General features: G+C 37.5%; 43 protein-coding genes, 1 tRNA gene and 1 pseudogene (1 of these 45 running past the window's edge). 35 read left to right on the top strand and 10 right to left on the bottom strand.

All coding sequences use genetic code 11. The features are described 5' to 3' along the window. Positions 1-325 carry the beginning of an alpha-L-fucosidase gene (locus tag EGI24_RS05635; protein WP_255047381.1) on the bottom strand. Its footprint begins 1,118 nt before the window's first position, so the window shows 325 of its 1,443 coding nt (coding positions 1-325); its start codon is at positions 323-325; the stop codon falls past the left edge of the window. A gap of 138 nt (positions 326-463) precedes the next feature. On the opposite strand from EGI24_RS05635, the gene EGI24_RS05630 reads away from it, so the two are divergent. The 5 genes from EGI24_RS05630 to EGI24_RS05610 all read left to right on the top strand — a co-directional run bounded on the left by EGI24_RS05630 (position 464) and on the right by EGI24_RS05610 (position 11,034). After that, a complete protein-coding gene (locus EGI24_RS05630) occupies positions 464-3,019 on the top strand; it encodes a hypothetical protein (RefSeq protein ID WP_255047380.1) in 2,556 nt (851 codons plus the stop codon). A 212-nt stretch (positions 3,020-3,231) separates the two neighbouring features. Next, positions 3,232-6,315, top strand: coding sequence for a SusC/RagA family TonB-linked outer membrane protein (locus EGI24_RS05625; RefSeq protein WP_255047379.1), 3,084 nt, complete (start codon positions 3,232-3,234; stop codon positions 6,313-6,315). A 14-nt stretch (positions 6,316-6,329) separates the two neighbouring features. Further along, positions 6,330-7,934, top strand: a complete 1,605-nt coding sequence (locus EGI24_RS05620; RefSeq protein WP_255047378.1) for a SusD/RagB family nutrient-binding outer membrane lipoprotein — start codon at positions 6,330-6,332, stop codon at positions 7,932-7,934. A gap of 197 nt (positions 7,935-8,131) precedes the next feature. Then, positions 8,132-10,276 carry an alpha-galactosidase gene (locus tag EGI24_RS05615; RefSeq protein WP_255047377.1) on the top strand — a complete coding sequence of 715 codons (2,145 nt, stop codon included), beginning with the start codon at positions 8,132-8,134 and terminating at the stop codon, positions 10,274-10,276. A gap of 98 nt (positions 10,277-10,374) precedes the next feature. Further along, positions 10,375-11,034 carry a transposase gene (locus EGI24_RS05610; RefSeq protein ID WP_255047376.1) on the top strand — a complete coding sequence of 220 codons (660 nt, stop codon included), beginning with the start codon at positions 10,375-10,377 and terminating at the stop codon, positions 11,032-11,034. A 139-nt stretch (positions 11,035-11,173) separates the two neighbouring features. Here EGI24_RS05610 and EGI24_RS05605 read toward each other — a convergent pair whose 3' ends face one another. Beyond that, positions 11,174-12,433, bottom strand: a complete 1,260-nt coding sequence (locus EGI24_RS05605) for an acyltransferase family protein (RefSeq protein ID WP_255047375.1) — start codon at positions 12,431-12,433, stop codon at positions 11,174-11,176. A 59-nt stretch (positions 12,434-12,492) separates the two neighbouring features. Here EGI24_RS05605 and EGI24_RS05600 point away from each other — a divergent pair, with 59 nt between their 5' ends. The 13 genes from EGI24_RS05600 to EGI24_RS05540 all read left to right on the top strand — a co-directional run bounded on the left by EGI24_RS05600 (position 12,493) and on the right by EGI24_RS05540 (position 28,648). Next, the gene (locus tag EGI24_RS05600) at positions 12,493-13,788 is read left to right on the top strand and encodes a D-alanyl-D-alanine carboxypeptidase/D-alanyl-D-alanine-endopeptidase (RefSeq protein ID WP_255047374.1); all 1,296 of its coding nucleotides are present in this window, start codon (positions 12,493-12,495) and stop codon (positions 13,786-13,788) included. A 368-nt stretch (positions 13,789-14,156) separates the two neighbouring features. Further along, positions 14,157-14,741, top strand: a complete 585-nt coding sequence (locus tag EGI24_RS05595) for a Crp/Fnr family transcriptional regulator (RefSeq protein WP_255047373.1) — start codon at positions 14,157-14,159, stop codon at positions 14,739-14,741. 155 nt (positions 14,742-14,896) lie between these two features. Then, positions 14,897-15,970: a peptide chain release factor 1 gene (gene prfA, locus EGI24_RS05590; protein ID WP_255047372.1), complete on the top strand. Its 1,074-nt coding sequence runs from the start codon at positions 14,897-14,899 to the stop codon at positions 15,968-15,970. Positions 15,971-16,017: 47 nt separating this feature from the next. After that, positions 16,018-16,605 (top strand): RdgB/HAM1 family non-canonical purine NTP pyrophosphatase, encoded by a 588-nt coding sequence (rdgB, locus tag EGI24_RS05585; protein ID WP_255047371.1) that lies wholly within the window; start codon positions 16,018-16,020, stop codon positions 16,603-16,605. A gap of 194 nt (positions 16,606-16,799) precedes the next feature. After that, entirely contained in the window at positions 16,800-17,660 is an 861-nt protein-coding gene (locus EGI24_RS05580; RefSeq protein ID WP_255047370.1) for an AraC family transcriptional regulator, read from the top strand. Between the two features lie 28 nt (positions 17,661-17,688). After that, positions 17,689-18,531: a 1,4-dihydroxy-2-naphthoyl-CoA synthase gene (locus tag EGI24_RS05575; RefSeq protein WP_255047369.1), complete on the top strand. Its 843-nt coding sequence runs from the start codon at positions 17,689-17,691 to the stop codon at positions 18,529-18,531. Positions 18,532-18,771: 240 nt separating this feature from the next. Further along, positions 18,772-19,551 (top strand): hypothetical protein, encoded by a 780-nt coding sequence (locus EGI24_RS05570; RefSeq protein WP_255047368.1) that lies wholly within the window; start codon positions 18,772-18,774, stop codon positions 19,549-19,551. Positions 19,552-19,664: 113 nt separating this feature from the next. After that, positions 19,665-20,855: a phospho-N-acetylmuramoyl-pentapeptide-transferase gene (gene mraY, locus EGI24_RS05565; RefSeq protein WP_255047367.1), complete on the top strand. Its 1,191-nt coding sequence runs from the start codon at positions 19,665-19,667 to the stop codon at positions 20,853-20,855. An 84-nt stretch (positions 20,856-20,939) separates the two neighbouring features. Next, positions 20,940-23,708 carry a S9 family peptidase gene (locus EGI24_RS05560; protein ID WP_255047366.1) on the top strand — a complete coding sequence of 923 codons (2,769 nt, stop codon included), beginning with the start codon at positions 20,940-20,942 and terminating at the stop codon, positions 23,706-23,708. Further along, positions 23,689-24,558, top strand: a complete 870-nt coding sequence (locus tag EGI24_RS05555) for an ion transporter (RefSeq protein WP_255047365.1) — start codon at positions 23,689-23,691, stop codon at positions 24,556-24,558. The genes EGI24_RS05560 and EGI24_RS05555 overlap by 20 nt, the downstream gene beginning before the upstream one ends. Positions 24,559-24,839: 281 nt before the next feature. Continuing rightward, positions 24,840-26,069, top strand: coding sequence for a DNA polymerase IV (dinB, locus tag EGI24_RS05550; protein ID WP_255047364.1), 1,230 nt, complete (start codon positions 24,840-24,842; stop codon positions 26,067-26,069). A gap of 224 nt (positions 26,070-26,293) precedes the next feature. After that, positions 26,294-27,109: a glutaminyl-peptide cyclotransferase gene (locus EGI24_RS05545; RefSeq protein ID WP_255047363.1), complete on the top strand. Its 816-nt coding sequence runs from the start codon at positions 26,294-26,296 to the stop codon at positions 27,107-27,109. A 120-nt stretch (positions 27,110-27,229) separates the two neighbouring features. Next, positions 27,230-28,648, top strand: a complete 1,419-nt coding sequence (locus EGI24_RS05540; protein ID WP_255047362.1) for an amidohydrolase — start codon at positions 27,230-27,232, stop codon at positions 28,646-28,648. 98 nt (positions 28,649-28,746) lie between these two features. Here the strand turns inward: EGI24_RS05540 and hemA are convergent, their stop codons facing one another. Next, positions 28,747-30,000, bottom strand: a complete 1,254-nt coding sequence (gene hemA, locus EGI24_RS05535; RefSeq protein WP_255047361.1) for a glutamyl-tRNA reductase — start codon at positions 29,998-30,000, stop codon at positions 28,747-28,749. Positions 30,001-30,207: 207 nt separating this feature from the next. On the opposite strand from hemA, the gene EGI24_RS05530 reads away from it, so the two are divergent. The 4 genes from EGI24_RS05530 (at position 30,208) to EGI24_RS05515 (ending at position 35,834) form a co-directional block, all read left to right on the top strand. Next, the gene (locus EGI24_RS05530; RefSeq protein ID WP_255047360.1) at positions 30,208-31,401 is read left to right on the top strand and encodes a PAS domain-containing sensor histidine kinase; all 1,194 of its coding nucleotides are present in this window, start codon (positions 30,208-30,210) and stop codon (positions 31,399-31,401) included. Positions 31,402-31,537: 136 nt separating this feature from the next. Continuing rightward, positions 31,538-33,733, top strand: a complete 2,196-nt coding sequence (gene ppk1 / locus EGI24_RS05525) for a polyphosphate kinase 1 (protein ID WP_255047359.1) — start codon at positions 31,538-31,540, stop codon at positions 33,731-33,733. Between the two features lie 147 nt (positions 33,734-33,880). Next, positions 33,881-34,414, top strand: coding sequence for a peptide-methionine (S)-S-oxide reductase MsrA (msrA, locus tag EGI24_RS05520; RefSeq protein WP_255047358.1), 534 nt, complete (start codon positions 33,881-33,883; stop codon positions 34,412-34,414). Positions 34,415-35,015: 601 nt separating this feature from the next. Further along, entirely contained in the window at positions 35,016-35,834 is an 819-nt protein-coding gene (locus EGI24_RS05515; RefSeq protein ID WP_255047357.1) for a hypothetical protein, read from the top strand. 427 nt (positions 35,835-36,261) lie between these two features. Here the strand turns inward: EGI24_RS05515 and EGI24_RS05510 are convergent, their stop codons facing one another. Both EGI24_RS05510 and EGI24_RS05505 read right to left on the bottom strand, forming a co-directional pair. Further along, the gene (locus EGI24_RS05510) at positions 36,262-37,437 is read right to left on the bottom strand and encodes an acetyl-CoA C-acyltransferase (protein WP_255047356.1); all 1,176 of its coding nucleotides are present in this window, start codon (positions 37,435-37,437) and stop codon (positions 36,262-36,264) included. A gap of 97 nt (positions 37,438-37,534) precedes the next feature. Then, the gene (locus tag EGI24_RS05505; RefSeq protein WP_255047355.1) at positions 37,535-39,943 is read right to left on the bottom strand and encodes a 3-hydroxyacyl-CoA dehydrogenase/enoyl-CoA hydratase family protein; all 2,409 of its coding nucleotides are present in this window, start codon (positions 39,941-39,943) and stop codon (positions 37,535-37,537) included. 212 nt (positions 39,944-40,155) lie between these two features. Between EGI24_RS05505 and EGI24_RS05500 the strand changes: the two genes are divergently transcribed. From EGI24_RS05500 to EGI24_RS05465, 8 genes are all read left to right on the top strand, one after another. Beyond that, on the top strand, positions 40,156-40,551 hold the full coding sequence (locus tag EGI24_RS05500) for a MerC domain-containing protein (protein WP_255047354.1): 396 nt from the start codon (positions 40,156-40,158) through the stop codon (positions 40,549-40,551). A 150-nt stretch (positions 40,552-40,701) separates the two neighbouring features. Beyond that, entirely contained in the window at positions 40,702-41,733 is a 1,032-nt protein-coding gene (locus tag EGI24_RS05495; RefSeq protein ID WP_255035915.1) for a rod shape-determining protein, read from the top strand. A gap of 79 nt (positions 41,734-41,812) precedes the next feature. After that, the gene (mreC, locus tag EGI24_RS05490; RefSeq protein ID WP_255047353.1) at positions 41,813-42,664 is read left to right on the top strand and encodes a rod shape-determining protein MreC; all 852 of its coding nucleotides are present in this window, start codon (positions 41,813-41,815) and stop codon (positions 42,662-42,664) included. Then, the gene (locus tag EGI24_RS05485) at positions 42,665-43,183 is read left to right on the top strand and encodes a hypothetical protein (RefSeq protein ID WP_255047352.1); all 519 of its coding nucleotides are present in this window, start codon (positions 42,665-42,667) and stop codon (positions 43,181-43,183) included. It abuts the gene before it with no gap. 3 nt (positions 43,184-43,186) lie between these two features. Beyond that, positions 43,187-44,377 carry a serine hydrolase gene (locus EGI24_RS05480; RefSeq protein WP_255047351.1) on the top strand — a complete coding sequence of 397 codons (1,191 nt, stop codon included), beginning with the start codon at positions 43,187-43,189 and terminating at the stop codon, positions 44,375-44,377. A 14-nt stretch (positions 44,378-44,391) separates the two neighbouring features. Continuing rightward, the gene (locus tag EGI24_RS05475; RefSeq protein WP_255047350.1) at positions 44,392-45,711 is read left to right on the top strand and encodes a vanadium-dependent haloperoxidase; all 1,320 of its coding nucleotides are present in this window, start codon (positions 44,392-44,394) and stop codon (positions 45,709-45,711) included. A gap of 55 nt (positions 45,712-45,766) precedes the next feature. Then, complete coding sequence (locus tag EGI24_RS05470; protein ID WP_255047349.1) at positions 45,767-46,600, top strand: 1-acyl-sn-glycerol-3-phosphate acyltransferase; 834 nt, start codon at positions 45,767-45,769, stop codon at positions 46,598-46,600. A 6-nt stretch (positions 46,601-46,606) separates the two neighbouring features. Next, entirely contained in the window at positions 46,607-47,518 is a 912-nt protein-coding gene (locus EGI24_RS05465; RefSeq protein ID WP_255047348.1) for a DMT family transporter, read from the top strand. Between the two features lie 6 nt (positions 47,519-47,524). Here the strand turns inward: EGI24_RS05465 and EGI24_RS05460 are convergent, their stop codons facing one another. From EGI24_RS05460 to priA, 3 genes are all read right to left on the bottom strand, one after another. Beyond that, complete coding sequence (locus tag EGI24_RS05460; RefSeq protein WP_255047347.1) at positions 47,525-48,889, bottom strand: CotH kinase family protein; 1,365 nt, start codon at positions 48,887-48,889, stop codon at positions 47,525-47,527. A 102-nt stretch (positions 48,890-48,991) separates the two neighbouring features. Further along, on the bottom strand, positions 48,992-49,354 hold the full coding sequence (locus EGI24_RS05455; RefSeq protein WP_255047346.1) for a phage holin family protein: 363 nt from the start codon (positions 49,352-49,354) through the stop codon (positions 48,992-48,994). 13 nt (positions 49,355-49,367) lie between these two features. Beyond that, positions 49,368-51,869, bottom strand: a complete 2,502-nt coding sequence (gene priA, locus EGI24_RS05450; protein ID WP_255047345.1) for a primosomal protein N' — start codon at positions 51,867-51,869, stop codon at positions 49,368-49,370. Positions 51,870-52,144: 275 nt separating this feature from the next. Between priA and EGI24_RS05445 the strand changes: the two genes are divergently transcribed. The 3 genes from EGI24_RS05445 to EGI24_RS05435 are packed head-to-tail and all read left to right on the top strand — an operon-like array spanning position 52,145 to position 54,990. After that, positions 52,145-52,663, top strand: coding sequence for an RNA polymerase sigma factor (locus EGI24_RS05445; protein WP_255047344.1), 519 nt, complete (start codon positions 52,145-52,147; stop codon positions 52,661-52,663). 15 nt (positions 52,664-52,678) lie between these two features. Further along, on the top strand, positions 52,679-54,139 hold the full coding sequence (locus EGI24_RS05440) for an NAD(P)/FAD-dependent oxidoreductase (RefSeq protein WP_255047343.1): 1,461 nt from the start codon (positions 52,679-52,681) through the stop codon (positions 54,137-54,139). A gap of 14 nt (positions 54,140-54,153) precedes the next feature. Then, complete coding sequence (locus EGI24_RS05435; RefSeq protein ID WP_255047342.1) at positions 54,154-54,990, top strand: phytoene/squalene synthase family protein; 837 nt, start codon at positions 54,154-54,156, stop codon at positions 54,988-54,990. A 2-nt stretch (positions 54,991-54,992) separates the two neighbouring features. On the opposite strand, the gene EGI24_RS05430 is transcribed toward EGI24_RS05435, so the two are convergent. Beyond that, on the bottom strand, positions 54,993-55,874 hold the full coding sequence (locus EGI24_RS05430; protein ID WP_255047341.1) for a PIG-L family deacetylase: 882 nt from the start codon (positions 55,872-55,874) through the stop codon (positions 54,993-54,995). 452 nt (positions 55,875-56,326) lie between these two features. Between EGI24_RS05430 and EGI24_RS05425 the strand changes: the two genes are divergently transcribed. Then, complete coding sequence (locus EGI24_RS05425; protein WP_255047340.1) at positions 56,327-56,788, top strand: hypothetical protein; 462 nt, start codon at positions 56,327-56,329, stop codon at positions 56,786-56,788. A gap of 161 nt (positions 56,789-56,949) precedes the next feature. On the opposite strand, the gene EGI24_RS05420 is transcribed toward EGI24_RS05425, so the two are convergent. Then, positions 56,950-57,025, bottom strand: a tRNA-Phe gene (locus tag EGI24_RS05420). Between the two features lie 159 nt (positions 57,026-57,184). Here EGI24_RS05420 and EGI24_RS05415 point away from each other — a divergent pair. Continuing rightward, positions 57,185-57,671 (top strand): annotated as a pseudogene (locus tag EGI24_RS05415) (Fe-S oxidoreductase); the annotation flags it as partial.

Below are 57,671 nucleotides of genomic sequence, written 5' to 3'. Positions count from 1 at the left end.
TAAATTTTACTGGATTAAATGACTTATTTAGTCCCCAATACCATTTTTTGTATTCGGCATAATTGCTCGAAGAATCACGGGTAATCCAGTCTTCATCACACAAACTCCAAGACTCTATGATACCAGGAACGGCATACAAACCCCAATGTATGATTATGCCAAACTTTTTATCTCTCCAGTTTTCAAGGTTTTCAGCAACTTTCTTTTCTTTAGGATATTGATATTCTGTGGATGCTGGGTGGATGGTAGATTGTGAAAAGCCCAAATTAAAAAACACTAAACCAACGAATAAAAATGAAAATACTTTTCTACAAAAACCAACCATCTCTGATATAATGTATTTATTTTGTTATTAAAAAATTTTAATAAAATTAACAGTTTATATAAATAAAAAGTTAATTATTACTTAATGAAATAATAAAATAGTTAACTTTTGAACTAAATTTGGCTATAAATCTAAAATATGCTTCATAAAGCACTCTGGATATTACTTTTATTTTTTAGCCAAAAAACCTTGGCTCAAGAATATGGCTTGGAATTTATGGGCCATGAGGTAAATCCTGACCAAAGGACATCCTTGACCATAGGAGAGCTTCAAGAAATCTGTTTTGATGAAAACTTTGAGCTTAGCTTTGAGTTGAAGTTCAAAAAAAGCGTCGTTTCATATTTTGGTTATATTTTTAGAATGGTGAACGCTGAAAACCAAAACATTGATTTACTGTACAACTCAAGGAATACCGAAAAATTTAGAATTGTCAACAAAGATTTGAGTTTGACCTCAAACTTTGGCCTTGATTCATCAAAACTTTACAACCGCTGGTCGAAACTTAGGTTTCTGTTCAATCATAAAACCAAAGAATTGAGTATTTATGAAGGCACTAAATTCTTAGAAAAAAAGGTCATCGCATTTAATGAAAAGAATTGCTTAAAAATATATTTTGGCGGAAATAAAAACACCAAATTTGCCACAAAAGACGTTTTACCGATGTATATCAGAAACGTCACACTTTCAAAAGGGGCGAAAGTGGTTAACTTTTGGAAGCTCAATGAGGTTAGTGGAAATGTTGCCAAAGAAAGCGTAAACGCTAGTAGTGGAATAGTAACCAATGGTTCATGGATGCTTGTTAGACACTACGAATGGCGAAAACGAATAGATTCTACATTTAAAGGTCAAACTACATTTTATTTCGATAGAAGTTTAAATCATTTCTTGATACATTCTGATGAAGGAAGTTTTTATTTCAATGAAAAAAAATCTGCAACAATCTCTCGGCCTTTCAACAAAAAGCACAATAAGTTTACGTTTGGCGATCAAAGTTATTTTCTAAAGGAATCACAAAACGGGGTAAATGTCCGCTTAAATCAAAAGGAGATTTATTTCTATGATTCAAAAACCAACTCGTGGAATACTCCCGCAAATCTAAACCCCGAACTCACCGAATATTGGCACCATAATCAGTATTTTTATCCGGAAGACACAGCCATTGTGCTGATTGGAGGTTATGGTCAATACACTTACAAAAATAATTTTCAGAAATACTCCTTCTTAAAAAAGGAGTGGTCAGAACTTAAAATGAATGGAGATAGGCTTGAACCTCGCTATTTGTTTGGAATTGGCCATACCAAGAAACTTGATAAATCTTACATTTTTGGTGGCTATGGTTCCAAAACGGGGGAACAAGAAATAAATCCACAAAATTTTTATGACTTATTAGAAATTGACTGGAAGAAACTTTCGATAAAAAGAATTTACACCTTAGAATCGCCTGAATATCCTTTTGTAGCAGTAAAATCAATGGTAATTGACGAGAAAAACCAGGTTTTTTATGCCCTAATTTATAACCAACTCAATTTTAAAAGCTCTCTACAACTCGTTAAAGGATCACTTATCAAGCCTGAGTATGAGATTATCGGCAAGCCAATACCTTATGACTTTCAGGACGTTGCCAGTTCTGCGGACTTGGCATTTGACGAAGAAAATCAAAAGTTGGTTTGTGTTACCAATCATTTTGAAAGATTAAAAAATCTATCTTATGATAAAGTTTACACACTAGATTTCCCCCCAGCAAACAAAGATGCCTCCATTTCCCAAACAAAAAATAATGTTGTAAAATGGCTTACTATTTTGGCAATCACACTGATTGTTTTAGTGCTTTTAGTCTTAGGAATCTTCTTTTTTAGAAAACGAAAAAGCAAAATCCAATTGGTTTCAAAATCTGAAGAAAACTTTGATAATTCTAAAATTCAAATCCACGCAATTCCCGTTGAAAGCTCAATAGAAAAAGAAAATGTAAGGAGTAAGCTAATTCTGTTCGGAGGTTTTCAATTTTTAACCGCTAAAGGCGAAGATTTGAGTGTACATTTTACACCTTTGGTAAAAGAGCTGTTTTTGTATTTATTGTTAAACTCCATCAAATGGAATAAAAGCGTAAATTCACAACAACTCAATGATTTGTTTTGGTATGATAAAACCACCACCAGTGCCAGAAACAATCGTTCAGTAAATCTTACCAAACTAAAGGTAATTTTTGAGCAGGTCGGACATATACAAATATCAAAAGAGTCGGGCGATTGGCAGATAATATTTGATCCTCTCCATGTTTTTGTGGACTATTATGACTTTTTGAAACTCACCGACGAAAAGAAAAACCTCAGCAAAGAAGAAATTAACCTCCTTACAAAAATTGTTTCAAGGGGCAACTTCCTTTTCAATCTCGAATATGAATGGCTCGAGCCTTTCAAGTCTGAAATATCCAATAGGGTAATTGACGCCTATACTTCATATTCGAAAAATCTCAACTTTGAAGCCGACGCCCAAGAAATTATCGAAATCGCCGACAGAATTTTTGTTTTTGACAAGGTAGATGAAACCGCCATGGAAATGAAATGCAAGGCATTGGTTGTCCTTGGCAAACATTCACTCGCACAAAAATGTTATGAACATTTTGAAAAAGAATACCAGCTTCTTTACGCCGAAAAATTCAATAAGTCGTTCAAACAAATCATAAACGGCATTTAATCTCAATTTGAATCAATTTAGCATACACTAAGGGTAATTACAGTCCCAAAATATTTTATTATTTAATTTAATAAGAATAGGGTTTTTATTAAAATAATTCAAAAATTAACTCAATCTTACTCCTGCATTAAGTATTTATTAATTTTAAATTAAAGGTCAAGATTAATTTGCAGGAAGTTTTTTAAACCTTGAAAATCAAATTTTACTCATTTATGAAAAAAAATCTATTCAAAGTAATGATGTCGTTTCTCGTTACTTTGATGGCCGTGCAGTCGTATGCACAAGACGTAGCCATCAAAGGTAAAGTAACTGACGACACAGGAAGCCCGATCTACGGAGTAAACGTTGCCGTAAAAGGCACAACAAAAGGAACCATTACAGACAGCAACGGAGATTACAGTATTTCAGCTGCCAAAGGAAGCACTGTTATTTTTAGTTACATTGGTTTTGCTGCCACAAACGTGGTTATCGGCAATGCATCTACAGTTAACATTAGTCTCAAACCAGATGCAAGTATCTTAAACGAAGTGGTGGTAACTGCTCTTGGTATTTCTAAAGAAGCCAGAAAAGTGGGTTATGCCGTAACTACTGTAAGCGGCGACCAAATGATCAAAGCCAGAGAAACTAACGTGGCTTATTCAATGGCCGGAAGAGTAGCTGGTTTGAACATATCCGGAACAAACGGTGGTTCAGGCTCATCAGCAAGAATCTTGTTGAGAGGTATGGCCAGTTTCGGTGCTAGTTCTCCTCTTATTGTTCTTAACGGTGTGCCTATCGACAACACCCAAAGAGGTAGCTCGGGTGAGTGGGGTGGATCAGACAACGGTGATGGTATCTCAAACCTTAACCCTGATGACATCGAAAATATGTCAGTACTAAAGGGAGCCTCGGCTTCGGCACTTTATGGTGCTCGTGCTGCCAACGGTGTGATCTTGATTACTACCAAATCAGGTAAAAAAGGCAAAATGGCCATTGACTACAATCTAAACACTGTAGCTGAGCAAGCCATCAATTTTACAGACTATCAGTACGAATACGGTCAAGGACTTAACGGAAAAAGACCTGACAACGTAACCAGTGCTTTGAATAGCGGTATGTTGAGCTGGGGTGAGAAATTGGATGGAAAATCTACCATTCAGTTTGATGGCAAAAGCTATCCTTACTCCGCCGTAAAAGACAACATGAAAAACTTCTACCGTACAGGTAGTTCTATCACAAACTCTATTTCGCTTTCTAGCGGAACTGAAACTGGTAGCTTCAGACTTTCATTGGCCAACTTGAACAACAACTCTATTCTTAGAAACAGCGGTTTGACAAGAAGAACCGCTAACTTCACCGGAAATCAGAAATTTGGCAAAAAACTGACCATTGATTTGATGGCTAACTTTGTGGATGACTTCAACAACAACAAACCACAATTGAGCGATGGCCCTATGAACGCCAACAATATTAACTTCTTGGCTACAAACGTAAGCGAGATGGCCTTGCAACCTGGTTACAATGCAGCTCTTCCTACTGGAAACGAAATTCAATATAACGACGATATCTATGTAACCAACCCTTGGTTTGTGGTTAATCGTTATGAAAACGACGTGAAAAGAAAAAGGATGATATCAGCAATACAAGGTAAGTATGACATTACAAAAAATATTTACGGTTTGGTAAGATTGGGTTATGACTATATCAATGACGGATTATTTAAAATAACGCCAACTGGTACAGCTTATTCAGGCGGTAACGCTGGAGGTCTAGACGATTTGGCGAAATCAACAACTATAGAAATGAATGCTGATGCGATATTGGGCGGAACATTCAAAATCAATGATGATTTCGGTATTGACGCACTAGCCGGAGGAACTATTCGTAAAAACGAATACGACAGAGTGAAAATAGGCGGTGGTCCTTTCGTGATTCCTTTTTTCTATAGTCCTTTTAACGTTTTGAATTTCAACAGAGACTATTCGTATGCTAAGAAACAAGCGAACTCAGGCTATTACTCGTTAGATTTCAACTACAAAAACATGTTGATTCTTTCGACTACTGGTCGTTATGATGCCTTCTCTACATTGCCTACAAGCAACCAAGGTATATTTACGCCATCGTTCTCTTTGAGCTATGATTTCACAGAAGCTTTGAAAATGGACAAATTGACTTATGGAAAACTAAGAGCGTCTTACGCAGTGGTTAGTGGTGAGCCTTTGAGCCCATACTCAACTTCACAATACTACAGTGTTGGTTCGGCAATTCAAGGAATCACTACTGGTTCATTTGGAGGTAGTCTTCCAAACTTATTCTTGAAGCCATTTACACTTACTGAGTTTGAAGTAGGTACTGAACTTAAGTTTTACAAAAACAGATTGGGTATTGACTTAGCGTATTTCAACAGAAAAACCAACAATGAAATCATAAATGGCTCATTGTCAGAAGCTACAGGTTATTCTTCTCAATTGATTGGTACTGGTTCAACTCAAAACTCAGGTCTTGAAGTATTGTTGACTGGCGTTTTGGTAGAAACCAAAGATTTGAAATGGACGAGTTCATTAAACTTTACAAACATCAAGAATAAAATCCTTGAAATCAATGGATCAGGTTCAGAGAATCAGCAATTAGGAATGGGTACTTACCGTCCTTTGAATGCAAACATTGCAATTATCAAAGGAATGCCTGGCCCACAAGTAATGGCCAATGACTACACTTACCTTAACGGTAAAATAGTGGTAGATGCATCTGGAATTCCGGTACAAAACGGAACTAGAACTGCAATGGGATCTGTATTACCTAAAGTATATGGTGGCTTGAACAACGAAGTGAGCTACAAAAACTTCAACTTATCGTTCTTGATTGACTACAGATTTGGAAACAAAATCTTGTCAGCGACAAATTATTACACGACTTTCAGAGGTTTGAACCAAATCACTTTGGAAGGACGTGAAACAGGTGTAAAAGTGGACGGTGTAACGGCTGACGGTCAAGCCAATACTAAAAGTGTTCCAGCTCAAACATACTACCAAAACTTGGCAAGAAGAATTTCAGCATTGAATGTATTAGATGGAGATTTTATTAAACTAAGACAAGTAACGTTAGGATATTCTATCAAACCAAGTGTATTCGGACGTCTTCCTATTAAATCAGCCGAAATATCTATTGTTGGTCGTAACCTATTGACTTTGTTCAAAAAGTCGGACAACATAGATCCTGAAGCTGGATTCTCGTCTCTAATAAACTATGCTGGTATAGAAGGTAACAGTTTGCCATCTACTAGAACTTATGGATTAAACCTAAATGTTAAATTCTAAATCGTAAAAGAAAGATGAAAAAATTCAAATATATATTCTTATTGATTTCAGTTTTTACACTTTCGTGTACGGACAACTTTGAGGAAATCAACACAGACCCGAACAACACGAGTGCGGCGGTTTTTAACCCAAATTATCTTTTGGCACAGTCGCAGTATGACTACAGCAACACAGGTTATTCACAATTACTTTTCCAAAGTATGTGGTCGCAAGTATTGGCTTCCACTTTCTCTTATTATGGAAATGGCGACAAATATGTAGCTTCTGGAAGCTTTGATGCTTACAAAGGCCGTGTTTTTGAAGAGACCTATCGTGCTGCTACTAAGGTTTATGAAATGCAAAATCTTACCAAAGACAATGCAGAGCTTTCGAACCTTTACAACATTGGTACCATAATGAAAGTATTGTGTATTGCCAGAATCACTGATACTTATGGTGATGTGCCTTACACAGAAGCTCTTAAAGCAAAAGAAGGCATAACACTTCCTAAATATGACGACCAATCGACCATATATCCAGGATTGTTAGCTGAACTTGAAAAAGCAATCGCTGCATTGAGTACATCAAAAGCTGGCCCAACGAATGACCTCATGTTTAAAGGAGATGTAAACAAGTGGAAAAAATTTGGTAACTCTTTGATGCTAAGAATGGCCATGAGATTGGTAAAAGTTGATGCGGCTGCCGCTAAAGCTTGGTCTGAAAAAGCAGTTGCGGGTGGAGTTTTCACGAGTGCTGACGATAACGCCAAAGTACTGACCGATGCAAGCTCACAAAGCAACAATACAACGGGAGCATTGAGAGTAGGTGACGATTACAGAGAAGTAAGATGGAGCAAAACTTTCATGGATTACTTAAAAAACACAAAAGACCCAAGAATCAGTGCGATAGCCGAAGTTTCACAACCAGGCCTTGCAAACAACTCGAACCAAGAGCTAGCTGGCGATAACGCAGAGGCCATACAAATAGGTCTTCCAAACGGTTATGATTTAAATGGCGGTGCTACAGACATTGCTAAGCATCCTCAGTATCCAGGTGCTTCTGGTACTGGTACTGATGTAGCTAAAGTGGGTAAATATTCAAGACCAAGAACATCAGTTTTCTTGAGCAGAAGTGGTGTCAACTTTGTTTTGACATACGCCGAAACCGAATTGTTGCTTGCTGAAGCGAAAGTTAGAGGTTTTTCAGTTGGAGCTGCTACAGCTGCTGACCACTACAAAAATGGTGTGAAAGCTGCAATAGCTTCTTTAGCACAGTTCAATTCTTCGGCGGGTTCTGATGCTGCTATAGCAGATGCATTGAGCAAGTCTGATGCATTCTTGGCTGCTAATCCGCTTTCTACAGCATCTGTAGAGGCTTCGTTGAAACAAATCAACGAGCAAATTTGGGTAGCAACTGGTACTACTTTCAACTTCATTGAAAACTGGAACAACTGGAGAAGATCTGGTTATCCAGCTTTGACCCCTGTAGTTTATCCAAATGGATTCTCAAATGGTCAGATTCCAAGAAGAGTACCTTACATACTAAATGAAGCTTCTTACAATGAAGCAAACTATCGTGCAGCAGTTGCAAAACTATCTGGTGGCGATACCTTCACTGGAAGAGTTTGGTGGGATAAATAATCTTCATAGAATATACACTTTTTAGAGACGGGGCTATTTTAGCCCCGTTTCTTTTTTTTGAAAGCCTATCTTAATTTTATGCCTCCACATCAAGAAAAAAAATGTATATTTATTCTTGAAAAAAAAACCCAAGTACAGTTTAACTAATTAAAAAAACGGTCCATTAGGCATATTCAACCCATTAAATAAGACAAGGAATGAAAACGGTTTCTACATTTGTTTTTACTATAATTTTACTTTTCTACAACAAATTTGCCAATGCACAAGACTGGCTAATTAATCCTATCAGCCAAAAAGCTCAAATAAAAGTAGAGCAAAATAAAATTGAACTCAATAATGGTCTCTTAAAAAGACAATTTGTAATTGGACAGAATCTAGCCTGTTTTGATTATGTCAATTTAACGAACAACCAACAGCTGCTTAGGGCCATAAAACCTGAGGCCAGAATAAAAATAGATGGAACGGAATACAATATTGGGGGCTTGCTTGGTCAGACAGAACAGGCGTATTTGCAAACCGATTGGATACAAAAACTAAAGAAAGGCAAATCTGATTTTATTTTTAAAAACTATGAAGTCAGTGAAATAAAACCTAGAATAAACTGGAAAGCAAAATCTTGGCCAAATAATATTCAGAACCCTAGTGGCCAAACATTGGTGCTGAATTTTGTTACGCAAGTTGCACTTTTAGAGGGGCTAGAAGTGGCCATACAATACGAAATTTACGATGGCATTCCTTTGATAGTAAAGTCTTTACAAATTAAAAATGTTGGCAAAAAAGCATTTAGAATAGATAGAGTAGTAAACGAAATCTTGGGTTTGGTAGAAGAAGAAAGTGCAGTGGTAGGCAAACCCGAAGAAATGAAAAAACAACATGGCATTTATATAGAAACCAATTATGCATTCAACAATGCCATGCGGTATGACATCAGCGACCAAACCACCCACTGGAAAGTCGACTCCATTTACACTTCACAAGTAAACTATAATTACCAAACACCTTGTCTGTTAGAAATTTACCCCGAAAAAGCCCCTGGAATAGATTTGAAACCTAGCGAAACCTTCCAATCTGTAAGAACACATGAACTACTCATGGACAGCTACGACCGGCAACGACGAGGACTGATGATTAAGAAAATGTATAAGACTGTCGCACCTTGGACCTTGCAAAATCCGATATTTATGCACTTGGTAAGTAAAAACGATGAAGAAGTAAAAACAGCCATAGACCAATGCCAAGCCACGGGATATGAAGCAGTAATTTTAAGTTTTGGCAGCCACCTTAATATGGAAAATAACTCCCCAGAAAATATCAATCGTTGGAAAATGCTTGCAGATTTTGCCCATGCCAAAGGCATACTATTGGGTGGTTATTCTTTGTTTAGCTCAAGAAGAATCTCAGATGAGCACGACGTCATTTCACCCATTACGGGTAAGCCAGGAGGAGCGTTTTTTGGAAACGCTCCATGTTTTGGAAGTCAATGGGGACTGGATTACAGTCAAAAAATAAAGAATTTCTTTGAAAAAACAGGTTTCGACATTTGGGAAAACGACGGTCCATACCCAGGTGATGTTTGTGCGTCAAGTGTACATCCTGGTCACAGAGATTTGGAAGACAGCCAATGGAAACAAATGGAGATTCAGAAAGATTTGTATCGCTGGCTTAACGAACATGGGGTTTATATCAATGCTCCTGACTGGTATTTTTTGGATGGCACACACAAAATAGCCTTGGGTTACCGAGAGGTGAACTTCTCACTCAGCCGTGAGCAACAACGCATCTTAAACCGCCAAAACATTCATGACGGTACCATCGAAAAAACCGCTGCCATGAGTTGGGGATTTGTTCCACTTACTCGTTATCAAGGTGGTGGCCCAGAAGCAGTTTTAGAGCCACTAGAAGAACATCTGGAAGACTATAAACAACTTATGATGCAATATTATGGAGCAGGCGTGCAGGCCTGTTACAGAGGTCCAAGACTTTTCGATACTGAGAAAACCAGAAAAACCGTAGCCGAAACCATCAATTGGTATAAAAAATATAGAGAAATCTTGAACTCGGACCTCATTCACCTCCGCCGAGCCGATGGCAGAGATTGGGACGGTTTTCTACATGTTAATCCTTCCTCAAAACAAAAGGGCTTCTTGATGGTGTTCAATCCTACAGCTGAGCCCATAACCAGAAAGATAATAATACCCCTCTATTACACGGGCCTTGAATCTAAAGCTATTGTGAAAGAAAAAGATGGTGTTTCAAAAACTTTAACTTTGAATAGAAATTTCGAAATTGAGTTAACGGTGACTATTCCTGCAAATGGCAATAATTGGTTTGTTATTGAATAGGTGGAACAAAAGGTAAAACAATTTTCCTAAATTGTTTAAAGAATCGAAAAAACATATACATATCTAATTCTTCAGTACATTTTAATTTAGGAAAACTGATGAACTCACACGAATTCAAAAAAGTCTTTCACAAACGCAATTTACCACATTTACAACCGCTTGGAGCAACTTTTTTCGTCACTTATAACCTCGCAAATGCGATTCCTAAAAGAATTCTTGATAAATGGAAACTAGAGTTTGAGTTGCAAAAAAAGGCCATTTTAGAAAACTCCGAAAATGTCAAAGAAGACCTCGATAAGTTGCACAAACGTAATTTCTTAGAAAGAGATAAATATCTTGATGCCCGTAGAAATGACAGCCATTGTAAAATAAATGGCGAATTAGCTCAAATCGTGGTTGATTCTATAAATTTTTGGGATGGTAAAAAAATAGATCTAATCTGTTATTGCTTAATGTCCAATCACGTCCATTTAGTTTTTAGATTACTCAATAAAACTGAAACAGATACGCCCAAATATTTGGAAGACATCATGCATTCAATAAAACAATTCTCAGCAAAAAAATGCAATGCTATTTTAAATCGGAAAGGAGATTTTTGGCAACATGAAAGTTATGATAGACTTATAAGAAATGATGAAGAGCAATTCAGAATTATACTTTACGTCCTAAATAACCCTGTAAAAGCGGGCTTATGCAAACACCCATTTGACTGGAAATGGACTTATTTGCAAGAAAAATTTAAGAAAATTATGCTCTAAAACAATTTTCATAAATTATAAGAAGACCGTTTTTTTATTGCAATGGCAAGTAAAATCACATTTTACGTTCGCCATATTTTATAAAAACCGCTCTCTTTTGATTCTTAATATCTCAATTGTACAATTTAGGAAAATTGTGTTACACTTTAAACACCAACTTCCTCCTATCCAAAAAATACAAAATCACACTCCAGAAAGCGACATAACTGATGGCATACGCCAAAGAGGATTTCATAGGATTCGCAAACATAGGCACTAAACCCTTTTCATAAAAATAATCCAATAAAGCCAAGCTTTCCTCCCCATCCAGTATTTTGATCGCATTCAATGCCCTTGGAATTATTCCCGACCCATAGAATACAATCATAGGATTTACACCCCACATTATTAGGAATTTAGTAACAGCTTTCGGTCTACCGGATTTGAAAATTATATCAACAATTGACAAAACAACCATGGCCCATCCTCCAGCAAAAAGTACATAAGAGCTCGTCCACAAGGCCTTATTTATTGGGAAAACCAAATCCCAAATTAAACCTACCACAATCAAGGCTATTCCCACACCAAGCAGCCATTTGAAAGCCTCAGAACCTTTATTTTGAAGTAATTTCCCAGTCCAGATACCCAAAAGAGCTGTTACAATGGCTGGGAAAGTACTCAGTATGCCCTCTGGATCCCAAGTTTTAGAAGTTACCCAAAGATGCCCAGGCAGTAAAGTGTTATCCAGCCAAGCTGCCAAATTGGTACCTATTCCATAATTTCCAGTTGATTGTCCAGGAATTGGAATCAAAGCCATTGCCGCCCAATAACCAAAAAGTAAAGCCGCACCTGCTATAAGTTGTTGCCGAAAATTAAACCCAAGAAATATCAACGCAGCAAAAAAATACACGACTCCAATTCTTTGCAAGACACCTGGAATCCTAACCGATGCGTAAGTCTCGATTCCACTAAAACACAAGCCAATCATAAGTACGAATAAACCAATGGCGGTGTACAACTTTATTTTTGGCTTAAAATTTCCCAAAAGGGTATAGGCCACTAAAATACTTATAACTAGCTTTATAATTACCAAAGGTGTACCTTCTACCTCTCCAATTCTAATTTTAGAAAAGAAATTGAGGACTAGGCCTAAATTAAAAATCCTAAGTGAACGGGTCAAAATCTTGAAAAAGTTTGCTTTGTCAATTCCAGAATTTTCATTCGTAGAAAATGGCATTGCAGTACCCATGATAAACACAAAAAATGGAAAGACCATGTCTGTTGGAGTAGCACCGTGCCATTCTGCGTGTAGCAGGGGAGCATACACATTACCCCAGTCACCGGGGTTATTTACTATGGTCATGAGCATCATGGTGAAGCCCCTAAAAATATCTATCGATGTGACTCTTTGTTTTTCCAAAATTCTATGGTTAAATTGTTAACTGATAAACCAAAGTTAAAAAAAATATTTATGCATCCATGAAAATCCTCATTTCATTCTCGCTTTTTTCGCTTCTCTTAATATCATGTGTAACTCAAAAACCCAAAACATCACTGGTTCAAAAATGGATAGATTCTACACAAATCGAAAGCAATAGTTTCGTGGGAATCAAGATTTTTGACCCGAAAACAAAAGAAGTAATTTTTACCAAAAACGAAAAACGATATTTTGTGCCTGCTTCTAACACCAAAATATTGAGTCTTTATGCTTCGCTTAAAAACCTAGGCGATAGTATTCCTGCTTTAAAATATCTATTAAAAAACGATAGCTTATTTGTATCTGGAACTGCGGATCCAACTTTTCTTCATCCCGATTTGCCGAAAAGCAAAACCTATGATTTTATCAAAAACTCAACTGCCAAAACTATCATATTCTCTAATGCAAACTTCAAAAACGAAGTTTATGGCTCTGGCTGGGCTTGGGATGATTACAACGATTACTACCAAGTGGAACTGAGTTCTTTTCCTATTTATGGCAATATTGTGAGGTTCAAAAAAACAAACAATGAACTATCTATCAATCCTCCCATATTTTCTGATTCATTATTTTATAATCAAAACTCCTTTTCTGAAATTAAGAGAAAAATAAAAGAAAACGTATTTTACACCAATACTAAAATCAACCAAAAACCAGATTTTGAACAAGACATTCCTTTTAAGACTTCGGCTTTTCTTTTCCAAAAATTACTTTCTGATACCCTTAAGAAAGAAATAACATTGGGTTCTTTTATGCCAAATAAAGAATTCAAAACGCTGTACTCACTACCCGTGGATACGGTTTTTAGAAGGATGATGCAAGTCTCTGACAATATGCTAGCTGAGCAACTTTTGCTTTTGGCAGGTGGAAAATACGCTGATACTATTTCTACATATCACGCTATAAAAAACATACAGGCCGATTTACTTGAGGGTGTTCCGCAAAAATTTAATTGGGTGGATGGCTCTGGTTTGTCACGATACAACCTACTAACACCCGAAGGACTAGTTTTTCTACTTGACCGTATGTTGAAAGAATTCCCGAAAGAGAGATTATTTTCATTAATGTCTGTTGGCGGTCAAGTCGGAACACTTAAAAACGCATACAAATCTGGCGTGCCTTTTGTTTTTGCAAAGACAGGAAGTTTAAGCGGAGTTTATAACCAAAGTGGCTACTTAATAACAAAATCGGGGCGTCTGTTAATCTTTAGCATTATGAACAATAATTTTGTTGGATCCACATCAAAAATCCGAAAAAAAACCTCCGAAATTATTACCCTTCTACATGAAAACTATTGAACAAATAAAAAGCTAATTGTATTGTGATTAAAAGTAAACTTAGCTTTATTTAATAATGTTTATTAACAATTTAGAAGCGAAAAACTAAACTAAAGCCCTTATAATTTTTATAAAAAACGTAAATTTTCTAACCGTTGTTAGTTTTCAATAACAAAAGATAAACATGTTTTGTATTTGTTGAAAAACTTACTAAAATTTGTAAATAATTGTGGCCAAAATTAAAAGTTTTATTAGACCTTGAGCATTGAGCAATGCTGGAAGTTGGCCACAATTAATTCGCCAATTATCCAGACAAAACAGGACTCGAGAAAGTTTTTCTCGGGTCTTTTTTTTGAATCAAACTCCTATTTCACATATAATTAAAGAGAATGACCTTTTCACAAAATTTATTAAAAGACTTAGTAAATACTATAGCTCCAATTACAAAAAATGAGTTTAAGCATTTGGTTTCAATTTTCAGTGAAAAACCTCTCCCAAAAGGCTCAAAACCAATAATATTTGGAGAATCTTCTAATTTAGTTCTATTTGTAACAAAAGGCCTGCTAAGAGAATACACCATCAACAACAATGAAGAACATACCCTTTGGATTACAGGCGTTGGAGAAGCTATTCTTGACCCTGGCAGCTTTATGGTTGGAGAGCCATCAAAAATAGAAGTCGAAGCCCTTGTAAACTCTCACATATTGTATACCACACGTCAGCAACTCGAGACTATTTTGGTAGAAATACCCAGTATAAACGCTGTTACACACGTGCTTTATCAAAAAAACCTCCAAGATTTTAGAGAACATATGCTTTTATTGAAAATATGGCCAACTCAGAAACGAGAAGAAATTCTGTTTGAAAAAAAACCGCATTTATTCAGAAAAGAAGTTAAGCTAAAACACATTGCGTCTTTGCTCAACGTACATCCGAATTCACTCAGTCGAATCAGAAACCAGCGTATCTACTAATGATGGTTTAGTGAACCGTTTGCCCCAAATTTAGGTTAAATCTAAGACGAATTACTGGTTTCTAAACCTATGTTTTGGGACCCAAGAATTCAAAAAATCGGGTAGAATTCGACAATTTTGCCTATTTTTGTAGCGATTTATAAAAATCTTAGAGCATGTTAATCGAACAGTTAGAGTCAATAAAAGAGCGTTTTGAAGAAGTTTCGCAGCAGATAACCATGCCCGAAGTGGTGTCTAATATGGACAAATTCAAGAAAATTAGCAAGGAATACCGTGACTTAGAAAAAGTTGTAGAAGAATATAAAAACTATAAACTCATATTGGCCAACCTCGATGAAGCTCGTCAAATTCTAAACACAGAAAAAGACGAAGAAATGCGTGAAATGGCCAAAATGGAGTTAGACGAACTTCAACCCAAAAAAGAGGCAATAGAGGAGTCATTAAAAGAAATGCTGATTCCGAAAGACCCCATGGACAGCAAAGATTGTATTCTTGAAATAAGAGGCGGAACAGGTGGCGATGAGGCAGCAATTTTTGCTGGAGACTTGTTCAGAATGTACCAACGCTACGCTGTTACGCAAGGATGGCAGTTTCAGGTGATGGACTTTACCGATGCCTCTTCAGGTGGTTATAAAGAAATTGTGGTAAGCGTAAAAGGAGAAGACGTTTATGGAAAACTGAAGTTTGAGTCGGGTGTGCATCGCGTACAGCGTGTACCAGCCACCGAATCACAAGGCCGTATTCATACCTCCGCTGCCACTGTAGCGGTTCTACCCGAAGCCGACGAAGTGGACGTGCAAATAAATATGTCAGACATAAGAAAAGACACCTATTGTTCGTCAGGAGCTGGTGGCCAATCAGTTAATACTACCTACTCCGCAGTTCGTGTGACACATATACCTACTGGCGTAGTCGTACAGTGCCAAGACGAGCGTTCACAAATCAAAAACTTCGACAAAGCCATGACCGTATTGAGGTCAAGAATATACGAAATGGAACTCGCCAAACATAACGAAGCCATTGCTGGCGACCGCAAATCTATGGTGGGTTCGGGCGATAGGTCAGATAAAATCAGAACCTACAATTATCCACAAGGCCGAGTAACCGACCATCGTATAGGTTTTACGGTTTACAATCTTCCAACCGTGATGGAAGGCCAAGTGGGTGAATTCATTGAAAAACTAAGAATTGCCGAAAATGCCGATAAAATGAAAGAAGGCGTGGCATAAATTTCAATATATTATCTTATATCTTCCCAATTCTTTTAACTTAATTCATGGAAAAAATCGAAATCTGTCTAGCATCCAACAATGCCCATAAGATAGTTGAACTACAGAAAATGCTGGGAGACACTTTCTTGATCATAACCATGAAAGACATTGGTTGTGAAGATGATATAGAAGAATACGGCACCACCTTTGAAGAAAACTCTAGAATAAAAGCAGACTACATACATAACTTATATGGCGTAAATGTAATAGCCGACGACTCTGGTTTGGAAGTAGAAGCCTTGGACAACCGTCCAGGTGTTTATTCAGCTCGTTACGCAGGTGAGCCCACCAATCACCAAGCAAATATAGAGAAACTGCTCTTAGAACTCGACGGAATAGAAAACCGAGAAGCAAGATTCAGAACTGTTATAACCTTAATATTAGACGATAAACATTATGCTTTTGAAGGCCATGTTTCGGGTAAAATAACAAAGGAGCTTCGTGGGGATGAAGGATTCGGATATGACCCAGTTTTTGTACCTGATGGTTTTGAGAAAACATTTGCAGAAATGCCAGCAGACCTTAAAAATCAAATGAGCCATAGAGCAAACGCCATAAATCGTCTCCTGGAGCACTTAAAAACAAAAAAGTAACGAAAATCTAGTTCTCGTTACTTCTAATCATTTTAGGTCTTTCAAGTAATATCGTCTTAGAAAGTTTCCGCTTTCTAATAATTGCAATGCAAAATTGCACCAAAAAAAATCATAAAACTATTACAGAATTTTCCAATACTTGTTCTATATTAACATCATATTAGAGAATAGGTAAACACAGATGTTAATCAAGCATGAAAGTTGAGTTTGAAATTATTGCCCCAGATAGCGGAAGTTCGTTTAAATTGATAAACTGGCGGTCAGAAAACGACAAATTTTTTTGGCATCAACACCCCGAGTACGAAATCATTTATGTAAAAAAAGGATCTGGGAAACTTCACATTGGCAATCACCTTGGTGAGTATCAAGAAGGCGAAGTGATGTTTTTGGGACCTAACCTACCACATACTGGCTTAGGTTATGGTGTAATTGGCGAGCACGAAGAAATCATCGTCCAGCTCAAAGATATTTTCTTAGGCAATGATTTTATGTCGATCCCCGAAATGGAAGGTATCAGGAAACTCTTCGAGCGAGCCATTTTCGGTATTTCTTTTACTGGAAAAACCCGTCAGCAGGTTGCTCAAAAAATGGAAAACCTCACTCAATTGACCGGTCTTGACAGATTGATTTCGCTTTTAGAAATTCTGAAAATACTTTCACAATCTACAGAATTCAAAATTCTCAATAGCCGAGATTCAAGATACGATTTCCGCCATCAAGACGAGGAACGCATCAATCGGATTTACAGTTATGTTGAAGAAAACTACACCAAAGACATCAAAATAGAAGATATTGCTGAGGTAGCCAATCTTACGGTACCGTCGTTTTGCAGGTATTTCAAAAAAATGACACACATGACTTTTACTGACTTCGTAAATGAATTCAGGATAAATAATGCCTGTAAATTGCTACATACCAACATGGGTATTTCAGATATTTGCTTTGAAAGTGGCTTCAACAATATTTCTCATTTCAACAAAACTTTCAAGCACTTCAAAAACAAAAGTCCTCGTGACTACCGAAAAGAAGTTTTATTTGTGGGTACATTAAATTAGATTTGTAATAAAAAATAGAATACCGAAAATGTCGACAATAAACTGGGTAACCGTAAAAGAATACGAAGATATCACCTACAAAAAGTGCAATGGCGTTGCCCGAATAGCATTTAATAGACCAGACATCAGAAACGCTTTTAGGCCAAAAACTACTTTCGAACTTTACGATGCCTTTGAAGATGCCACCCACGACCCCAAAGTGGGCGTAGTTTTGCTGTCAGGAGAAGGTCCTTCTTCAAAAGACGGCGGCTGGGCTTTCTGTTCAGGAGGAGACCAAAACGCCCGTCAAAAAGGCGGATACCGTGCTGAAGATGGCCGTGATAGATTAAACATTTTAGAGGTTCAACGTCAAATTAGATTCATGACCAAACCCGTAATTGCCGTAGTAACGGGCTGGGCTGTAGGTGGTGGTCATAGCCTTCATGTAGTTTGTGATTTATCCTTGGCAAGTAAAGAACATGCCATATTCAAACAAACGGACGCCAACGTGGCCAGCTATGATGCTGGATATGGTTCGGCATATTTAGCACGACAAATAGGACAAAAAAAAGCACGTGAAATTTTCTTTTTGGGCAGAAATTATAATGCACAAGAAGCATTGGAAATGGGCATGGTAAATGCGGTAGTACCTCATGCCGAGCTAGAAGACACCGCCTACCAATGGGCTCAGGAAATATTACAAAAAAGCCCCATGGCGATTAGAATGCTCAAATTTGCATTTAATCTAATAGACGACGGCCTTGTAGGTCAACAGATATTTGCTGGAGAAGCCACCCGACTTGGATATATGACCGAAGAAGCACAAGAAGGCAGAAATGCATTTCTAGAAAAACGCCCACCAAATTGGGATAAGTTTGAGAGGTACTCGTAATTGCCTTGGCTAAGATTTATAAGATTGGTTTGTATTTAGGATTCGTTTTCAAATTATATTTCCTATTGATCCTATGTACGTGTGAGTACAGACATTACACAACCCATACCTTTAAAATAGGAACGGGTATGTGGGACTAAAACAATTTGGAATTGATAATGCAATTTTCAATGAAATAACAAACCATCACCAATTTTTCAATAAATTTGTCGTTGATAATTTTTATACAAACCTCATTCGATGAAAAAGCTTATAATTACTTTAGCAACTAGCATTGCCTTACTTTCCTGTGGCTCTTCCGAAACAGAAAAAGATGCTGCCACCACTTCCACTGTATCTGAAAAGAAGAACAATCACACATTGGTTTTTTTCGATAAAACCCAAAGTGTAAACGTAGACGATGCCTTTGTTCGTACCAAATACCAGTCGGCACTGAAAGCACTTATCGACCAAAACATTCAGACAGAAGGGGACGTATTTGAGATATATTACATACACGAAAATACCGCCAAAGCCAAGGTTTTATCGCTTTCAGCACGTACTACCAAGGAAAGTTCGGAAGGATTAAACGCCACGGATTTGGAAGCTGCACAAACGAACTATGACATGAGCATAGGCAAAGAACGCCGAATGATTCTTGATCTGGCCGTACAGAAAATGCTTGAAAAAAACGCAGGAGCGTCCAACCTTGAAACCAATATTTCCGCTTCAATACCATTATTATCTGAAGCCTTAAATGGCAAAAAAGACGTAAAAGCCTATTATTTCTCCGATATGGTAGAAAGTATTAAAAACGGGAGAGACTTTCATAAAATAGCTCCCATCAGCCACGACCAAGCTCAGGAATGGGCAAAAACTGATGCCGAAAACTACAAACTATATAACCTCACCAATGCCCAAATTTCTATCATTTTGCCTTTCTCACCCAACAGCTCCTCCAAAGAAAACAACCCCAACGTTAGTGACTATTGGAAAGTGTATTTCGAGACTTTGGGTGTTAGTGGGGTGAAGGAGATTTGAGTTAGATTATGTGCTTGTAAAATTTACAAAAAATATTCTTGCAGAGATGGTTTAGACTTTTGCCAAAAAATTCATTTATCTTTGCTTCGCAAGACTATTATACCCCTAAAACAATGCTTTACTACCTTTTCAGCTACCTCGACCACGCCTTTGATTTTCCTGGTGCGGGTGTGTTTCGTTACATTTCGTTCAGAGCTTCGGCGGCCACAATTCTATCGCTCTTGATAGCCGCTATTTACGGAAAACCCATCATCCGCAAACTCCAGATGTTGCAGGTCGGCGAAAGTATCAGAGACCTGGGTCTAACGGGTCAATTGGAGAAAAAAGGTACGCCTACCATGGGAGGTTTCATCATTTTAGCTTCGTTGATGATTCCAGTTTTGCTGTTTGCTAGGCTCGACAATGTATATATCATCTTGCTCATAGTGGCCACCCTTTGGACCACCATGATAGGCTTTGCAGATGATTATATCAAGGTTTTCAAAAAAGATAAAGAAGGCTTAAAAGGCACTTTCAAAATCATTGGCCAAGTAGGCTTGGGCTTGATAGTAGGCCTGACCCTATACTTCAACAATAACGTGAAAATCAGAGAGTTCGGCACCAATGGATTCATAGATAAGCAGTCGCTCACTACAACTGTCCCTTTCTTAAAAAATAACCTTCTTGACTACGACATACTTTCAAGTTATCTACCCGCAAGCTTAGCTTGGTTGCCTTACGTTTTTATCTGTGTGTTTATCATCACAGCAGTGTCTAACGCCGCCAACATCACCGATGGCATAGACGGCCTAGCGGCTGGCACCTCGGCTATTATTGGACTAACGCTTGCAGTCTTTGCTTATTTATCTGGCAACAAAGTCTTTGCTGAATATTTGAATATCATGCTCATTCCTAATTCTGGGGAGGTGGTAATATTTTGTGCAGCCTTTCTAGGTGCCTGCATAGGTTTTCTGTGGTACAACTCCTACCCTGCTTCGGTTTTTATGGGCGATACCGGCAGCTTGATGCTCGGCAGTGTCATTGCTACATTGGCTTTAATACTAAGAAAAGAGCTGATGATTCCATTGATGTGTGGCATTTTCTTGGCTGAAAACATCTCGGTAATACTGCAAGTGAGTTATTTTAAATACCAAAAACGCAGAAGAGGGCTGGAATATGCCAAACAAAATCGACTCTTGTTGATGTCACCGCTGCACCACCATTTCCAGAAAAAAGGCTACCACGAGGCCAAAATCGTAACGAGATTTTGGATTGTAGCCATTGTTTTGGCGGTTATCAGCATTGTTACGCTCAAGTTGCAATAAAAAGGTATAGTCTGTGGTTTAGCCCAAAGCATTTTTTTGCTATATTTGGAAAGTCCTTTAACTGGCTTGAGCCTATACGCCTAAATGAAACAGACATTATTTTTCTTACTATTGCTATCTACGGGTATTTTTGCCCAAAAACGACCCTTACAACATTCCGACTACGACGCTTGGAAAGCTATATCTGAAACAAAAATAACCCCAAACGGGCACTGGGTAGCTTATGTACTTAGCCCTCAAGACGGTGATAATAAGCTCATTCTATATCCATTATTGGGCAATGCAATTGATACCGTTGAACGTGCCTCTGATCTTTGGCTGAGCCAAGATTCACAGTGGGGTGCTTACAAGATTTCTCCATCAAAAAGTATTGTAAAAGCTGCTAAATTGGCAAAAAAGAAGAAAGAAGACATGCCAAAAGACAGCATTGGCATACACAGTTTTACGACCTTCGAAACCATAAAATTTGGTAACATAAAGAGTTTTATTTTCCCCGAAAAATCAAATGATTGGCTGGCATTTCTGAGCTATCCAGAAACCAAAAAAGATACCTCCTCCAAAGTAAAAAAAACCAAAAAGGAAAGTGAAGAAAACGGCAGTACTTTGCAAGTTTATAGTTTAAAAAACAACGCTTTACATAAGTTTCCTTTTGTTTATAAATACCAGTTTGATCCCACAGGGCAAATTTTGACTTTTGCAACCACCGGAAAAGATAGCACCATGAAAGCTGGTTTGTATTCATTCTCCACAACTGATCAAAAAACCAAACTTTTGACAGAAGTAAAAGGCACATATAAACAACTTATCAGCTCTGAAGATGGCCAACTTTGGGCCACAATCCTCGACCCCGATACTACCAAAAAATCTTTGACAAAAAACCATACATTATATTTTTGGAAAAACACCGAAGAACCAAAACTGATAGGCGATACACTTACGCCTACAAACGCCAATTTACCACTTATCAGTACGGACTTCGAACCTAAATTCTCAAAAGATGGAAGTAAATTGTTTTTCGGAAAAACACCTCGAGGAATCATAAAAGATACCACCAAGCTCGAAGAAGACATTGTGAGCTTAGATGTGTGGAATTGGAAAGATAACCGCCTGATGCCACAACAGTTGGCCAACCTCAAAAACGACCTTAAAAAAAGTTATTTGGCCGTTTTTGACATAAAAACACAGAAAACTGTTCAATTGGCAAATCCAGATTTTCCTGAAATAAGTCTTACCAAAACAGCCAATGAAGAAGAAATGCTACTTTTGGCTTCCGAAAAATATGCCTATCAACACTGGCTTTTTAATCCACCAATAGACGCCTTTACGGTTTCAAGCAAAACTGAAAATCGAAAGCTGGTTTTTGAAAATAAACGAGTGACTGACCTTCATATGTCACCAGATGGCAAATTTGTGGTTTGGTATGCCTTGGAAGACACTGCATGGTTTGCCTATCAGGTTCGAAACCAAAAAACTTACAAACTCACAGACGATGTAAATTTCTCTGACAAAGCCGACGACGACCATCCCGATGAACCAAGCAGCTACGGCATGGCCGGCTTTACCAAAGACGATGACCAAGTGTGGATATATGACAAATATGATATTTGGGCCGTAAATCTCTCAAAACCTTCGGAAAGGAAACGGCTGACCAATGGCAGAGAAAATAATCTTAGCTACCGATACATTTCATTGGACGAAAAAGAAACGCAGATTGATACCAAAAACGTAATCTTACTTCATGTATTCAATCAAAAAACCATGGAGTCGGGCTATGCGACATTGAGTATTACTGAAAATGCAATTCCAGAATTGGTAATGTTTGATAAGTTTTATTTTTCTCCAAAAATTATCAAAGCCAAAGAAAGTTCAGACTTGGTTTTTACCCAAGAAAACTTCGAGGTTTTTCCTGACTTACAGCATAGCAAAGGTGTTGATTTTAAAGAAGTTAGAAAAGTAAGCACAGCTAATCCACAGCAAGAGAACATCAACTGGGGTACTGCCGAAATGATAAAATACCAATCGCTTGATAACAAAGATTTGGAAGGAATTCTTTACAAACCTGCCAACTTTGACCCAAGCAAAAAGTACCCGATGATTACGTACTTTTATGAAAAAATGTCGGATCAAATCTACCGTTATAATGTACCTCAGCCTGCTCGATCGAGCATCAATTTCTCCTATTACCCTAGCAATGGCTACTGTGTGTTTGTGCCAGATATTGTTTACAAAACTGGTCAACCAGGCCAAAGTGCCTACGATTGTATATTGCCAGGCATAAAGAAAGTAATAGAAATGGGATTTGTGGATAGCACCCGTCTGGGGGTTCAAGGCCACAGCTGGGGTGGGTATCAAATAGCTTGGTTAGTAACCAAAACCAATATTTTCAGAGCGGCTGAAGCTGGAGCACCTGTAGCCAATATGACCAGTGCCTACGGTGGCATCAGATGGGAAACAGGCAACTCTCGCCAAGCACAATACGAACGGACGCAGTCGAGAATAGGCCTTACACTGTGGGATAACCCAAAAAAATATCTCGAAAACTCGCCATTGTTTTACCTTCCAAATGTAAAAACACCCGTGCTGATGATGCACAACGACGACGATGGTGCTGTACCATGGTACCAGGGCATAGAGATGTTTATGGGACTTAAAAGGCTCGGTAAACCTGTGTGGATGCTCAACTATAATGGCGAAAAACATGGTTTGACGCAACGCAAAAACCGCAAAGATTGGTCGCTGCGGATGTCGCAATATTTTGATTATTACCTAAAAGACGCCCCTATACCCGAATGGATGAGCAAGGGCGTACCCGCAACCGAAAAAACACTAAACTATGGACTTAAACTCGATTAAAACCCTCGAAATAGGCAACAAGCGTAGCTTTAGAAAAAAAGTGTGGAGCACACTAGATGTGCGGTATTCTGAGCGAAAAGGAATCAGTTTTGTATTCAACATTTCGCTTTCCATACTTATCTTTCTGAATACCATAGCCATTATACTCAATACTATTCCTGATTTAAGCCAAAACTACCATACCGTTTTTAGGGACTTCGAATACTTCTCTGTAGCTATTTTTTTGGTTGAGTATTTATTTCGTCTTTGGTCTTGTGTTGAGGCTCGGGGATTTAGCCATCCGTTTTACGGCCGTGTACGTTTTCTGCTTTCGTTTTGGGGTATTGTGGATTTACTGGCCATTGCACCGTTTTTCCTTTCCGCTTTCGCTACCGACTTTGCTTTTATACGAATGCTTCGTTTGTTGCGTATTCTGAGGCTTTTCCGCATGAGCAGGTATTTCCATGCATTTAGAATCATAAAAAACGTATTGAACAGCAAACGAGACGAGCTCATTTTGGCATTTTCTTTTATCTTTTTCTTAATTATTTTCTCTAGTTCTTTGATGTATTATATTGAGCACCCTGTGCAGCCAAAGAATTTTTCAAGTATCCCCGCAGCTCTTTGGTGGGGCGTAAATACCATGACTACAGTAGGTTATGGCGACATTTACCCTATAACACTAGCCGGAAAAATATTGGGAGCTTTTGTGGCCATTTCAGGGATTTCACTATTTGCTTTACCTGCGGGTATTATCGCTTCGGGTTTCAACGAGCACATCAGGGGCTATAAAAACGAAACAGGAAAAGTAAAATGCCCTTATTGCCAAGCCGAGTATTTTTTGGCAGAGAAAGGCAAGCATGTGCATTGATTTTTGCAAAGTATTTTTTTGACACAGAGTTTCACTGATTTTTTTTTATCTACTTTGTGTTTTTGAGTTACTCAAAGTTTTTATCGCTTCGCTCATTTAGCTTTGTATCCATCCAAGTTTGTGTCATCACAAACTTCGCCCATCTCCGCCCAAGTTTGTACCCTCACAAACTTTCTCTCACTCTACAAACCTTAGCAAAATAATTTTTGCTAAAAATACAAGCAATACTCTGCTAAAATAATTGTCAATTTTGAGCTACGAATATTACTTATACTTAAAAAATGAAATCAGCAACAACACGAACCATTGCTCATTTCGACCTCGACTCCTTCTTTGTGTCGGTCGAAAGGATCAAAAATCCTAGCCTCATAGGCAAACCAGTGATAGTGGGTGGCATGAGCGAGCGTGGCGTAGTGGCCGCCTGTAGCTACGAAGCCCGAGCTTTTGGCGTAAGCTCAGCCATGCCCGGCAAAATGGCCAAACGCCTCTGCCCCGACGCCATCTGGATCCGTGGAGACTTTGAGAGTTATGTAAAATACTCCGACATGGTCACCAACTTAATGGAAAGCAATCTGCCCTTACTAGAAAAAGCATCCATAGACGAATTCTACGCCGACCTCACGGGCATGGATAAATACTTTGGTAGCTACAAATACGCCACTGAGCTGCGGCAGCGGGTAAAAAAAGATACAGGCCTGACCATATCGCTGGGCATGAGTAGCGGCAAAACAATATCAAAAGTAGCCACCAACGAATGTAAACCCAACAACCAAAAGCTCATACCGATAGGCGAAGAACGCTCATTTCTGAGCCCTTTGGCCATAAGCAAAATGCCCATGATAGGCAAAGTAACAGGCCAACAGCTACGCAACATGGGCATTACGAGCATAGGCATGTTGGCCGAAATGCCCAAGAAAATGGTACAGGCCGTGTTAGGGCAAAACGGCGTCAGCCTTTGGGATAGGGCCAACGGCATAGACAACAGCCCGGTGGTGCCTTACCACGATCAAAAGTCGATGTCGAAAGAAATGACCTTCGACAAAGACACCACTGATGTAAGCCTGTTGCGGTCTATTCTTGTAAAAATGACCGAAGAACTCTGCTACGACCTCCGCCGCAAAAACCGCTGTGTAGGGCAACTTTCGGTCAAGATCCGATACTCCAACTTCGACACCCACCTGCGGCAGCTGAGTGTAAGCTACACCGCCAACGACGACCAACTACAAGAAAAGGCCCTAGAAATATTTGAAAAACTCTACGACCGTCGCTTACTCATTCGGCTCATTGGCGTGAAGTTTGGCAAATTGGTGCCAGGCTATTCGCAGATTACACTTTTCGACAAGTCCGCCCACATGGCCGACCTCTACCAAGCCATGGATCGCATACGCCACAAGCATGGCATCAAGGCCGTGGGCAAGGTGTTTGGCATGCAGATGTACGAACGTCGCAAGGAAACAAAAGTAGAGGGACTTGGCCTACCACCCGAAAAATTGAGGAAAATGTATCAATAGGATAATTGGTTAAAGTGGTAATTGGTTAATTTTCGGTATATAGCCAGACCGCAGGTCAAACCCAAAAAGTAGATAGAAATAAATTATGAAATAGACTTTGGAAACACTCAATTAAAAAGAAATGCTTTACACAATTATTCAAATACACCCCAATTCCACCAAATAATTTGAAAAACTCTCTGTTTCTACAGATATTTACGTTTAGAAAAAAACAATGAATAGATATGTTTAGAAACATTATAGGGATATTGGCGGTATCGGTTTGGGTATTTGCTTGCGATAAAAAAAGCACTGAAACTACTGAAACTACAGAAGAGCCCGCATCAACAGCCACACTCAACTACAGCATAGTGGGTAGCTATCCACATGACATACAGTCTTTTACAGAGGGCTTATACATAGACAACGGTCAGATATTCGAAAGCACGGGCTCACCAGAGGAACTTACTTATACACTCTCGCACCTCGGGCCAGTAGATACCACCACGGGAAAAATAATCCCTAAAGCAGCCATAGACCGCAACAAATACTTTGGCGAGGGCATAGCAAAGCTCGACGGAAAAATATTCCAGCTCACTTACAAAGCCCAAAAATGCTTTGTTTACGATGCCAAAACTTACAAACAAATAGCTGAATATCCTTACGCCAACGCCGAAGGCTGGGGTATGACCCACGACAGCACGCACCTTATCATGAGCGACGGCACCAGCAAACTCACCTATTTTAGCCCTAAAGACTTCTCAAAAATCAAAGAAATCAACGTAAGAGAAAACGGCTACGCCATAGATAAAATCAACGAATTGGAGTATGTGGGAGGTTATATCTATGCCAACATCTGGACAACTAACCAAATAGTAAAAATAGACACCAACACGGGCAACGTAGTAGCTAAAGTAGATATGGGGCCACTTTTTCTGGAAGCCCAAAAACTCAACCCAGGCCTAATGGAAATGAATGGCATAGCCTACAACCCAGCCAAAGGAGAGTTTCTGATTACTGGCAAACTCTGGCCAAAAATATACAGAATCAAGTTTTTGTAAAGCTTTGAATAAGTATATCTTATTGTTTTATCTACAAAAAGACCAGATATCACCAATTTGAGAAACTTCTTTTTAGAAAAAAACTTATATTTACTCAACAAACCAAAAACCTAAAACCCAATGAAAAAAACACTGTTATTTATTCTTCTTACAAGCCCCTTGCTTTTTGCACAAACCAAAAAACAAGTAATTGACGATATACAAAAAAGACAGCCAGAGTATAGCTCCATGGCCATGGACATCTGGAATTTTGCCGAGGTGGGTTATCAAGAATACAAAAGCTCAGAGCTTCTCCAAAACACGCTCAAAAAAGAAGGTTTCACCGTAACTGCTGGCGTAGCAGATATTCCAACGGCCTTTGTGGCTACTTTTGGTTCGGGCAAGCCTGTTATTGGAATTTTGGGAGAATTTGACGCTCTTCCAGGCCTTTCACAATCAGCAAACCCAGAAAAACAATCGCTCAATGGCATAGCAGGCCATGCTTGTGGCCATCATTTGTTTGGTGTAGGCTCTACAGCAGCAGCCGTAGCCGTAAAAGACTGGATGAAAAAAACGGGTCAAAAAGGCACAATAAAATTTTATGGCACACCTGCAGAAGAGGGCGGATCTGGAAAAGTATATATGGTACGTGAGGGCTTATTTAAAGACGTGGATGTGGTATTGCACTGGCATCCAAGCTCTGACAACTCTGCCAATGCATCAAGTTCATTGGCCAACAAATCGGGCAAGTTTAGATTTTACGGTCGCTCGGCTCATGCGGCAGCTTCTCCCGAAAATGGTCGTTCGGCATTGGATGGTATAGAAGCCATGACACACATGATCAATATGATGCGTGAACACGTTCAAGAGGATTCTCGTATTCACTACGTGATTACACAAGGAGGAAAAGCTCCAAACGTAGTACCAGACTTTGCTGAATTATACGTGTATGCTCGTCATCCCAACCGCACCAATGTAAAAGAAATGTGGGAATGGATGGAAAACATAGCCAAAGGAGCTGCACAAGGCACGGGCACAAGAGTAGAGGTAGAAGTATTGGGCGGCGTGCACGAACTCTTACCCAACGAAACGCTTGCCAAAGTAATGCACAACAACATGAGTATGGTGGGTGGATATGTAATGACACCAGAGGAATTGGCATTTGCAAACAAAATATTACCTACTCCAGGGATGTTCAAAAGCTCTCTTGATGCTACTACTAAAGTTCAAGAACTTAAACTTGAGAACTCTGCCAATGGCGGATCTACAGACGTGGGTGATGTAAGCTGGGCTGTGCCAACAGTGGGTTGTAGAACTGCCACTTGGGTACCAGGCACACCTGCCCATAGCTGGCAAGCTGTGGCCGCTGGCGGAACAAGCATAGGAGTAAAAGGAATGATGATAGCAGCCAAAACTTTGGCATTGAGTGCGATAGACTTATTTGAAAATCAAGAACTTATTCAAAAAGCTACAATAGAATTTAAAGAAAAAACGGGTGGTGATTTTAAGTATGAAGCTTTGCTTGGCAACAGAAAACCAGCTTTGAATTATAGAAATTGAGCTCGGTATTTTTTTAAACTCTTTGGAACAGAAGCAAAAAAGGCGACAATTTCTTGTCGCCTTTTTTCAATATTTTTAACAGAGATATATCTTCACAATTAAACACTTACTTTCTCCAAATCAAACAAATCGTTCAAGACATCAATAAGTGTATCGGCCTCTCCACGCTTGCAAGCAGCCTTAAGCTGAAGTACCGGTAGTTTTATAATTTTCTGCATCATAGCCGCAGTTACTTTGTCCATTTTCTCCGCTTCTTCAGCACTCATGGTTTTCAAATATCTAGACATTTCGTCTTGACGTATTTGTTCCAATGCGTTTTTGAGTTTTTGTATGGTTGGCGAAACCATCATCTCTTTCGACCAATTAGCTACCTCCAATACCATCTCACTGATGATGGTTTTTACTTGTGGAATAGCCGACTTTCTTTTCTCTAAGGCTTCGTCTGATCGTTTTTGTATTTCATCAAGGCCATATAATACCACCCCAGGAATATTTTCTACTTCAGACTCAATACTTCTTGGTACTGAAAGGTCAAACAAATAGGTTATCGCTTTTTTATTGGCCAAATAAGCAGCTTTTACAACAGGTGATTCTGCTCTTACTGAAGAAATCACCACATCAAAGTATTGAATCTTCTCAGACAAATCCATGTAATCCAATACTTCCATTTCGAAAGATTTCGCTATTTCTACCGCTTTCTCTTTCGTTCTATTACAAACACTAACATTCTTAATTCCTTTCTCAAACAATGTTTTGGCTATGTCTTCACCAATCTCCCCAAGTCCCAAAACCAAAATGCTCGGGTTGACCAACATCGGCAAGAAACTTTCCATTAAATCTATCGTCACATAGCTCGTAGAAGCCGCTCCATCTCTAAACGATGTCTCTTGTACCAATCTTTTGTTGGCATAAAATACCGTGTGCAACACCCTGTGTACAAACGGCCCAGCCATTTGCATATCAGCTGACCATTGGTAGGCATTCTTTACTTGATTGATAATCTGCTGATCTCCAATTACCTGTGACTGCAAACCAAGTGCAACCTCAAAAAGGTAGTTTGTGGCAGCTGATTCTTCATTGATGATTTCAAAATAACTTTCGATTTCTAAAGAAGATACGCCTTTATTAACAGCCAATAGTTTGATAACTTCCGATGAAAGGTCTAAGTCTGACTTAAAATAAACCTCCGTGCGATTGCAAGTAGATATAACCAAGGCCTCAACTACTCCTAATACCTCTTTAAGTTTCAAATAAAACGCCTTTGTTTCGCTTTCATCCAAAGCTAATCTTTCCCTTATTTGCAAAGGTGCCTTTTTGTAAGAAATTGAAACTACTCTAAAACTCTCGCTCATTACCTTGATATTTGAAAAATATTTATGCAAAAATACGCCCTAGCTACCCTATATTTGTTATGACAATAAGCAGTTTTTGTAATTTAGAAAAATTCTAAATTAGAATTTCCTGTCTTCCATCATGTATAACTACGACCAAATTCCAAGTTTAGATTCTAACATGGAAAAATAATAACTAAAATCCGAAAAAATATTTTTTGAAAATTGATGAAAAGAAATAGATTATTCCACGATTTGTATGTGAACATTTCAACCAAAAGGATCATTCTGACAGCTGTGCTTTTGGTTTTTGTGGTGGGCGTGTTGTATTACTTTAATGAGGTTCGGAAATCTCTAGAAGATAGGGAAGAAAAATACGCCCGTTTATATGCCGAAGGTTTGGGTTTTTTTATAAATCAAGGAGTGAACAACGATTGTGACTACACATTTGTAGACGAAGTAATAAAAGCTAACGAAACTGTTCCGACTATTTTGGTGACCGATGGCAGTCCAAATATCTATCTCAATATACCCGAGCTAGAAGATAGCACCAAAAAATGGGACGAGAAAGAAAAGGAAAAACTACTACTTGAAAAAGTTGCAGAAATGGCTGAGGAACACAAGCCCTTGGAGTTTACCGTTGGAAAAAGCAAGGGATATGTTTATTATGCCAACTCTACCATTGTCAAACAATTAAGCTATTTCCCATATATTCTTATTGCAACATTCTTGGTTTTCGGCACACTAGCCTACTTGACCTATTCATCCTCAAGAAAAGCCGAACAAAATCGTGTATGGGTAGGCTTGGCCAAAGAAACGGCACATCAGTTAGGCACCCCAATCTCAGGATTAATGGGTTGGATAGAAGTACTGAAAATTAATCCAGATTTTGATAGTTCTATTGGAGACGAAATGCTAAAGGATATATCAAGGCTCGAAACCATCACCAATCGTTTCTCTAATATTGGCTCAGAACCTACCATGAAAGAGGAAAATTTAGGCGAATTAATAGAATCGGCAGTTGAATACTTGAAAAAACGCATTTCCACCAAAATAAACTGGACGCTGATCAACAATCTAGAGAAACCATATATACAGAAAATAAACAAAAATCTCATAGAATGGGTGGTAGAAAACCTTTGTAAAAATGCAGTGGACGCCATGGGAGGCATTGGAAATCTTGAAATAAAAATGAATTATAATTCCTCAGGAAAACTAACGATGGATATTTCAGACACCGGAAAAGGGATGAACAATGCGGTTCAACGCAAAGTGTTTAACCCTGGATTTTCAACTAAAAAGAGAGGTTGGGGACTTGGATTAACTTTAGCAAAAAGGATAATTGAGACTTATCACGGTGGCCAAATTTATGTGCTTAAATCAGAGATAGGAAAAGGTACAACTTTTAGAATAATAATTTAGAAAAAAGCCAAATTTCGAGAGCTTACTTGCGTTAATTAGGAAATATTTCTTGGAAAAGAATTAATATTGTCATAATTATATTTTTCAGAAATTTGCAAAATATTTTATCCCAAAATTTAAAGATTAAAGATTCCAAATGGGTAGTGTTACAGAAGGTGTAGTTTCGTTTTTTAAAGACTTACTTGATTTCAATATGGAAAGTGAGTACAGGTATAATCCCACCATTAAAGACCAAAAATCAGACAACAACATAGAAAAATCAGACTTTATCAGTCGAGATTTAAGTTGGATGAAATTCAACGAACGTGTACTTGATCAGGTAAGAAAAACAGATTTAAACATTTTTGAAAAGCTCAAGTTTATGGCCATAACGGCCTCCAATCTTGATGAATTTATGGCTGTTCGGTTGGGCAGCTTGTACAACTATATAGACTATGATAAAGAAAGAATTGATTATTCAGGCCTCAGAGAGGTGCAGTTCAGAAAAGTCCTTCTCAATCAAATAAAGAAATTTATTGACGAGCGAAATCGTATTTTCAGAGAAGACCTTGAACCTGAATTTGAAAAAAATGGATTCAGAATTATAAAATATAACAACCTAGATGACAAACAATTAGATGAGGTAACTGATTTTTTCGAAAATACAGTTTACCCAATGCTTACGCCCATGGTATGTGATCACACACATGCTTTTCCAAACCTTCTGGCCAAAAGTTTGATATTGGGAATAGTATCTATTGAGCAACAAACTACGCTTTTTCCCGAAACCGAAGACAACAAAAAACTCTCATTTGTGCAGATACCAACCAATCTGCCAAAATTCTATGAATTTGAAAATGAAGATGTAATAGACTTTTTGCCAACAGAGGAAATCATCAGAAATCAAATTGGTAAACTGTACAAAAACGTAGCCATTGAGTCGGTTGACCTTTTCAGAATAGTAAGAAATGGAGATTTTACAATAGACGAAAATGATGACGTGGATGCAGACTTTGTAGACGAGGTAAAAGAAAAAATAAGAAGTCGACAAGCTGGAAGGGTAGTTGGATTGGTGATAGAGACTCGTCCATCAGAATACTTAATGGAAATATTGAAGAAAAAATGGGAAATTGACAAATATAACATCCATGTAAACAATGAGTTAATGGATTATACTAGACTTTGGCAAATTGTAAACCATGCCGAGTTTAAGCCTTTATTGCCTCCCTCTCCAAGCACTTTGGCTCCATTAAATTTTAATAGGGAACTTAGTATTTTTGATGCAATCAAAGAAAATGATATTCTTTTGCACCATCCTTACAACAGTTTTGAACCCGTACTTAATCTGCTAGAAAAAGCAGCCGATGACCCAAATGTGCTTTCAATAAAGCTCACCATTTATAGATTGGCCAAAAACTCAAGGATAACTTCTGCACTTCTCAGAGCGGCAGAAAACGGAAAACATGTTTCAGCACTTTTTGAAATTAAAGCCCGTTTTGATGAAGAAAACAATATCAGAGAGGCGGAAAAATTACAAAAAGCCGGTTGCTTTGTAATTTATGGAATCGGTTGGCTGAAGACCCATACCAAGTTGATGCTTATCGTTAGAAAAGAAGGTCCAAAAGTGATACAATATGCCCATTTGGCTAGTGGAAACTATAACGAAGATACTTCTAAACTTTACACAGACATCGGTTTATTGACAGCCAATCAAGACTACACCAAAGACATTGCAGAGTTTTTCAATGTCATCACTGGTCACTCGCAACCAGCTGGTTATAAAAACCTTATAACCTCCCCAAAAAACATGCGTAACTCGCTGATTGAACAAATCAGAAATGAAGCAAAAAATGCTTCTCAAGGCCTTCCAGCTGGAATATGCTTCAAAGTAAACTCTTTGGAAGACAAAGATATCATTGAAGAATTGTACGCAGCTTCTAACAAAGGCGTAAAAATAGAATTGATTGTACGTGGAATTTGCTGCTTAAGACCTGGTCGCAAAGGCTTGAGCGAAAACATAAGTGTAAGATCTTTGGTAGGTAATTATCTCGAACACGCTCGTATCATTTATTTCCATAATCAAGGCCAACCAAGGCTTTATGGGGGCAGTGCCGACATGATGGTGAGGAGTTTTGACAAACGCATAGAATCGCTCTTTGAGTTTATAAATGAGGACATCAAACAGCAGCTGATAAACATCCTAAAAATAAACTTACTTGACAACTGCAATACCTATATTTTGAAAGAAAATGGCGAGTACCAAACTATCAGAGCATCTGAAAATCAAATAAATATCCATAAATATTTCTTTGACAAAGAAAAACAGAATTTAAAAGTAGGGGAGTTGTTTTAAGCAAATTGTGAAGCTATTTTGCAAATTTAAGAACCAAAAAGAAACAGTAAATGGCTTATTATTGTTTTTAGGCTATCGATAGAGAAATATTCAGCAGAAAACCCAACACTCAAAAACAATCATAACAAGATAAAAGAAACAAATAAAATGGAGAAAGCAACATTAGCCGCAGGGTGTTTTTGGTGTGTAGAGGCTATATATCAACAATTAGAAGGTGTAGAAAAGGTAGAATCAGGCTATGCAGGTGGCAAAAATGCAAACCCTACTTACAAAGAGGTTTGTACAGGAGAAACTGGTCATGCTGAGGTTATTCAGGTTACTTATGACCCAACAAAGATTAGCTTCTTGCAGCTTTTAGAAATATTTTTCAAAGTACATGATCCTACCACGCTCAACCGCCAAGGTGCCGATGAAGGTACCCAATATCGATCTTCTGTTTTTTATCACAACGATGAGCAAAAGCAAATAACCGAGGATGTCATAAAAGAATTAGATGCCGCAGGTGCCTATACCAACAAAATAGTAACGCAGCTTGAGCCTTTCACGAAGCTCTATGTGGCCGAAGACTACCACCAAAATTATTTCAACGACAACGGCGACAAAAACCCCTACTGCCAGTTGGTAGTAAGACCAAAAGTAGAGAAATTCCAGAAGGTTTTTAAGGAGAAATTGAAGCAATAAAGTACTGAAAAAATTTACAAAAAGGAGACTTACAATCAGAAGTCTCCTTTTTTGTTGATAATAAGTGACTTACCCCTGTTTTCTATAAATAGTTTGTAACATAACAAAGGCAGTTTTGTCAGTTTCTTGTAACAAAACAAGGGCAGTTTAAAGAAAACGTAAAGCGATTTTTCAAATCGCTGAAGAATACAAAATCCAAATCATAAATACCGCGATCTGGAAAATCGCACCACTTAGATCTACTCTTTCACATGTTCCGAAAGTGCATTTAAAAGCTAAATAAATTAGGATTTTCAGTCCCAATAAACTTAATTTAAAGCAAAAATGATTTTGATTACAAGGCATACCCAATAAATGATTAGCATGCTGTTTACTTTATAACTTCTACTATTCCTTGGGTGTGCAAAGGTTCCACGCTCATAAGTACGAAAAGTGACTTTTAGCCTCATTATTAGAGTATTTAAACAGGAATTGACAACACAGAGTAATAGAAATAAATGAATGGTTAAAGAATTTATGGTTCTTCGGTTAAAAACTGGAATACACACGTATGTTGGTAGAACCATGGCATGGCAAAGGTTAAATGATATGAAAAATTTATATGGGACAAACTAAAGAAAAAAGCCTCAGAGTTAAAGAAATTAGAAATGGAATATTTTTTTATAAAAATGAAGAAGGAATAGGGTTTTATAATCAAACAGGAATTAAGTTGATGCCAAGCTTAGAGAGTGAATTAATAGGAAATTTAATAAGCTATGTCGGTAGTATTTATGTTTTATTAATGCATAATAAATTTTTCGTACCAAACACTACCATAATACATAATTATATTAGAGATTCCGATACCTATACCACTGATGAAATAAATTATTTAGATAATCAAATTTCTTTAGGCTCTTGTCAACCTTATAATCCTATGGGTACTGGTGTATATGTTATGTCTAGGTCTCGTTTCCATACCTTTCAAAGTGAAATTGATAGATTAAATTATATTTCTGAATGTCATTACGGTTCATTATTAAGCTTCAGTAATAAATTTGAATTAGAAACCAAACCAATAAAAGAAGCTTTTGAATTTTTAGGAAAATCAGATTGGTATTTCCCGCATTATTATTCAGCTAACATAAATTCACAAAAAACGCACAAATGTTGGATACAGACTTTGCGTGGTTATAAAAGTGATAGTTTTAGATTAGCATTGCAAAATTTAAATACTTTAGAAACAATATTCTTCCCCATTACGCAAAAAGAACCATATTTAAAAATTCATATTGAGAATAATGAAAATGATAGTATAGATGATGTTCCTCTTCACTTTGAAACAATTGGATGGCGGAAAGGAGATATATTTCATTTTAAGTGGGGAGAAAAAGAAAAATACGAATTTAGATTGAAGGAAATGGAATTGATTAAAATATAAAATTTAATACCTCTAACTTAATAAAGTGAGCCTTTAAATAGTATTCATATTTCTAAAAGAATAGTTAAATTGAATTGAAGTTGATAAAAACTGAAATGACAAAACAAATACAAATGTTAGCAATAATTTTTCAAATCTTGCTTTTGGTTGCTTGCCAAAGTGAGGAGATATTGATAGAGCCACCTGTTTCGCTCAAGAGAAATGAAAGCCCAATTTTTTGTTGATTATAAATGGTTTAGAGAAATTTTATAAGAATATTTTGTAACAAAACAAGGGCAGTTTAAAGAATACGTAAAGCGATTTTTCAAATCCAAGAATAACGCAATTAAAAATCATTACCAATGCGATTTGAAAAATCGCACCACCTGAACAAAAAAAAACGCCCCCATTGCTGGAGGCGAATTCTATCTTTTACACAATCAATCTATTACAAAAGCTCATAAATACCTGCCACGCCTTGGCCTCCACCTACGCAGGCTGTTACCATACCGTATTTTTGGTTTCTTCTACGCATCTCGTTGAAAATCTGCACAGAAAGTCTCGCTCCAGTAGAACCCAAAGCATGTCCCAGAGCAATGGCACCACCGTTTGGATTTAGCTTGGCTGGGTCTATTTGTAGTTCTTTTACCACAGCCAACGCCTGTGATGCAAAAGCTTCGTTAAGTTCTATTTGGTCAATGTCATCAAGTTTTAATCCAGCCTGAGCCAATGCCTTCGGAATAGCAAAGACTGGCCCGATGCCCATCAAACTTGGCTCACAACCAGCCACAGCATAAGATGCCATTCTGGCAATGGGCGTCAAATTCAATTCTTTCATCAATCGCTCGGACATCACGAGCACAAACCCAGCTCCGTCAGATGTTTGTGAGGAGTTTCCTGCAGTTACGCTACCTCCTGCTGCAAAAACTGGCTTTAGTCTTCCGAGTACCTCCACGCTGGTGTCTGCTCTTGGGCCCTCGTCTTTGGTTACCGTATATTCTCTGGTTTTCTTTTTGCCAGAAGCCGCATCAAAGTAGGTTTCTTTCACTACTATTGGCACAATTCCGCTATCAAAATATCCAGCAGCCTGAGCCGCAAGTGCCTTTTGGTGCGACTGATACGAAAACTGATCTTGCTCGTCTCTCGTGATTTTATATTTCTGGGCGACATTTTCAGCCGTTAATCCCATTCCTACATAATAGTCAGGATTTTCGCTTGCTATGCCGTAATTCAGAGCCGTTTTATAACCTGTTGTCGGTACCATCGACATAGATTCTGTACCACCAGCTATGATACAATCTGCCATACCAGCTGATATTTTACCCACCGCCATAGCTATGGATTCCACACCAGAGCCGCAGTAACGGTTTATCGTCACACCCGGCACAGTTTTACCCAAAGCCAAAAGCGAAATATATCTGGCCATTTGCATACCTTGTTCGGCTTCTGGGACAGAGTTTCCTACAATGATATCGTCTACTCTCGTAGGATCTAAAGCAGGTACTTTGCTCAACAAATGCTTGATAACATCTGCTGCCAAGTCATCTGGTCTTGTAAATCTGAAAACACCTTTGGGAGCTTTTCCCACCGGCGATCTATATCCATCAATTATATATGCGTCCATTTTTACTAAATTTTTTAATCCATTTTTGTTAATCCTAATTTCGTCGCTTCGGCTTGTGTCCGGTGGCTGAGCGGAGCCGAAGCCAGCGGAGTCGAGGCTAGTTTCTCGGTGGTTTACCTCCACTCAATAATCCTTGCATACGCTCCATGGTTTTGCGTTCTCCGCAAAGGGAAAGAAAAGCTTCTCTTTCTAGCTCAAGCAAATATTTCTCACTCACCAATTGCGGATAGCTCAAATCTCCACCGCAAATTACATACGCCAGTTTCTCAGCAATAAACGCATCGTGATCAGTGATATAGTTGGCCATTCTCATTGATTTTATACCAGCTTTGAAAAGAGCGATTCCCGTTTTTCCTTGCACTTTGATGTCCGTTCTTCTAATAGGCTGGGTATAACCATTTTCGGCAAGTTCAATTGCTGATTGTTTGGCTTCGGCTATCAGACGGCTGCGGTTTAGCACGATCTGGTCACGATTAGTTTTCAGATAATTCATTTCAAAAGCCTCTTGAACCGAAGTAGAAACTTTCGCCTGAGCAATGTTCATAAATGCAGCTTGAAGAATATTCAACTCAGCGTCGCCAGGTTGGTACAAATCAGAGGCTCTCAGAGCCATCTCTTTTGTTCCACCACCTGCTGGTATCAAACCAACGCCCAATTCTACCAATCCCATATAGGTTTCAGCCGAAGCCACCACTTTATCAGCATGTAGGTTGATTTCGCAACCTCCACCTAAGGCCAAAGAGTGAGCAGCAGTAACTACTGGAATAGACGAATATCTAGCACGCATCATGGTTTCCTGAAACTGTGCAATCATGAGATCAATTTCGTCATACTCTTGCTCAACGGCAAACATAAACAACATGGCCAAATTTGCACCTGCCGAAAATGCCTCTTGACTATCGTTACCTATTACCAAACCTCTAAAATCTTTTTCGGCTAAACCATAGGCTTTATTCAAAGCTTCCACTGGCTCAGCACCCAAAGTATTCATTTTTGATTGGAATTCGACGCCCAAGATGCCATCACCCAAATCAAAGATAGAAGCACCTGCATTTTTCCAAACTACATTGGTTTTACGGATATTATCCAAAATTATAAACGACTCTGTACCAGGAATAACCTTGTAAGATTTATAAGGAATATCATAATAGAGCTTTTTGCCATTTTCTATTTTGTAGAAAGACTCACATCCAGCGGCCAACATATCATAAACCCACTGAGCAGGTTTTTGATTTTGCCCTTCCATCATATCTAGAAAAGCCTTCACTCCTACTGCATCTGCTGTAGCAAAAAGACCCAATTGCCAACCAAAACCTGCACAAATGGCGTCGTCAATTTTATACAATTCATCCGCCACTTCAGGGATTCTGAAAGAGGCATATTTGAATGCGTCAGCAAAAGTTTTTCTGTAGAATTCGCCCGCTTTGTCAGTACCTTTTAATAATACTGGAATTCTCCCTGCCACCGTATCAATTCCTTTGGTGGTTTCTAAGGTAGCAAATTTTACTTTTTCAGATGGACGGTATTCCATCGTGGCAAAATCCAATCCAAGTATTACCGTTTTACCGCTTTCGTCTTTGGTTTTTTTGTAAAAACCTTGTCCTGTTTTATCACCCAGCCACTTGTTTTCCATCAACTTAGCCATGATGGTAGGCAATTTAAATGCCTCTACCGACTCATCATTGGTCAAAATAGCCGAAAGGTTATTACATACGTTTACAGTAGTATCAAGTCCTACAACATCTGAAAGTCTGAACGAACCTGACTTTGGTCTACCTACTATAGAACCAGTAAGTTTATCTACTTGCTCAATCGTCAGTCCAAGTTCCTCGGTAGCTCTGATGGTTTGCACCATGGCATAAATTCCCAATCTGTTGGCAATAAACGCAGGGGTATCTTTACACAAAACGGTTTGTTTTCCAAGGAAAAGATCACCATAATGCATCAAGAAGTCTATGATAGCCTGATCTGTTTTTGGACCAGGAATAATTTCTAATAATCTTAAGTATCTCGGTGGATTAAAGAAGTGGGTTCCACAGAAGTTCTTTTGAAAATCATCGCTTCTACCTTCGGCCATTAGATGAATAGGAATGCCAGAGGTGTTAGAAGTTACTAAAGTACCAGGCTTGCGGTGCTGCTCTACTTTGTCATAAATCAATTTCTTAATTTCAAGTTTTTCTACAACAACTTCTATCACCCAATCAACATCTTTGATTTTGACCATATCGTCCTCAAAGTTGCCCAATTTCACTTTTGCTAAAGATTTCTGACTATATATAGGAGAAGGACTCGCTTTGCAAGCCGCTTGAAACAAATCACTTACGATTCTATTTCTCACTATTGGACTCGAAATATCCAATCCTTTGGCTTTTTCTGTGTCGTTGGGTTCTTTCGGAACCATGTCTAACAACAAAACTTCGCAACCGATATTGGCAAAATGAAGAGCAATACGGCTACCCATAATGCCAGCACCTAAAACGGTTACTTTCTTTATCGATTTTTTCATAAATCCTGAATTATTATTTAAAGGTCAAATAAAACACTTCTTAATTTGAAAACAAAAAAATTAGTATGCAAGCATAACAATTACAAATCTATTACTTCCAAAATTATTATGCAAGCATACTATTAAAAAAATAATATTATATGCCCACTTGGAACGATTTCTTGAATTAGATGATTACATTTGCAGCGTTGTTGCATTTACTATTAGGAAAAATGTTAAAAAGAATTAGAAAACATTCACATTTGCTTCATAAGACAGGTATGGCCTTATCATTTCTGTGCTTGATTCACTGTTTATCAATGCCATTCATTATTACAATTTTACCCTTGGTGGCGAAAGGATTTCTAAATCACACCTTAGAAATAATCTTAGTGGTCACCAGTATTTTTATTGCTGTGGCATTACTCACCAAAGATTATAAGGTACATCATAAAACGACACCACTTATATTATTATTAGGAGCGAGTATTTTACAATATATTGGCCTATTTGTGGTTATAGAAAAGCAGGAATCGATGTTTGTAATTTCAGGGTCTATTTTGATGGCCATTTCCTATCTCACGAATTGGAATATGCACCAGAAAACATGCTCAAATCACAGTCACTGAAACCTCCTATTTTATAAGGAAATTATCAAATATTGCAAAGAAATACCTTGAATTGCTAGTTTTTAATAAAAACGAAGTCTTTAAAGATATTTGAAAAATAAATTATAAATTTGCACTTTCATTTTTTAAAAGTATAACCCAAAAGCTTCGATGGCTGGATTTTTTAGTTTCCTTACAAGCGATATTGCGATAGATTTAGGTACTGCAAATACCTTAATCATATATAAAGACCAGATTGTGGTAGATGAGCCGTCGATCATCGCCCTAGACAAGGTATCTGGAAAAGTGTTAGCCATAGGCCATAAGGCTATGCAAATGCACGAAAAAACCAACGAAAACATAAAAACTATCAGACCTCTTAAAGACGGAGTTATTGCAGACTTTACTGCTGCTGAGCTTATGATCAGAGGTTTGATAAAAATGATAAATACAGGTCGTAATCTTTTCTTTTCTCCTTCACACCGCATGGTGATTTGTATACCTTCGGGAATTACTGAAGTGGAAAAAAGAGCTGTAAAGGATTCTGCTGAACACGCAGGAGCTAAGGAGGTTTATATGGTTCATGAGCCTATTGCGGCAGCAATCGGTATCGGCATTGACATCGAGCAACCAAACGGCTCAATGATAGTTGATATAGGTGGTGGTACAACAGAAATTGCAGTTATTGCACTTTCAGGTATTGTTTGTGAATCTTCTGTGCGTATTGCCGGTGATTTGTTTACAAGAGACATTGTGGACTACATGCGTAGAGAGCACAACTTATTAATAGGTGAGCGTTCAGCAGAATTTATTAAGATTCAAGTTGGTTCAGCTTTACCAGACCTTGAAAATCCACCTGCTGATATTGAAATCAGAGGTCGTGACTTGATGACGGGTATTCCAAAAGAAATAAAAGTTACTTATAGTGAGATAGCTTATGCTTTGGACAAATCAATTTCTAAGATTGAGGAAGCCATCATGAGAGCTTTAGAAATGTCTCCACCAGAACTTTCAGCAGATATTTACGAAAATGGAATCTATCTTACTGGAGGTGGAGCATTGTTGCACGGACTCGACAAGAGATTGGAAGTAAAAACCAAGTTGCCAATTCACGTGGCTGATGATCCATTAAAGGCTGTGGTAAGAGGTACTGGTGAAATCTTGAAAAATCTTGATAAATATCAGGCGGTTTTGGTTCAGTAATTTTCTTTTTTAAAAAATATTTTATTAGGGTATCCATTCATAAACAATTTGGATACCTTTTTTTTAAATATAACGATTCATGTCTCAACTATTCGGAATATTATATAGAATCAGACATTTTTTCATGTTTCTGTTTTTACAGATTGCATGTTTCTACTTGATTTCCAAAAACAGTGTCTATTGGAATGTTACATTCTTCAATACTACCAATACGGCGGTGGCCAAGTCTCTTAGGGTTTCTCAAAACGTGAGAGAATTTATGAACTTAGGCAAAGTAAACGACCAGTTGGCTTTGGAAAACAAAAAACTGAGAGAAGAACTCACCAAATCTAATGAGCTGATAACTTTAAAAGAAGTTGGCTATAAACCAGACTCTACAATGGCAGAGAGGTTTGATTTTCTGGTGGCCAAAGTAATTAGTAGCACTGAAAATCTCACAGATAATTATATCACTATTGATAAAGGTACTAAGCATGGTATAAAGCCAGGAATGGGGGTTATCTGTCCGCAAGGAGTGGTTGGGCAAGTAATGTCTTGCAACGAAGATTTCTCAAGAGTTTCTTCTATTTTACACTCCAACTTTCAGGTTTCGTCTGAAATTCTAGGCAAAAAACTCAGGAAAGAAGAAGTTACAGCACTTGGAATTGGTAAATGGGGTGGCACTAATCCGAGTATTATGCAATTGACAACTGTGGACAGATTCAAGCCGGTTAGCAAAGGAGATAGTGTTGTTACATCAATGCAAAATTCCATTTTCCCTCCAAAAATAATGATAGGTAGGATTAGTAAGATTTCAGCTTCACCTAGTGAGGCTTTTTATGATATTAATGTAAGACTTTCGACAGATTTCTCTAGTTTAGTATATGTTTATGTGGTTAATAATAAACTTATAGAAAAACAGAGTCAAGTAGAAGCAAAACCCGTAAATTAAGTGAACACTCAAACATTATTTAAAGTAATAGGCACCGTATTGTTATACCTATTTTTACAGGTATTCATTGTACGCAACTTGGTGTTTTTTGAGGTAGCATTCTGTTTTGTTTATATCTCAATAATCCTTTTCCTACCCAGCAATACACCCGTATCTGCTGTATTATTGATAGCTTTTTTGACAGGACTTTCAGTCGATTTATTTTACAATACCGCCGGTATGCACGCCTCAGCGAGTTTATTATTGGCATTTTTGAGGAGCTACATTATCAAAGTGTTGTTTCCTACCAAAGGGTTGGATACCGAACTGGTCATATCACTTGACGGTATGGGTATGGAGCGATTTATTAGATATATCGTTATTCTTACTTTTATACATCACGTATATTTATTTTTTCTTGAAGCTGGGTCACTTAATTATTTCCTCAATACCTCACTAAAAGTTGTAGCGAGTGTTATGTTTACTTCTGTGGTGACCTTCCTCCTTCATGTATATTTTAAAAGTCTTCAAAATTCTTAATAGATGCATTTTTTACGGGTTGCGGTGGGTGTGGTGTTTGGTTTGAGTTTATTGAGTGGTTGTATCAATAAAGAAAAGGCTACAACTGCAGAAAAACCCATTGAAAAAGTACTTACTGAAAAAGAAAAGAAAAAAATTAGGAAAGAAATCAATGCCGATTATAAAGCAAAGCTTATTTCAGAATTGATAAACAAAAAAGTAAGGGCAGGGTTTAATGGAAGTGTTTTGATAGCTCAGAAAGGTATCGTAATCTATGAAAATGCTTTCGGCTTTTCTAAAGATACAATTCCGAACACAAAAGCGTCAAAGTTTCAACTGGCTTCATTATCAAAAACCTTCACGGCGGTAGCCATAATGAAGATGGTTCAAGATGGACAAATTGGACTTGATAATACTGTAAAAGATTATTTTCCGAAGTTTCCTTATGATGGAGTAAGTATTCGAAGTTTGCTTTCTCACCGATCAGGCTTGCCTTATTATCAATACGAGTTTGATGTAAAAGTAAGGTCAGAAAAAATATATCCTACCAACCAACAAATGATGGATTGGTTTGCAAATGCCGTTCCAACGCCACGACCGCTGAACCAGCCAGACCACTTTTTTTCCTACAACAACACTAATTATGCCGTATTGGCGGCCCTAGTAGAAAAGGTTTCTGGCAAATCATTTGATGATTATTTGAAAGAAAAAATACTTTTACCAGCGGGTATGACGGATACTTTTACAGGCGTTTCAAAAAATCCTAAGCTGAACATAAACAAAACCGTTGGATACCAAAACGGCCGAAAGCTAGAGAAAGATTTCTATGACGACATCATGGGCGATAAGGGAATATATTCAACAACTGGAGATTTGCTAAAATGGTATAACGTACTGAAATCTGAGAGTATTTTGAGCAAAGAAAACCTCAGAGAAATGTATACCCCTAGAAGTTTTGAACACCCAGGTTTAAGAAATTACGGCTATGGATTCAGGCTGTGGGTCAACGAATTGCAACAAACAGACTATATTTATCACACCGGTTGGTGGAAAGGCTACAATACTATTATGTTTTTTGATTTAAGAGAAGATTTTGTAGTAATTTTGTTAAGTAATAAGTACAACCGAGATGTGTATAACGTGAAAGAAATCGTTAACGTTTTACATGGAAGAGAAAAGCAAAGTACCCTAGAAGAAAATATTTTAGATCAGTAAATATTAACCAACCAATGAAAAAGTATGTCATATTACTTGCAGTAGTGATTTTCTCTGCTTGTAAATCAAAAACCGCAAAAGAATACAGCAAGGTTACTGACAACCCAGAGTTTATACACAATGCTTACGAAAAACTTACAGACGTAATCATTCATGACATTTTTTCTCCTCCAGTTTCATCCAGAATTTACGCTTATGCTACCATTGCAGGATATGAGGCATTGATTTCAGGCAATCCAAACTACCAAACTATGGCTGGCCAGTTGAATGGATTGACAGAATTTCCAAAACCCGAAGCAGGAAAAGAATATTGTCATTCATTGGCAAGTGTAAAAGCCATTATGACAATTGCCCGGACTTTGACCTTCACGGTCACGAAATATGACGCCTTCGAAAAAGAGACCTATCAAAAATTCAAAGATGCTGGAGTTCCCTCTGATGTTTATGATAGATCCATGTCTTTTGGAGAAGAAGTAGCGAAGCATGTTTTGGCTTATTCTAAAAAAGACAACTACCTACAAACCAGAGGATTGAGATACTCAGTGAAATCTACTGGCGACAAATGGGTCCCTACCCCTCCACAGTACGCAGATGCTATGGAACCCTATTGGCCTACCATAAGAACTTTGGCTATTGATTCAGCAGGTCAATTTCAACCAGCTCCTGTTATCCCTTTTTCGAAAGACCCCAACAGTCCGTTCAGAAAAGAAGTTAAGGCGGTATATGAAACTGTGAACAATTTGACACAAGAACAGAAAGATATTGCATGGTTTTGGGATGACAATGCATTTGTAATGAATGTGCAAGGCCACGTAATGTTTGCCAACAAAAAAATGACTCCTGGAGGACATTGGATGGCTATTACAAGAACAGCTTGCCAACAAACCATCAAAAATATTTATGAAGCACAAGATGCTTATTTAAGAGTTGCAATATCATTATTTGACGGTTTCATAGCTTGTTGGCACGAAAAATACAGAACAGAAAAAATTAGGCCAGAGACGGTAATAAATGCAGACTTGGACCCTAAATGGATGCCCTTTTTGCAAACGCCTCCGTTTCCAGAATACACTTCTGGGCATAGTACTATTTCTGCTGCTTCTGCCGAAGCACTAACTGCTTGTTTTGGTGACAATGTAGCGTTTACAGACTCTACAGAATTTAAATACGATCATGGTGTGAGAAAATTTGCCTCATTCAGAGCAGCCGCACAAGAGTCATCTATCAGTCGGGTATATGGAGGTATCCATTACTTGTCCGGCTGCGAGGAAGGCAATAAGGCTGGCACTAGGCTTGGACAGTTCATCGCCGCAAAACTAAAAACCAAAAAATAAACAACAACAGATAAAGCCCTGAAAATGGGCTTTTTGTTTTTTTAAAATATTCATTATGATTTATATCGTTTTACGCCAATTTATTAGATTCGTATTAAGATTTTATATCAAAAAAGTCGAGGTGAATGGAATGGAAAATTTGCCACTAAAAGGACCCGTTATGCTAGCTGGCTTTCACCCCAACTCGTTTTTAGACGCACTTATCATTAACTGTAAAGTTGATCGCCCCATTTGGTCTTTAGCAAGAGGCGATGCTTTCAAAAAGCCATTAGCTCGTAAAATCCTTTCCCAGTTTTTTATGATGCCTATTTATAGAATATCTGAAGGCAAAGAATATTTAGGCAAAAATGATGAAACCTTTGAGCGTTGCTCCGAGATTTTTAAAAATAAAAGCCAAGTACTGATTTTTAGCGAAGGGCTATGCACCAATCAAACAGAGCTATTACCCCTTAAAAAAGGCACTAGCAGGCTGGCTATGCAAACCTGGATGTCGGGTTCCGAAATGGTTATAGTACCTGTGGCGGTAAACTATAATGAATTTGGTAAAATTGGCAAAAACATAACCCTTAACTTTGGCCCCACCATCAAAAAAACCGACTTTGATGAATTGGCCATGGATGGTAAGGCCATTAAGACTTTTAATGAAAAATTAACTGCGGGATTGACCAAATTGGTGAGCAGAGACTTTAATAAGCCCACTGTTGGTAGTTCTTGGTTTTTTTACTTATCTTATATTTTACATTACCCTCTGCATATACTTTTAGGTGCATTTGTAAAAGCTAAGACGAAAGGAACTGTTTTTTACGATTCTATATATGTAGGATTATTGATTATTTGTTTGCCTCTTTACTGGCTTGGTTGTTATTTTATTCTGAAAACATTCATTTAAAAAACCTTGAGCGACAACTCCAAAAAAGGGCTATTATATATGCTAGGAGCAGCATTTTGTTTCTCCGTATCGGGTGCTTGTACAAAAATTTTAGGCAAACGAATAAGCTCAGTAGAATTGGTCTTTTTTAGAAATATTATAGGTGTCCTGTTTGTGCTTTTCACCATTTACAGACGCCCGTTGGTTCAAGTTGGTGGCAAAATGAGCCTCCTGATTTTCAGGGGGGTTATTGGGACTTTGGCATTATACACCTTCTTCTTTAGCATAACAAAAATTGGCCTTGCCGAGGCCATCACCTATCAGCAATCGTATCCTATCCTTCTGGCTTTGTTAGGCGGTTATTTTTTGAAAGAAAAAATAGATTTCAAAAACTGGCTTGCTGTAATTGTCGGTTTCATAGGTATTTGCTGTATATTTTTACCACAATTTAGGATTGATATCACCTCTATAAAATATCATACTTTTGGCTTAGCAAATGCTATTATGACGGCACTTGCATATATGAGTATCAAGCAATTAAGTGGATACTACGACGCTCGCTCCATTGTGCTTTCATTTATGTTTTCGGGCATTGTATTACCCATCATTTCGATGATTGTAGGTCAATATATTTATATCGATTCTCTTGCTTTTCTATTTGGAAGTTTCAACCGGCCAATCGGAATTGAATGGCTCTGGATAATTACCCTTGCATTATCGGCACTCGTCGGGCAAATATTATTGACGAAGGCATTTACATACGGCAATACGGGTGAGGTTTCAGCCATAGGCTACAGCAATATTGTGTTTTCAGTTATATTCGGAGTTATACTAGGTGACAGTTTCCCAAATGCACTAAGTTTGCTAGGTATACTTCTCATCATAGCCTGTGGCGTTTATATTTCATTTAGAAAAAATGTGGTAAAAACTGCAGAATAATTCTGCTTAGAGTTTGGGTAATTCTTTATCCATCCAAATCAATCTTTGTTTAAGCCAATTTTTAATCATTTCAACTTCTTGATCATTGCTCCCTTTCGTTTCGTTGGGTTCTATTCTTTTATTCAAAATTCTCCAACGGTCAAAATTTCGCTCAACCGCTTTGGTGTTTTTAAGGTAATTTACCTGGTTATTAATATTTTGAATCAATTCTACTTCTGAAAACTCATTTTGTCTCAAGATATTCCATCGGGTATTTAGTTTTTCTACAAATAATTTATCTTGTAAAAGTCTATTCCACCAAAACGGTACCACCCATAGGTCGTCTCCACAATATTTGTTGTATTCAAAAATCCAAAAGTTCTGGTTTTCTTTGTTCATATTATGACAAAAACCTTTGCTACCAAGTGACAAGTCAAAGTCCCAAATTGGACCCATTTTGAGTTTATCTCCTCTTTCTTTTTGCAAATAAGTGCTGATTCTGTATCCGTCGAAGTTTTGAAAAAGCTCGGTAAGTAGAAAATAATCTATGAAACTGTCCTCATCGATGTAATTTCTAAAACCTAGTTTTGGGTCTGAAAAATCAGAAGATGCCAGTGCTTTTTCAAATAGATGCACATAGTTGTTAATATAATCCTTTTGTAGTTCAGAAATATTTTCTGACTTGGGGTAATCGTATAGAAAGTGAATCTTAGAGTTTTTAGAAATCTTTCCAGACTGGTCATATCTTGAGGTAATAGCGTTCGATTTGTTGTAATCGTCTTGATTAGAAAATCCTGACCCAACCGTTTTGTCAATTTTCAAAATATAACCCCCAGAAATAGAATCGGAAGCGGAGGTTTTGGCGGATAGTTTAGAAACATTTACTCTTTCTTTACCTCGCTTAATTTTTTCCATTAAGACATATAGCCCTTTGAAGTCGCCGTTGATTTCTACCTCCACAAACTGCGTTTTTGGTGCATATCTACCAATTTTATTTGACACTTGATAGGCTATCACATTCCTTATCAATGACTTGTCTGCATAAGGCCCATGTAGAATCCAATCTTCTTCCCTTGGTAAATTTAGTAGACTTCCAGAAATACCTTTGTTAGTTTCATCCCATAATTCTATTCCATACGATTTTTTTTCATAGAACATTTGAGACACCGCCCCTCTATATTCAATGCCAATTCTCGAAGAAAACAATAAAGTATCTTTCATGAAAATCTGCATTATTGCGGCAGTTTTAGGCTCATCTATGATTTTTTTTCTGGTTGAAATCTTAATAAACGGAATCGGATCTCCAGAAACTTGAAGTGCTTGATGAATAGATTCTTCAGTGCTACTGCCACACGAAAACAACACAACAATTAATAGTAGAACTTTGTACATTTTATATTGAATGAGTTTTCTTTTAGGTAATTCGATCCTATATTAAATACTGAGGCTCAACTTTACCTATTGTTAAATAAAATGTAATAACCACAATCTTTTCTACACCCCAACTTCATCCAAGGCCTCCGCCACTTTATTTTTTATAATAGCTTCTACTTTAGCCTTTTGTGTGTTAAAAATATACCATAGAATCAAATAAACAGCTGCAAAAATGGCATAGCCAGCATATGAAGTATTTGTCAAATAATTGATCCCTATGGCCAACAAAATATTTAAAAATAGGAATCCCATAAACAGAAAAACAGCCATAACAACTTTAACCACAATACCCGAAATCAATCCTTCTATTTTTTCCTGAACCTCCAATTTCTTGAGTTCAAACTTCGCTTCTATAAGCTTTATCAAATTCTCTTTTAGCTCATCTATTTTGAAATAATCCGATATTGACGACTTTATGCTCATAATATTTATTGATTTAAACAGCATCCACATTTACTACTACCTGCACAGATTTGAACTTTTTTTCAGTAACCAAATTTACTATTTCTTTTTGTAGAAACGCTTTCGTGGCCTGAATATTCATTTTATCTTTCTCTAGCTTCAACCAAATCTCAAACAGATATTTATTCCGAATTCGCTCAACCAATGCACGTTCTGGCCCCATGACTCTGGTCTTTCCAAGCTGATTTTCTAAAGCATGAGCCAATTTGGCCGCCGCTTGATGAGCCAAGGTCTGATCAACATCTTTTACGGTAATCTCAATAATTCTCGAAAAAGGAGGGTAATTATACCCTTCTCTTTCAATGACTTCAGACGCATAAAAACCTTCGTAATCATTATTTAATACAAACTGCAAGATTCTGTTTTGTGGACTACCTGTTTGTATCAATACCCTGCCCTTTTGCTCCCTCCTACCTGCACGGCCACTCACCTGGGTTATTAGCTGAAACGCCCGTTCGGCTGCCCGAAAGTCTGGAAAGTGAATCATCTTATCCGCATTATAAATTCCCACCAAGCTCACATGGTCAAAATCGAGGCCCTTAGATACCATCTGTGTACCCACCAAAACATCTACCTCTCCTTTTTCAAATTCTCCAATGATGTTTTGATAAGCATTCTTGCTTCGTGTGGTATCCAAATCCATTCTCAAAATCTTAGCTTCGGGAAATATTTCAAACAAATCCTCTTCTATTTTTTCAGTGCCAACTCCTACCGATTTTACTTTGGTTGATCCGCAATCTGGGCAAATTTGAGGAACGGCCTCTCTATGTCCACAATAATGACAAACCAGTGTTTTCTCGGCCAAATGATAAGTAAGCGAAACCGCACATTGATCGCAGTGACCTATCCAGTTACATTCTTGGCAATTCAAATAAGGTGCGTAACCTCTTCTGTTTAGAAATATGATCGTTTGTTGTTTATTGGCCAAGTTCTGAGACATTTCGGTTAAAAGCTCCGAACTGAACTCTTTTACAAGTGTCTTCTCTTTTCGTTCTTTTTTCATATCCACTAGCCTGATATCCGGCAGTTGAGCATCCCCAAATCTCACATTAAGACTAACCAATCCATATTTGCCGTTTTTTGCCTGAAAAAAAGACTCAATAGAAGGTGTAGCGGAACCAAGAAGAACTTTTGAACGAACTTTCAGAGCCAACATAATGGCCACATCTCGTGCGTGATAACGAGGGGCAGGGTCAAATTGCTTGTAAGAAGATTCATGCTCTTCGTCAACAATTATAAGGCCCAAGTTGGTAAATGGCAGAAATATGGCGGACCGAACACCTACAACGAACTGAAACTTCCCCTCTAGGATTCCTTTCCAAACTTCCACACGTTCGTTATCGGAAAACTTAGAGTGATAAACACCCATAGAATCACCAAAAACCACCCTTAATCGATTCACAATTTGAGTAGTTAAAGCAATTTCTGGAAGTAAAAACAAGACCTGCGAACCCGAATCCAAAACTTTCTGAATAAGATCGATATAGATTTCTGTCTTGCCCGAACCTGTAATACCATGAAAAAGCACTACTTCGTTTTGGGTAAATGAATCCATTATTTGGTCAGAGGCTTTTTGTTGTGGTTCGGAAAGCTGCATTTGAGCCATCGAACCAAGATCTTCACCACCAAACCTTGACACGACAATCTCGAATTCTTCAAAAATACCTTTATCAAGCAAAGTCTTTAGTGAAGATTCCGATATATCACCAGACTTTAGTATACTTTTGGCAATACCTTCTTTGTTTTTGTAATGAAGCTCATTGATGGGCACATGGCTCAGATATTCCAACAAAACCTCTTGCTGCTTGGTACTTTTTTCAAGCATTTCTATCAAAGATAATATTTCATCTGTGCCTTCAAACACACGTTTCAACCGGATCTTCTTAACAATCTTAGGTCTATATTTATCTTTTACTTCCTCAAAAAGAATAATGGCATGCTTAGCTACTAGTTCTTTGATGGTTTTATTGATATCTGGCTTATCAAAGAAACGCCCAACTTCGTCGTAACTCAAAGATTCCTCCTTAATAAGTATATCCATCAGTTGTGTTTCTTCCTCTGATAGTAACTCAGGATGGGCAAAATCAGGATTATATTGAATTCTAGACTGACTACTAATTTTCAAACCTGCTGGCAATGCTATGTTCATCACCTCGCCTACGTAACACATGTAATACTCGGCCACCCAGTCAAACAGCCACAATTGCATTGCGGTAACAACTGGCTCTATATCAAGCAGTTCTTGCACATATTTGGCTTGATACTTCGGAGGTGGATTGTTATGTATTTTTACAATAACCGCTGTCAAAACGCGTGACTTGCCAAATTCCACCACTACTCTTGAGCCCACTTTAGCCAAAGAACTCATTTCTCGAGACAACCTATATGTGAAATACTGAGGAATGGGCACAGGCAAAACCACGTCCACAAAAAGTGTCTGCTCCACACCTAAAAATTCGCTGCTCTCACTTATCATATACAAATTTAAAATTTGAGGCTTGAAAACACTATATATATCAAAAATTATATGTTTGATGTGAAAAAACAAACAACCTCAAAAATCCAAAAGCAGATGAAATTCGTATGTTTGTTTAACAATAAAAGAAAAACATTAAACAGTATAATTGTACTTATTTAAGAATAAATTAAACCTTTAGGGGTTTTGTTTAATCTTTTTCAATATAAGTTAAACATAATTTTTTCTTTTGTTTAATCTTTTTAACATTTGCTTAAACAAATTAAAACAATCAAATGACTGCGATAGAATTTAATTATGCTTTACAAACCAACACCAAAACGCTAAAGCCTTTTGCGATGAGGTTGACTAAAAATTATGACGATGCCAATGATTTGGTACAGGATACATTGGTAAAGGCGTTCTTAAATAAAGATAAGTATGCCGACGGTACCAATCTGAAAGCATGGTTATTCACTATCATGAAAAATACATTTATCACAAACTATCAAAGGATGATGCGTAAGAATACCATCATAGATACCAGTGATAATTTGCACTACATTAATTCTTCTGACAGTATAGTTCAGAATGATGCTTATGGTAATTTTGCCAACGAGGACATAAGTAAAGCTCTAGAAAAATTGGACGATACTTATAAAGAACCGTTTATGATGTACTTTAACGGCTTTAAATATCATGAAATTGCTGAAAAAGTGGCAATTCCTATTGGTACTGTAAAAAATAGAATACATTTGGCAAGAAAAGAGTTGAAGGATAGACTCAAAATTTATTCTAATACACAAACCGTCTAATCTAGAGAAAAAAATTTGAAAAAAGTTATTGTAATTGGTTCTGGTTTTGCAGGAATATCTGCCGCTACAAAACTTGCGAATGAGGGTTTTGATGTGACAATATTGGAAAAAAATGCCGATTATGGTGGCCGAGCAAGGGTTTTCAGTACTGGTGGGTTTAAGTTTGACATGGGCCCAAGCTGGTACTGGATGCCCGATGTTTTTGAACGATACTTTGCCGAGTTCGGTAAAAAACCCTCAGACTATTACAAACTTGTCAGACTCGATCCTTCTTATAAAGTCATTCTTACAAATGGTAAGGAAGTCGATTTACCTGCCAATCTACAAGATCTAAAAGCCCTTTTTGAAAAACTAGAGCCTGGCTGTGGTAAAAGTTTTGATCTTTTTTTTGAAGAAGCCAAATACAAATATGTAACTGGAATGGGCGAATTTGTGTGGAAGCCCTCTTTGTCCTTTAGAGAATTTTTTGATTTTCGTCTATTAACAAAAGCGATTAGTTTAGACCTTTTTGCATCATTTGGAAAACACCTCAGAAAATTCTTTAAGAACGATGATTTACTGAAAATTTTGGAATTTCCAGTATTGTTTTTGGGAGCTACGCCAAACGATACTCCCGCTTTATATAGTTTGATGAACTATGCCGAAATGGCACTTGGTACATGGTATCCTATGGGTGGCATGCACGAAATTATCAAGGGAATGGTTAGTTTAGCCGAAGAAAAAGGTGTAAAATTTATAAACAATCAGGAGGTAAAAGAGATCATTTCAGTAGATAATTTAGTAACTAAAATTATTACCAAAGACCAGGTTTACTACGCTGACGTGGTGGTAAGTGGTGCTGACTATGAACACACAGAAAGTTTGCTCAATGGTCAAAGAAACTATAGCCAAAAATATTGGAACAAACGACTGATGGCTCCTTCCTCTTTACTATATTATGTAGGTATAGATCGTAAAGTAGATAAACTTGAACATCATAATCTGTTTTTTGATGAAGATTTCAATTTACATGCCGATGAGATTTACAAAAATCCTAAGTGGCCATCTAAGCCTTTATTTTATGTTTCTGCACCATCCAAAACCGACCCATCGGTAGCTCCAGAAGGAAAAGAAAATCTATTCTTATTGATTCCTATTGCTCCTGATTTGGAAGACGACGAAAAAACAAGAGAAAAATATTTCGATATCATGATCGAAAGGCTTGAGAAATACGTAAATCATGATGTCAGAAGACACGTGATTTATAAAAAAAGTTACGCTGTAAGTGATTTCAAAGCTGATTATCATGCTTTCAAAGGAAATGCATATGGCCTTGCCAATACACTTTTACAAACAGCATTTCTCAAACCAGCTCTAAAAAATAAGAACTTGAAAAATATGTATTATACCGGCCAACTTTCAGTCCCAGGTCCAGGAGTTCCTCCTGCACTGATTTCAGGTCTAGTAGTAGGTGAGTATATTGCTAAAAATCATTAAAACCCTGATTAAGAATGTTTTCATTGTATGAAAAATCAACCTTCGGATGTAGCAAGCTCGTAACAGAGCTTTACAGCACATCTTTCTCTTTGGGCATAAAAACGCTCAATAAGCGGTTTCATGACCCTATATACGGGATATATGGGTTTGTACGTTTTGCTGATGAAATCGTAGATACTTTTCATGAATTTGACAAGAAATATCTCCTTGAAAAGTTTAAATCTGATACCTATGAAGCCATTGAAACAAGAATAAGTTTAAACCCTATTCTTCATTCATTTCAAAAAATAGTTCATCAGTATCAAATTGACCGTGAGCTAATCGATGCTTTTCTTTACAGCATGGAGATGGATCTTGGCCAAATAGTATATGACGACAGCAAGTACAAAGAATACATTTATGGTTCGGCCGAAGTTGTGGGTTTAATGTGCCTTAAGGTATTTGTGGAAGGTAATGAAGAACAATATGATAGCCTAAAAACAGATGCAAGAAGCCTAGGGGCTGCATTTCAAAAGGTCAACTTTTTGAGGGATTTAAAAAGCGATTATCAAGAACGTGGCCGCGTGTATTTCCCTCAGATAGATATGAGCAATTTCTCAGCCTTTGCGAAAAAAGAAATTGAAAAGGATATACAAATTGACTTTGATAACGCACTCAGGGGAATCCTAAACTTACCTGTGGGAGCCCGCTCTGGTGTTTATTTGGCTTATGTTTATTATTTGAAGCTATTCAAAAGAATCAAAAAAACCTCTGCAGCTAAAATTCAAACGCAAAGAGTGCGAGTGCCTGATTTTATTAAATTTACGCTCTTAGCTAAAACTTTAGTAAAAGGCCATCTGGGAGTATTATAATTTTATTTGGTTTCATAACCCGACTTACGAATTTTCTCAAAAAACCTGGAAGTGGCTTCGATGCCACTTTCTGCATTTATATCGAAATACCAAAACGTCTCCAAATCGCCACGATGCATTGAACCGTTCATATCGCCACTTTGCGATTTATGACAAGCTTTTACCCAATCGGCCACTATCATATAGCTATGCTTGTTATTTTCTCCGAAACCATACGACCTATCAAAATAAAAGACTGGGACTTTGGAAGAAACCTTGGTTTCCGAAAATCCATCCAACATCTCAAAATTATAGGTGTAACCTTTGTTCAAAGCCCTACCACCCAAAACAATCGGCTTTTTGGCCGAACTCAGATTGCTGACAGCTCTTATTGCTAAAATACTGGCTGTTTTGTGATGAGCATGCTGTTCGGCACTCGGCACCAAGCAAAACACATAATCGTATTGTCCGACTTCCAATATCTTGTTCAGTTTTTTCTCACAAAAGGTCATATCCCAGCGTTTTCCTTCGAAAAAAGGTTTAGGGTCAATCTGGTAAAAATCATCGAGTTGGTCAAAAAAGAAAAAGTTTCTAATACCCATCACTTCGCCTGCACACATCAATTCTTTCTTACGAAGTAAAGGAAGAGCGGCCCTACCCGTGGCCGAATCCGTAAGGTTTTTGCCATAGTAAGTAGAAGCTATCAATCCATTATATCCACCCGAGGCGTCGGTAATCAAGGCCAAATCTACCGTACCTTTCAGTTCCCGAGTAATCTTAAAAACCGTTGCTGGAAACATCGTCTCATCGTCGGGATGGGCAGTGACAATTAGCACTTTGGGACCTTGGGCGATAAGGAAATTAGAGGCAAGGAAAAGCAAGAAAAAACTGAAAATTGTTCTCATATTCTTCAAGGGTTGAATAAATAAATTCTATTTTGTATTAACAAATTTAGAAGAATTTGTGGGAATGGCAAGAAAGAGTTTGATTCCTTTAGGATATAAACTTGGTCAAATTAAAATTTAAAATTTGCTAGTGAATGATTAAAGAATATTTGGTTTTTTGAGATGTCTATGCGACGCAAAAAATGGGAGATTGAATTTTATGCAGTCACTACAAGTGTAAATAATGCTTTCTTAATACTTGAAATAATTAGAATACATTCAGATGAATTATTAATGACTTTATTCACATCATTAAACGAACGTATGAAAGATTTAAAAGTAATAGTAAACTTCGCTTTTTTAACCCCCTTCATGATTTTTTGTAAGTCAATACATACACGTAAAGAAAATACAAAAATTAGTATTAGTAAAAGAGTTTTTTTTGCATCCTTTGTTAAACATAAATATTAAAAATGTCTAAAATCGTCAAAATACTTCCGTTCTACTTTTTACTACACTATTTATTTAGTTGTACTGATTCTTCCAAACCCATTGGTGAAGAATCTAGCAAAGGAGAATCCACTTTAATTGAAACTAACAATTCTGAGGCAGTGGAATTGATAAACTTTTCAAATGAAGATATTGCTAGATTTGCAATTTCTTCTATAATGGGAACTCCTTCTAAAAAAATTAAAGTACGTTATGAAAATGGAATATATTATTTGTCCTATATTAGAAAATCCGATTCAACAAAATGGGAAAATAGAGTTAAAATAGAAGGAAGAGAAATATTTTGGGCTAGCTTAGAAGGACGCTGGCGTATTTCAAAAGAGGATGAAAAAATTAGTTTTGAAGAGATTGGTAGCAAGTTAAAAATAACTCAAGTTTTTAGTGACGGGGGAGTAGTTATAAAAGAATTTAAAAAAGGAGATTGATTCAGGAATTACAAAAAAATCTATTAGCAATTTGTTTTAAGGAAACTTATTCCGATTTAGTTAAAAAAACAGGTGAAAATTTAAAAACTGTCCCCCAAAATGTCCCCGAATAGAAACAAAAAAAGGTAAATTATTCATAATGAATAACTTACCTCTTTAAGTGGTGGTGATGGACGGAATCGAACCGCCGACACAAGGATTTTCAGTCCTTTGCTCTACCAACTGAGCTACATCACCAAAGTGATTTCACCACCTACCGATGTGTATCGGTACCCGTTTGGGACTGCAAAATTAGGGAAAAAGTTTTTAATAACAAATTTCAACTAAAAAAAACATAATTTTTTTTTCGACCGTTTGTTTTGTTACACTTTTTCTTGATATTTGTACATAGTATGCATGCATACCATTATTCTAATAATAGACAACATGAATATTCTTCCTCAAATTCTGTTTTTGATTGCTTTAGGCACTGCTGCATACTTTATTGGTCGCAGAGTAAACCTCATCAGGAAAACCATACTATTGGGAAAAGCTGAAAACCGATACGATAATCCTAGTCAAAGGCTAAAAAACATGCTATTGCTGGCTTTTGGACAGAAAAAAATGTTTGCTAAACCCATAGTGGCGATTCTGCATTTAGCGGTATATGTAGGCTTTATCATCATCAATCTTGAAGTGCTAGAAATTGTTTTGGATGGACTTTTGGGTACCCATCGTATTTTTTTAGAGCCTTTGGGTAACGTTTACTCATTTTTGATAAATTTCTTTGAAATACTGGCTTTGGCTGTAATAGTGGCTTGTGTGGTGTTCTTGATCAGACGAAACATAACCAAAGTGGAGCGTTTACAGGAAAGTCGCCACCGTGAAATGAAAAGTTGGCCTG

It is taken from the genome of Lacihabitans sp. CS3-21 (assembly GCF_024343675.1).
Taxonomy (GTDB): domain Bacteria; phylum Bacteroidota; class Bacteroidia; order Cytophagales; family Spirosomataceae; genus Leadbetterella.
The sequence above is the reverse complement of the archived record's forward strand: the minus strand, read 5'-3'. Positions and strand labels throughout refer to the sequence as shown.

What these genes read in the sequence shown, in the direction of transcription:
- EGI24_RS05630 (WP_255047380.1), top strand. Translation starts at nt 464, where the DNA reads ATGCTTCATAAAGCACTCTGGATATTACTTTTATTTTTTAGCCAAAAA.
- EGI24_RS05625 (WP_255047379.1), top strand. Translation starts at nt 3,232, where the DNA reads ATGAAAAAAAATCTATTCAAAGTAATGATGTCGTTTCTCGTTACTTTG.
- EGI24_RS05620 (WP_255047378.1), top strand. Translation starts at nt 6,330, where the DNA reads ATGAAAAAATTCAAATATATATTCTTATTGATTTCAGTTTTTACACTT.
- EGI24_RS05615 (WP_255047377.1), top strand. Translation starts at nt 8,132, where the DNA reads ATGAAAACGGTTTCTACATTTGTTTTTACTATAATTTTACTTTTCTAC.
- EGI24_RS05610 (WP_255047376.1), top strand. Translation starts at nt 10,375, where the DNA reads ATGAACTCACACGAATTCAAAAAAGTCTTTCACAAACGCAATTTACCA.
- EGI24_RS05600 (WP_255047374.1), top strand. Translation starts at nt 12,493, where the DNA reads ATGAAAATCCTCATTTCATTCTCGCTTTTTTCGCTTCTCTTAATATCA.
- EGI24_RS05595 (WP_255047373.1), top strand. Translation starts at nt 14,157, where the DNA reads ATGACCTTTTCACAAAATTTATTAAAAGACTTAGTAAATACTATAGCT.
- prfA (WP_255047372.1), top strand. Translation starts at nt 14,897, where the DNA reads ATGTTAATCGAACAGTTAGAGTCAATAAAAGAGCGTTTTGAAGAAGTT.
- rdgB (WP_255047371.1), top strand. Translation starts at nt 16,018, where the DNA reads ATGGAAAAAATCGAAATCTGTCTAGCATCCAACAATGCCCATAAGATA.
- EGI24_RS05580 (WP_255047370.1), top strand. Translation starts at nt 16,800, where the DNA reads ATGAAAGTTGAGTTTGAAATTATTGCCCCAGATAGCGGAAGTTCGTTT.
- EGI24_RS05575 (WP_255047369.1), top strand. Translation starts at nt 17,689, where the DNA reads ATGTCGACAATAAACTGGGTAACCGTAAAAGAATACGAAGATATCACC.
- EGI24_RS05570 (WP_255047368.1), top strand. Translation starts at nt 18,772, where the DNA reads ATGAAAAAGCTTATAATTACTTTAGCAACTAGCATTGCCTTACTTTCC.
- mraY (WP_255047367.1), top strand. Translation starts at nt 19,665, where the DNA reads ATGCTTTACTACCTTTTCAGCTACCTCGACCACGCCTTTGATTTTCCT.
- EGI24_RS05560 (WP_255047366.1), top strand. Translation starts at nt 20,940, where the DNA reads ATGAAACAGACATTATTTTTCTTACTATTGCTATCTACGGGTATTTTT.
- EGI24_RS05555 (WP_255047365.1), top strand. Translation starts at nt 23,689, where the DNA reads ATGGACTTAAACTCGATTAAAACCCTCGAAATAGGCAACAAGCGTAGC.
- dinB (WP_255047364.1), top strand. Translation starts at nt 24,840, where the DNA reads ATGAAATCAGCAACAACACGAACCATTGCTCATTTCGACCTCGACTCC.
- EGI24_RS05545 (WP_255047363.1), top strand. Translation starts at nt 26,294, where the DNA reads ATGTTTAGAAACATTATAGGGATATTGGCGGTATCGGTTTGGGTATTT.
- EGI24_RS05540 (WP_255047362.1), top strand. Translation starts at nt 27,230, where the DNA reads ATGAAAAAAACACTGTTATTTATTCTTCTTACAAGCCCCTTGCTTTTT.
- hemA (WP_255047361.1), bottom strand. Translation starts at nt 30,000, where the DNA reads ATGAGCGAGAGTTTTAGAGTAGTTTCAATTTCTTACAAAAAGGCACCT.
- EGI24_RS05530 (WP_255047360.1), top strand. Translation starts at nt 30,208, where the DNA reads ATGAAAAGAAATAGATTATTCCACGATTTGTATGTGAACATTTCAACC.
- ppk1 (WP_255047359.1), top strand. Translation starts at nt 31,538, where the DNA reads ATGGGTAGTGTTACAGAAGGTGTAGTTTCGTTTTTTAAAGACTTACTT.
- msrA (WP_255047358.1), top strand. Translation starts at nt 33,881, where the DNA reads ATGGAGAAAGCAACATTAGCCGCAGGGTGTTTTTGGTGTGTAGAGGCT.
- EGI24_RS05515 (WP_255047357.1), top strand. Translation starts at nt 35,016, where the DNA reads ATGGGACAAACTAAAGAAAAAAGCCTCAGAGTTAAAGAAATTAGAAAT.
- EGI24_RS05510 (WP_255047356.1), bottom strand. Translation starts at nt 37,437, where the DNA reads ATGGACGCATATATAATTGATGGATATAGATCGCCGGTGGGAAAAGCT.
- EGI24_RS05505 (WP_255047355.1), bottom strand. Translation starts at nt 39,943, where the DNA reads ATGAAAAAATCGATAAAGAAAGTAACCGTTTTAGGTGCTGGCATTATG.
- EGI24_RS05500 (WP_255047354.1), top strand. Translation starts at nt 40,156, where the DNA reads ATGTTAAAAAGAATTAGAAAACATTCACATTTGCTTCATAAGACAGGT.
- EGI24_RS05495 (WP_255035915.1), top strand. Translation starts at nt 40,702, where the DNA reads ATGGCTGGATTTTTTAGTTTCCTTACAAGCGATATTGCGATAGATTTA.
- mreC (WP_255047353.1), top strand. Translation starts at nt 41,813, where the DNA reads ATGTCTCAACTATTCGGAATATTATATAGAATCAGACATTTTTTCATG.
- EGI24_RS05480 (WP_255047351.1), top strand. Translation starts at nt 43,187, where the DNA reads ATGCATTTTTTACGGGTTGCGGTGGGTGTGGTGTTTGGTTTGAGTTTA.
- EGI24_RS05475 (WP_255047350.1), top strand. Translation starts at nt 44,392, where the DNA reads ATGAAAAAGTATGTCATATTACTTGCAGTAGTGATTTTCTCTGCTTGT.
- EGI24_RS05470 (WP_255047349.1), top strand. Translation starts at nt 45,767, where the DNA reads ATGATTTATATCGTTTTACGCCAATTTATTAGATTCGTATTAAGATTT.
- EGI24_RS05460 (WP_255047347.1), bottom strand. Translation starts at nt 48,889, where the DNA reads ATGTACAAAGTTCTACTATTAATTGTTGTGTTGTTTTCGTGTGGCAGT.
- EGI24_RS05455 (WP_255047346.1), bottom strand. Translation starts at nt 49,354, where the DNA reads ATGAGCATAAAGTCGTCAATATCGGATTATTTCAAAATAGATGAGCTA.
- priA (WP_255047345.1), bottom strand. Translation starts at nt 51,869, where the DNA reads ATGATAAGTGAGAGCAGCGAATTTTTAGGTGTGGAGCAGACACTTTTT.
- EGI24_RS05445 (WP_255047344.1), top strand. Translation starts at nt 52,145, where the DNA reads ATGACTGCGATAGAATTTAATTATGCTTTACAAACCAACACCAAAACG.
- EGI24_RS05435 (WP_255047342.1), top strand. Translation starts at nt 54,154, where the DNA reads ATGTTTTCATTGTATGAAAAATCAACCTTCGGATGTAGCAAGCTCGTA.
- EGI24_RS05430 (WP_255047341.1), bottom strand. Translation starts at nt 55,874, where the DNA reads ATGAGAACAATTTTCAGTTTTTTCTTGCTTTTCCTTGCCTCTAATTTC.
- EGI24_RS05425 (WP_255047340.1), top strand. Translation starts at nt 56,327, where the DNA reads ATGTCTAAAATCGTCAAAATACTTCCGTTCTACTTTTTACTACACTAT.